This window comes from Pseudomonas sp. LB3P14 (assembly GCF_054898045.1).
The window spans coordinates 945,070-1,002,740 of the sequence record NZ_CM142714.1 but is presented as its reverse complement, the minus strand read 5'-3'; the positions used below and the strand labels follow the sequence as shown (position 1 = coordinate 1,002,740).

The 57,671-nt window shown below is 57.3% G+C and carries 47 protein-coding genes and 7 pseudogenes (2 of these 54 only partly in view); 31 read left to right on the top strand and 23 right to left on the bottom strand.

Translation table 11 applies throughout. The features are described from left to right. The 6 genes from ACYZT5_RS04760 to ACYZT5_RS04735 all read left to right on the top strand — a co-directional run. A protein-coding gene (locus tag ACYZT5_RS04760; RefSeq protein ID WP_462050027.1) for an HAL/PAL/TAL family ammonia-lyase crosses the window boundary here: on the top strand, nucleotides 1-965 show its 3' portion. Its footprint begins 577 nt before the window's first position; the window shows 965 of its 1,542 coding nt (coding positions 578-1,542); the start codon falls outside the window, past its left edge; its stop codon occupies nucleotides 963-965. A gap of 500 nt (nucleotides 966-1,465) precedes the next feature. Beyond that, nucleotides 1,466-3,166: a urocanate hydratase gene (gene hutU / locus ACYZT5_RS04755; RefSeq protein ID WP_462050026.1), complete on the top strand. Its 1,701-nt coding sequence runs from the start codon at nucleotides 1,466-1,468 to the stop codon at nucleotides 3,164-3,166. Between the two features lie 292 nt (nucleotides 3,167-3,458). Further along, on the top strand, nucleotides 3,459-4,223 hold the full coding sequence (locus tag ACYZT5_RS04750) for a transporter substrate-binding domain-containing protein (RefSeq protein ID WP_462052191.1): 765 nt from the start codon (nucleotides 3,459-3,461) through the stop codon (nucleotides 4,221-4,223). 134 nt (nucleotides 4,224-4,357) lie between these two features. After that, nucleotides 4,358-5,005: an ABC transporter permease gene (locus ACYZT5_RS04745; RefSeq protein ID WP_462050025.1), complete on the top strand. Its 648-nt coding sequence runs from the start codon at nucleotides 4,358-4,360 to the stop codon at nucleotides 5,003-5,005. Nucleotides 5,006-5,026: 21 nt separating this feature from the next. Then, nucleotides 5,027-5,764: an ABC transporter permease gene (locus tag ACYZT5_RS04740; protein WP_462050024.1), complete on the top strand. Its 738-nt coding sequence runs from the start codon at nucleotides 5,027-5,029 to the stop codon at nucleotides 5,762-5,764. An 18-nt stretch (nucleotides 5,765-5,782) separates the two neighbouring features. Beyond that, a complete protein-coding gene (locus ACYZT5_RS04735; protein ID WP_462050023.1) occupies nucleotides 5,783-6,574 on the top strand; it encodes an ABC transporter ATP-binding protein in 792 nt (263 codons plus the stop codon). Between the two features lie 231 nt (nucleotides 6,575-6,805). Here ACYZT5_RS04735 and ltrA read toward each other — a convergent pair whose 3' ends face one another. The 3 genes from ltrA to ACYZT5_RS04720 form a co-directional block, all read right to left on the bottom strand. Then, a complete protein-coding gene (gene ltrA / locus ACYZT5_RS04730) occupies nucleotides 6,806-8,227 on the bottom strand; it encodes a group II intron reverse transcriptase/maturase (protein ID WP_462050022.1) in 1,422 nt (473 codons plus the stop codon). Nucleotides 8,228-8,721: 494 nt separating this feature from the next. Next, nucleotides 8,722-10,089: an MFS transporter gene (locus ACYZT5_RS04725; protein WP_462050021.1), complete on the bottom strand. Its 1,368-nt coding sequence runs from the start codon at nucleotides 10,087-10,089 to the stop codon at nucleotides 8,722-8,724. A 68-nt stretch (nucleotides 10,090-10,157) separates the two neighbouring features. After that, nucleotides 10,158-11,354, bottom strand: a complete 1,197-nt coding sequence (locus ACYZT5_RS04720) for a fumarylacetoacetate hydrolase family protein (RefSeq protein ID WP_462050020.1) — start codon at nucleotides 11,352-11,354, stop codon at nucleotides 10,158-10,160. Between the two features lie 120 nt (nucleotides 11,355-11,474). On the opposite strand from ACYZT5_RS04720, the gene ACYZT5_RS04715 reads away from it, so the two are divergent. Further along, nucleotides 11,475-12,434: a LysR family transcriptional regulator gene (locus tag ACYZT5_RS04715; protein ID WP_462050019.1), complete on the top strand. Its 960-nt coding sequence runs from the start codon at nucleotides 11,475-11,477 to the stop codon at nucleotides 12,432-12,434. A gap of 206 nt (nucleotides 12,435-12,640) precedes the next feature. Then, nucleotides 12,641-12,838 (top strand): annotated as a pseudogene (locus ACYZT5_RS04710) (Lrp/AsnC ligand binding domain-containing protein); the annotation flags it as partial. Here the strand turns inward: ACYZT5_RS04710 and ACYZT5_RS04705 are convergent. Next, nucleotides 12,839-13,741, bottom strand: a complete 903-nt coding sequence (locus tag ACYZT5_RS04705) for a LysR family transcriptional regulator (protein ID WP_462050018.1) — start codon at nucleotides 13,739-13,741, stop codon at nucleotides 12,839-12,841. It abuts the pseudogene before it with no gap. A gap of 200 nt (nucleotides 13,742-13,941) precedes the next feature. Here ACYZT5_RS04705 and ACYZT5_RS04700 point away from each other — a divergent pair, with 200 nt between their 5' ends. The 5 genes and pseudogenes from ACYZT5_RS04700 (at nucleotide 13,942) to ACYZT5_RS04680 (ending at nucleotide 19,451) form a co-directional block, all read left to right on the top strand. Next, nucleotides 13,942-15,222 carry an aspartate aminotransferase family protein gene (locus ACYZT5_RS04700; protein WP_462050017.1) on the top strand — a complete coding sequence of 427 codons (1,281 nt, stop codon included), beginning with the start codon at nucleotides 13,942-13,944 and terminating at the stop codon, nucleotides 15,220-15,222. Continuing rightward, nucleotides 15,219-17,258: a transketolase gene (tkt, locus tag ACYZT5_RS04695; RefSeq protein ID WP_462050016.1), complete on the top strand. Its 2,040-nt coding sequence runs from the start codon at nucleotides 15,219-15,221 to the stop codon at nucleotides 17,256-17,258. Before ACYZT5_RS04700 ends, tkt begins: the two co-directional genes overlap by 4 nt. Further along, nucleotides 17,249-18,103 (top strand): annotated as a pseudogene (locus tag ACYZT5_RS04690) (FGGY family carbohydrate kinase); the annotation flags it as partial. The gene tkt and the pseudogene ACYZT5_RS04690, both read left to right, overlap by 10 nt. Continuing rightward, a pseudogene (locus ACYZT5_RS04685) lies at nucleotides 18,072-18,731 on the top strand (glucose-6-phosphate isomerase); the annotation flags it as partial. The pseudogenes ACYZT5_RS04690 and ACYZT5_RS04685, both read left to right, overlap by 32 nt. Before the next feature lie 456 nt (nucleotides 18,732-19,187). Beyond that, nucleotides 19,188-19,451: a hypothetical protein gene (locus tag ACYZT5_RS04680; protein ID WP_462050015.1), complete on the top strand. Its 264-nt coding sequence runs from the start codon at nucleotides 19,188-19,190 to the stop codon at nucleotides 19,449-19,451. Nucleotides 19,452-19,538: 87 nt separating this feature from the next. On the opposite strand, the gene ACYZT5_RS04675 is transcribed toward ACYZT5_RS04680, so the two are convergent. From ACYZT5_RS04675 to ACYZT5_RS04660, 4 genes are all read right to left on the bottom strand, one after another. Next, on the bottom strand, nucleotides 19,539-21,125 hold the full coding sequence (locus ACYZT5_RS04675; RefSeq protein ID WP_462050014.1) for a GMC family oxidoreductase: 1,587 nt from the start codon (nucleotides 21,123-21,125) through the stop codon (nucleotides 19,539-19,541). Nucleotides 21,126-21,193: 68 nt separating this feature from the next. Continuing rightward, nucleotides 21,194-22,078: a sugar phosphate isomerase/epimerase family protein gene (locus ACYZT5_RS04670; protein WP_462050013.1), complete on the bottom strand. Its 885-nt coding sequence runs from the start codon at nucleotides 22,076-22,078 to the stop codon at nucleotides 21,194-21,196. Between the two features lie 166 nt (nucleotides 22,079-22,244). Further along, nucleotides 22,245-23,252 carry a glycoside hydrolase family 3 N-terminal domain-containing protein gene (locus tag ACYZT5_RS04665; RefSeq protein WP_462050012.1) on the bottom strand — a complete coding sequence of 336 codons (1,008 nt, stop codon included), beginning with the start codon at nucleotides 23,250-23,252 and terminating at the stop codon, nucleotides 22,245-22,247. A gap of 2 nt (nucleotides 23,253-23,254) precedes the next feature. Then, nucleotides 23,255-24,289 carry a glycoside hydrolase family 3 N-terminal domain-containing protein gene (locus ACYZT5_RS04660; protein WP_462050011.1) on the bottom strand — a complete coding sequence of 345 codons (1,035 nt, stop codon included), beginning with the start codon at nucleotides 24,287-24,289 and terminating at the stop codon, nucleotides 23,255-23,257. 149 nt (nucleotides 24,290-24,438) lie between these two features. On the opposite strand from ACYZT5_RS04660, the gene ACYZT5_RS04655 reads away from it, so the two are divergent. Next, complete coding sequence (locus tag ACYZT5_RS04655; RefSeq protein ID WP_462050010.1) at nucleotides 24,439-25,209, top strand: DeoR/GlpR family DNA-binding transcription regulator; 771 nt, start codon at nucleotides 24,439-24,441, stop codon at nucleotides 25,207-25,209. 10 nt (nucleotides 25,210-25,219) lie between these two features. On the opposite strand, the gene ACYZT5_RS04650 is transcribed toward ACYZT5_RS04655, so the two are convergent. Further along, nucleotides 25,220-26,389 carry a Gfo/Idh/MocA family protein gene (locus ACYZT5_RS04650; protein ID WP_462050009.1) on the bottom strand — a complete coding sequence of 390 codons (1,170 nt, stop codon included), beginning with the start codon at nucleotides 26,387-26,389 and terminating at the stop codon, nucleotides 25,220-25,222. A gap of 437 nt (nucleotides 26,390-26,826) precedes the next feature. On the opposite strand from ACYZT5_RS04650, the gene ACYZT5_RS04645 reads away from it, so the two are divergent. Further along, nucleotides 26,827-27,693, top strand: a complete 867-nt coding sequence (locus ACYZT5_RS04645; RefSeq protein ID WP_462050008.1) for an XRE family transcriptional regulator — start codon at nucleotides 26,827-26,829, stop codon at nucleotides 27,691-27,693. A 28-nt stretch (nucleotides 27,694-27,721) separates the two neighbouring features. On the opposite strand, the gene ACYZT5_RS04640 is transcribed toward ACYZT5_RS04645, so the two are convergent. Together ACYZT5_RS04640 and ACYZT5_RS04635 are read right to left on the bottom strand one after the other, a co-directional pair. Further along, on the bottom strand, nucleotides 27,722-27,949 hold the full coding sequence (locus tag ACYZT5_RS04640; protein WP_462050007.1) for a twin-arginine translocase TatA/TatE family subunit: 228 nt from the start codon (nucleotides 27,947-27,949) through the stop codon (nucleotides 27,722-27,724). 26 nt (nucleotides 27,950-27,975) lie between these two features. After that, nucleotides 27,976-29,154, bottom strand: coding sequence for a thiamine pyrophosphate-dependent enzyme (locus ACYZT5_RS04635; protein WP_462050006.1), 1,179 nt, complete (start codon nucleotides 29,152-29,154; stop codon nucleotides 27,976-27,978). Nucleotides 29,155-29,749: 595 nt separating this feature from the next. Between ACYZT5_RS04635 and ACYZT5_RS04630 the strand changes: the two genes are divergently transcribed. The 5 genes from ACYZT5_RS04630 (at nucleotide 29,750) to ACYZT5_RS04610 (ending at nucleotide 35,670) form a co-directional block, all read left to right on the top strand. Next, complete coding sequence (locus ACYZT5_RS04630) at nucleotides 29,750-30,913, top strand: ABC transporter substrate-binding protein (RefSeq protein WP_462050005.1); 1,164 nt, start codon at nucleotides 29,750-29,752, stop codon at nucleotides 30,911-30,913. 211 nt (nucleotides 30,914-31,124) lie between these two features. Then, nucleotides 31,125-32,060, top strand: a complete 936-nt coding sequence (locus ACYZT5_RS04625; protein ID WP_462050004.1) for an ABC transporter permease — start codon at nucleotides 31,125-31,127, stop codon at nucleotides 32,058-32,060. A 31-nt stretch (nucleotides 32,061-32,091) separates the two neighbouring features. After that, a complete protein-coding gene (locus ACYZT5_RS04620; protein ID WP_462050003.1) occupies nucleotides 32,092-32,883 on the top strand; it encodes an ABC transporter permease in 792 nt (263 codons plus the stop codon). A 5-nt stretch (nucleotides 32,884-32,888) separates the two neighbouring features. Continuing rightward, on the top strand, nucleotides 32,889-33,968 hold the full coding sequence (locus ACYZT5_RS04615) for an ABC transporter ATP-binding protein (RefSeq protein ID WP_462050002.1): 1,080 nt from the start codon (nucleotides 32,889-32,891) through the stop codon (nucleotides 33,966-33,968). A 115-nt stretch (nucleotides 33,969-34,083) separates the two neighbouring features. Then, nucleotides 34,084-35,670 (top strand): GMC family oxidoreductase, encoded by a 1,587-nt coding sequence (locus ACYZT5_RS04610; RefSeq protein WP_462052190.1) that lies wholly within the window; start codon nucleotides 34,084-34,086, stop codon nucleotides 35,668-35,670. 55 nt (nucleotides 35,671-35,725) lie between these two features. Here the strand turns inward: ACYZT5_RS04610 and ACYZT5_RS04605 are convergent. The 3 genes and pseudogenes from ACYZT5_RS04605 to hisD all read right to left on the bottom strand — a co-directional run. Then, a pseudogene (locus ACYZT5_RS04605) lies at nucleotides 35,726-36,256 on the bottom strand (methyl-accepting chemotaxis protein); the annotation flags it as partial. Nucleotides 36,257-36,631: 375 nt separating this feature from the next. Continuing rightward, nucleotides 36,632-37,579, bottom strand: a pseudogene (locus ACYZT5_RS04600) (cache domain-containing protein); the annotation flags it as partial. Nucleotides 37,580-38,022: 443 nt separating this feature from the next. After that, nucleotides 38,023-39,306: a histidinol dehydrogenase gene (hisD, locus tag ACYZT5_RS04595; RefSeq protein ID WP_462050001.1), complete on the bottom strand. Its 1,284-nt coding sequence runs from the start codon at nucleotides 39,304-39,306 to the stop codon at nucleotides 38,023-38,025. A gap of 396 nt (nucleotides 39,307-39,702) precedes the next feature. On the opposite strand from hisD, the gene ACYZT5_RS04590 reads away from it, so the two are divergent. Genes ACYZT5_RS04590 through ACYZT5_RS04580 form a run of 3 tightly spaced genes read left to right on the top strand, consistent with a single transcriptional unit; the run spans nucleotide 39,703 to nucleotide 43,840 of the window. Next, on the top strand, nucleotides 39,703-40,428 hold the full coding sequence (locus ACYZT5_RS04590) for a ThuA domain-containing protein (protein WP_462050000.1): 726 nt from the start codon (nucleotides 39,703-39,705) through the stop codon (nucleotides 40,426-40,428). After that, the gene (locus ACYZT5_RS04585; RefSeq protein ID WP_462049999.1) at nucleotides 40,425-42,212 is read left to right on the top strand and encodes a thiamine pyrophosphate-binding protein; all 1,788 of its coding nucleotides are present in this window, start codon (nucleotides 40,425-40,427) and stop codon (nucleotides 42,210-42,212) included. Before ACYZT5_RS04590 ends, ACYZT5_RS04585 begins: the two co-directional genes overlap by 4 nt. 17 nt (nucleotides 42,213-42,229) lie before the next feature. Next, the gene (locus ACYZT5_RS04580) at nucleotides 42,230-43,840 is read left to right on the top strand and encodes a GMC oxidoreductase (RefSeq protein ID WP_462049998.1); all 1,611 of its coding nucleotides are present in this window, start codon (nucleotides 42,230-42,232) and stop codon (nucleotides 43,838-43,840) included. A gap of 67 nt (nucleotides 43,841-43,907) precedes the next feature. Here the strand turns inward: ACYZT5_RS04580 and ACYZT5_RS04575 are convergent, their stop codons facing one another. Then, nucleotides 43,908-45,008 carry a LacI family DNA-binding transcriptional regulator gene (locus ACYZT5_RS04575; protein WP_462049997.1) on the bottom strand — a complete coding sequence of 367 codons (1,101 nt, stop codon included), beginning with the start codon at nucleotides 45,006-45,008 and terminating at the stop codon, nucleotides 43,908-43,910. A 56-nt stretch (nucleotides 45,009-45,064) separates the two neighbouring features. Then, nucleotides 45,065-46,234 (bottom strand): MFS transporter, encoded by a 1,170-nt coding sequence (locus tag ACYZT5_RS04570; RefSeq protein ID WP_462049996.1) that lies wholly within the window; start codon nucleotides 46,232-46,234, stop codon nucleotides 45,065-45,067. A gap of 262 nt (nucleotides 46,235-46,496) precedes the next feature. On the opposite strand from ACYZT5_RS04570, the gene ACYZT5_RS04565 reads away from it, so the two are divergent. Continuing rightward, nucleotides 46,497-47,759 carry an MFS transporter gene (locus ACYZT5_RS04565; protein ID WP_462052189.1) on the top strand — a complete coding sequence of 421 codons (1,263 nt, stop codon included), beginning with the start codon at nucleotides 46,497-46,499 and terminating at the stop codon, nucleotides 47,757-47,759. Nucleotides 47,760-47,788: 29 nt separating this feature from the next. Here ACYZT5_RS04565 and treS read toward each other — a convergent pair whose 3' ends face one another. Continuing rightward, on the bottom strand, nucleotides 47,789-49,855 hold the full coding sequence (gene treS, locus ACYZT5_RS04560) for a maltose alpha-D-glucosyltransferase (RefSeq protein ID WP_462049995.1): 2,067 nt from the start codon (nucleotides 49,853-49,855) through the stop codon (nucleotides 47,789-47,791). An 849-nt stretch (nucleotides 49,856-50,704) separates the two neighbouring features. Next, nucleotides 50,705-50,905 (bottom strand): hypothetical protein, encoded by a 201-nt coding sequence (locus tag ACYZT5_RS04555; protein WP_462049994.1) that lies wholly within the window; start codon nucleotides 50,903-50,905, stop codon nucleotides 50,705-50,707. 270 nt (nucleotides 50,906-51,175) lie between these two features. Here ACYZT5_RS04555 and ACYZT5_RS04550 point away from each other — a divergent pair, with 270 nt between their 5' ends. Next, nucleotides 51,176-51,487 (top strand): hypothetical protein, encoded by a 312-nt coding sequence (locus ACYZT5_RS04550; RefSeq protein ID WP_462049993.1) that lies wholly within the window; start codon nucleotides 51,176-51,178, stop codon nucleotides 51,485-51,487. A 47-nt stretch (nucleotides 51,488-51,534) separates the two neighbouring features. On the opposite strand, the pseudogene ACYZT5_RS04545 reads toward ACYZT5_RS04550, so the two are convergent. The 3 genes and pseudogenes from ACYZT5_RS04545 to ACYZT5_RS04535 form a co-directional block, all read right to left on the bottom strand. Further along, nucleotides 51,535-51,696: pseudogene (locus ACYZT5_RS04545) on the bottom strand (LysE family translocator); the annotation flags it as partial. Then, entirely contained in the window at nucleotides 51,697-51,912 is a 216-nt protein-coding gene (locus tag ACYZT5_RS04540; protein WP_134100720.1) for a hypothetical protein, read from the bottom strand. 166 nt (nucleotides 51,913-52,078) lie between these two features. Beyond that, nucleotides 52,079-52,852 carry a ParA family protein gene (locus tag ACYZT5_RS04535; protein ID WP_462049992.1) on the bottom strand — a complete coding sequence of 258 codons (774 nt, stop codon included), beginning with the start codon at nucleotides 52,850-52,852 and terminating at the stop codon, nucleotides 52,079-52,081. A gap of 955 nt (nucleotides 52,853-53,807) precedes the next feature. On the opposite strand from ACYZT5_RS04535, the gene ACYZT5_RS04530 reads away from it, so the two are divergent. Both ACYZT5_RS04530 and ACYZT5_RS04525 read left to right on the top strand, forming a co-directional pair. After that, nucleotides 53,808-54,674, top strand: a complete 867-nt coding sequence (locus tag ACYZT5_RS04530) for a patatin-like phospholipase family protein (protein WP_462049991.1) — start codon at nucleotides 53,808-53,810, stop codon at nucleotides 54,672-54,674. 451 nt (nucleotides 54,675-55,125) lie between these two features. After that, entirely contained in the window at nucleotides 55,126-55,734 is a 609-nt protein-coding gene (locus ACYZT5_RS04525; protein WP_462049990.1) for a trimeric intracellular cation channel family protein, read from the top strand. A gap of 194 nt (nucleotides 55,735-55,928) precedes the next feature. On the opposite strand, the gene ACYZT5_RS04520 is transcribed toward ACYZT5_RS04525, so the two are convergent. Both ACYZT5_RS04520 and ACYZT5_RS04515 read right to left on the bottom strand, forming a co-directional pair. Continuing rightward, nucleotides 55,929-56,078, bottom strand: a complete 150-nt coding sequence (locus ACYZT5_RS04520) for a hypothetical protein (RefSeq protein WP_462049989.1) — start codon at nucleotides 56,076-56,078, stop codon at nucleotides 55,929-55,931. Nucleotides 56,079-56,113: 35 nt separating this feature from the next. Beyond that, a pseudogene (locus ACYZT5_RS04515) lies at nucleotides 56,114-56,328 on the bottom strand (Cro/CI family transcriptional regulator). A gap of 52 nt (nucleotides 56,329-56,380) precedes the next feature. On the opposite strand from ACYZT5_RS04515, the gene ACYZT5_RS04510 reads away from it, so the two are divergent. The 4 genes in view from ACYZT5_RS04510 to ACYZT5_RS04495 are tightly spaced (at most 45 nt apart) and all read left to right on the top strand, a layout consistent with a single transcriptional unit that may run on beyond the window. Beyond that, a complete protein-coding gene (locus tag ACYZT5_RS04510) occupies nucleotides 56,381-57,073 on the top strand; it encodes a LexA family protein (protein WP_462049988.1) in 693 nt (230 codons plus the stop codon). Between the two features lie 2 nt (nucleotides 57,074-57,075). Then, nucleotides 57,076-57,285 carry a hypothetical protein gene (locus ACYZT5_RS04505; RefSeq protein WP_462049987.1) on the top strand — a complete coding sequence of 70 codons (210 nt, stop codon included), beginning with the start codon at nucleotides 57,076-57,078 and terminating at the stop codon, nucleotides 57,283-57,285. Nucleotides 57,286-57,330: 45 nt separating this feature from the next. After that, nucleotides 57,331-57,564 (top strand): hypothetical protein, encoded by a 234-nt coding sequence (locus ACYZT5_RS04500; RefSeq protein WP_462049986.1) that lies wholly within the window; start codon nucleotides 57,331-57,333, stop codon nucleotides 57,562-57,564. 7 nt (nucleotides 57,565-57,571) lie between these two features. Then, nucleotides 57,572-57,671, top strand: partial view of a hypothetical protein gene (locus tag ACYZT5_RS04495; protein WP_462049985.1) — the 5' portion only. 35 nt of this gene lie beyond the right edge of the window; only the first 100 of its 135 coding nucleotides appear in the window; it begins with the start codon at nucleotides 57,572-57,574; its stop codon lies beyond the right edge, outside the window.

Sequence of the window (57,671 nt, the reverse complement as noted above, 5' to 3'; positions counted from 1 at the left end):
GCAAAGAAGGCCTGGCCATGCTCAATGGCACCATGTCGGTGACCGCCATCGCTATTCTGGCCCTCTACAACGCCATGCAGACGGCCTCGCTGGCGGACGTCGCCGCGGCGCTTTCCCTGGAAGCGTTAAAAGGTACGATTCGGGCCTTCGACCCTCGTTATCACTCGATCAAGGCGCACAAAGAGCAGGCGCAAACCGCCAGGGATATAAAGGCGATGCTGCATGACAGCCAACTGATCGCCGAAAACATCGACTACCGGCTTCAGGACGCCTACAGCCTGCGCGCCATTCCCCAGGTGCATGGTGCTTCGAAAAGATTCATCGATCACGCCCGGGAGAATATCGAGAACGAAATTCACTCCTCGGGCGATAACCCGATCATCTACCCGCTTGAGGACGGCGACGGCATTGCCATCTCAGGCGCCAACTTCGACGGCAGCTACATCGGCATGTCAGCGGATTCCTTGTGCGTGGCGCTGGCCAACCTGGCGAAGATTTCCGAGCGCCGTATCGACCGCATGGTCAACTCGCACTTCAGTGAAATGCCGGCCTTTCTGGTGCGTAACCCGGGCCTGAACAGCGGGTACATGATCCTTCAATACACCGCGGCTGGCCTGTATGCGGAAATGAAGGCGCTGTCGTTCCCCTCCTCTGTCGACAGTTTCTCGACCTGCGCCAACCAGGAGGATCTGGTCAGCCTGGCTTATAACGCCGCCATCAAGGCCTACAAGGTTTCCGAAAAGCTGGAATCGGTGCTGGCCATTGAGCTGCTGGTGGGTTGCCAGGCCCTGGATTTCCATGACGTGCACAAGGCTTCCAGCGTCACCAAGGCGGTTTATGACCTGGTGCGTAGCCGCGTACCGGTCGCCGACCATGATCGTGCCTTCTATTCGGACATGGTGAGTGTCACCGAACAGGTACGTAGTGGTGAAGTACTTGCCACAGTACAGAAAAACCGGGAGTAAACAGGATGTACTCCAAGGCCCTCCTTCGACCGTGTCGTTGCATCTCGACGACGAAGGATAGCCTTGGAGCCGAGCCTGGATCTGCATTGGTGCTGTCCAGTGCCGCGCGTCCCTCCCCCTCGCCACAAATGCATTCGTTCCAGTTGTTTCCCATCGCGCACCACTATCTCCCGAACTGTCACCGAGTGCCCCAGCGTGGCGCAATTTCATGTTCAAGTAACAATCGTGACACTGCCGCAAAAACCCTCCGGAAGAAACGCCTCCCGCTAAACCCTTGTTTCAAACGCGTTTCAACCAAATCCCAAGCTTTATTGAACGATGAGCCATCAAGTTGGCCGCTTGATTGCATATGCTTGTATGTACAAGTAAACGTGTGTGTGCATGAGTAGCCAGAAAGATCGGCGCACAGAACCTGTTTCCGCTTGTGACGGGCCTTCCCGCACACGCTCCCTCGCCCACTGCCCGGGCTGGTATGGATTGATCGCAGAGGAGTCTTTTTCGTGACTGACAATACCCAGAAACCTACAACCGCCTCTTTTACAAAAAGACGTGATGTTGAAATTCGTGCGCAGCGCGGTAACAAGCTGACCGCCAAGAGCTGGCTGACCGAAGCGCCGCTGCGCATGCTGATGAACAACCTCGACCCGGAAGTCGCCGAGAACCCTAAAGAACTGGTGGTTTACGGTGGTATCGGTCGTGCGGCACGTAACTGGGAATGCTACGACAAGATCGTCGAAAGCCTGACCCACCTGAATGACGACGAGACCCTGCTGGTGCAATCCGGCAAGCCGGTCGGTGTGTTCAAGACTCACAGCAACGCCCCGCGCGTACTGATCGCCAACTCCAACCTGGTGCCACACTGGGCGAGCTGGGAACACTTCAACGAACTCGACGCCAAAGGCCTGGCCATGTACGGCCAAATGACCGCCGGCAGCTGGATCTACATCGGCAGCCAGGGCATCGTTCAAGGTACCTACGAAACGTTCGTCGAAGCCGGTCGCCAGCACTACAACGATGACCTGACAGGTCGTTGGGTCCTGACCGCAGGCCTCGGTGGCATGGGCGGCGCTCAGCCTCTGGCCGCGACCCTGGCTGGCGCTTGCTCGCTGAATATCGAATGCCAGCAGGTCAGTATCGATTTCCGTTTGAACAGCCGTTACGTCGATGAGCAAGCCACCGACCTCGACGACGCGCTGGCCCGCATCGCCAAATACACTAAAGAAGGCAAAGCGATTTCCATCGCCCTGCTCGGCAACGCAGCTGAAATCCTTCCAGAACTGGTCAAGCGCGGCGTGCGCCCGGACATGGTCACCGACCAGACCAGCGCCCACGACCCGCTCAACGGTTACCTGCCTGCCGGCTGGACCTGGGAAGAGTACCGCGCTCGCGCCAAGACCGAGCCTGCTGCCGTGGTGAAAGCCGCCAAGCAATCGATGGCCGTGCACGTTAAAGCGATGCTCGAATTCCAGAAGATGGGCATTCCAACCTTCGACTACGGCAACAACATCCGTCAGATGGCCCAAGAAGAAGGCGTCGAGAACGCGTTCGACTTCCCAGGCTTCGTACCGGCTTACATTCGTCCGCTGTTCTGCCGCGGCATCGGTCCATTCCGTTGGGCTGCACTGTCGGGCAACGCCGAAGACATCTACAAAACCGACGCCAAGGTAAAAGAGCTGATCCCGGACGACGCCCACCTGCACAACTGGCTGGACATGGCGCGCGAGCGCATCAGCTTCCAGGGTCTGCCGGCACGTATCTGCTGGGTTGGCCTGGGCCTGCGCGCCAAGCTCGGTCTGGCGTTCAACGAAATGGTTCGCAGCGGTGAATTGTCCGCGCCAATCGTGATCGGTCGCGACCACCTGGACTCCGGTTCGGTAGCCAGCCCGAACCGCGAAACCGAATCGATGCAGGACGGATCCGACGCCGTGTCCGACTGGCCACTGCTCAACGCTCTGCTCAACACCGCGAGCGGCGCGACCTGGGTTTCCCTGCACCACGGCGGCGGCGTCGGCATGGGCTTCTCCCAGCACTCGGGCATGGTGATTGTCTGCGACGGTACTGACGAAGCAGCCGAGCGTATCGCTCGCGTACTGCACAACGACCCGGCCACCGGTGTTATGCGTCACGCCGATGCGGGTTACCAGATCGCGATCGATTGTGCCAAGGAGCAGGGCCTGAACCTGCCGATGATTACCGGTTGATCGGTCGGCCAAGGGCACATGGGGATGGGACAGCTGTTCAGGCTGAAACCATTATGGGCGAATTAACCGGCTTAACTGACGGTTGGATTTTATGGTTTTGTCTTGTTCGCACAAGAACCATTGTGCGGACAAGCATTGGAGATTCGGCCTGAGCCGGATCAGTTCGCAACACTCCATTGATTAGGCAGGAAGTATCAAGATGTCGAAGAAATCAAGCTGGTTGGGTTCTGTAGTGCTCAGTGCAATGGTTTTGGCCTGTGCTCCGGCACTGCAGGCCAAAGAATGGACCTCGGTGAATATTGCGACCGAGGGCGCCTATGAACCCTGGAACCTGACGCTCCCGGGTGGAAAAATCAGCGGTTTCGAACCGGAGCTGATGGATGTCATCTGCCCGCGCATGAAGCTTAAGTGCAACGTCGTCGTACAGAACTGGGACGGGATGATCGCCAGCCTCAATGCCGGTAAATTCGACGTGCTGATGGACGCCATCGTCATCAACGAGGAACGCCAGAAGGTCATGGCCTTCTCGACACCTTATGCCCAGACACCTGCCAGTTTCGTCGCACTGAAAGCCGATCTGTTGCCGGGAAAAACCGGTGCTGACGCCGCCATCACCCTAGGCACCGACGCCAAGGAAGTACGTGCTGGCGTTGAAGAACTGCGCAAGGCACTCAAGGGCAAAACCATTGGTATCGCCTCCGGCACCATTTACACCTCATTCATTGATCAGAACTTCAAGGATGTGGCGACCATTCGTGAGTACGGCAGCTCGGCCGAAGCCATTCTCGATCTGCTCGCCGGCCGTATCGACGTCGCGTTCGATGACGTGACTTTCTTCAACTCGGTCATGGACAAGCCTGAGAACAAACCACTGGTGTTTACCGGTCCGGTCATCAAAGGCCCAATCTGGGGTGAAGGCGAAGCGCTGGGCTTCCGCCAGAGAGACACTGAGCTCAAAGCCAAGTTCGACGCAGCCCTCAAGGAAGCCATGGCTGACGGCACGATCAAGAAACTGAGTGAGAAGTGGTTCAAGGAAGACCTTACCCCTAAGCAATGATCCGAACGGCCCGGCACCGTGAAGGCTGCCGGGCTGCTTAACCCTTTTCATAAGTGGGACCCTCTATGAACCTCTTGCAGCTACTCAGTTTTGGTGACTCAGGTTGGGGAATGGCGCTGCTCCAGGCAACGGGCATGACCGTGATATTGACCCTGGCAGCGCTGCTGGTGGGCGCGGTATTTGGCAGCCTGGTCGCTGCAGCCAAGCTCTCCCGCCAGCGCAGTTTGCGCTGGCTGGGAGATCTGTATTCGATACTGTTCAGGGGGATTCCCGAGTTGCTGGTGATCTACCTGTTCTACTTTGGCGGAGCCAGTGTGGTAACAGCGGTTGGCCACTGGTTCGGCGGTGAAGGCTATATCGACGTGCCGCCTTTTCTGGTCGGGGCGTTGGCGGTCGGGCTGATTTCCGGCTCCTATCAGGCTGAAGTCTACCGGGGCGCTTTTCTCGCGGTATCGCGGGGCGAACTGGAAGCCGGGCTGGCCATCGGCATGACCCGTGCGATGCGCTTCAAACGGATTCTGGTGCCCCAGGTGCTGCGATTCGCGTTGCCCGGACTGGGCAATGTCTGGCAAATGAGCCTGAAAGACTCCGCACTGATTTCAGTCATCGGCCTGGTGGAATTGATGCGTGCCAGTCAGGTCGCAGCCGGATCCACTCGTCAATATTTCACGTTCTACATCATTGGGGGCGCTGTGTACCTCATTCTCACTGGCCTGTCCGGTCGGCTTTTCCACATGGCTGAGGCTCGCGTGCGTCGCACGCGGCAACGCAGCCCAGTCTAGTTCGAGTCGGGAGTGCCACTTATGATCGATTTTCCGTTCCTCGCAGACACCATGCTCAAGCTTTTGGCAGCGTTACCCACAACGCTGACGCTATTTTTCAGCTCATTGGTGATCGGCCTGACCCTGTCCGTAGGCATTGTCAGCCTGCGGGTCAGTCGCTGGTGGTTTTTCAGCTATCCGGCGCGGTTCTACATCATGTTGTTTCGCGGTACGCCGCTGCTGATTCAAATGTTCCTGATTTACTACGGACTCGGCCAGTTCCCGGCCATTCGCGATAGCTTCGCCTGGGTACTGCTCCGGTCGCCCTATGGCTGCGCGGTGGTTTCACTGGCCTTGTGTACCGCCGGTTACACCGCCGAAATCATTCGCGGTGGGCTGCTCAGCGTGCCACAGGGGCAGATCGAGGCGGGCAAGGCCGTGGGCATGTCGCCCTGGGAACTGCTGCGCCGGATCATTGCGCCGGTTACCCTGCGTCAGGCCCTGCCGGCCTACTCCACCGAGGCCATTTTGCTGGTCAAGTCCACGGCGCTGGCCAGCCTGGTGACTGTCTGGGACGTCACTGGCGTCGCGCAACAGATCATCCAGCGCACCTATCGTACGATGGAAGTTTTCATTTGCGCGGCCTTGATCTACCTGGTGCTGAATTTCCTGGTCGTCCGTGCTGTCGCCTGGCTTGAGTATCGCCTCTCGCCGCACTTGCGTGAACGGCCAGTCGACGCCATCAAAAAAGCCAGCCCCACGCTGCCTACCCATTCTTGATTTGATACGGAGCATGCCATGAGCACTCAGCCCGCTTCAGCCTTGTCGGTAACTAACATTCAGAAGTCCTTCGGCAGCGCACATGTCCTCAAGGGCATTTCCCTGGAAGCCCACAAGGGCGACGTGATCTCGATCCTCGGTGCCAGTGGATCCGGCAAAAGTACCTTCCTGCGTTGCATCAACCTTCTGGAAACGCCCGATCAAGGCATCATCAGCGTCAACGGTGAAGTGATCGAAATGAAGCAGCATGCCGACGGCCGCCAGACACCGAGCAACAGCCGCCAGGTCGAGCGCATGCGCAGTTGCCTGGGCATGGTGTTCCAGAGCTTCAACCTCTGGTCGCACATGACCGTGCTGCAAAACGTCATTGAAGGCCCAATGCGAGTGCTCAAACGCCCCCGTGCCGAATGTATCGAGGAAGCTGAGGCCCTATTGCACAAGGTCGGCCTGTACGATCGCCGCGACTATTACCCCGCGCACCTGTCCGGTGGCCAGCAGCAGCGCGTGGCGATCGCCCGCGCGCTGGCGATGAATCCACAAGTCATGTTGTTCGACGAACCGACCTCGGCCCTTGATCCTGAACTGGTTGGCGAGGTGTTGCGCGTGATGCGCTCCCTGGCCGAAGAAGGCCGCACCATGCTGGTGGTCACCCACGAAATGGGTTTTGCCCGCCACGTATCCAATCGGGTGGTGTTCATGCACGGCGGCCTGGTCGATGTGCAGGGTACGCCAACGGAACTATTCGAAGGCTTGCCCACTGAACGCTTTCGGCAATTCGTCTCTAGCCATAACGATAGAAGTGCCGAGTAAGTATTGCCCATGGTGCGCGTCTTGGAGCGCACTATTCCAGTCCGCTTCAGACCGGGCGAGGAGCGAAGGCGCGCGGACGATTACCGCTGGAGCAAGTCATTGGTTAGCCCCATCTCCATTTTTTTCTGCAGTGGAAACCGAAGCCGACTTTTTCCACGAGATCGAGTAGGAGGCGGATTTACATCCGCCGTCCTCTCACACCACCGTACATACGGTTCCGTATACGGCGGTTCAGGTTACGCGATTAAGTCGGTTGATCGTATCCAGTATCGAGACCAGCCCCAGTGCATCCCATCGTTTCTTTGGCAGAGCCAGATTCATATGGGATGCACCGGCGTTCCACCACGGGCCTCGACCGTTGAAGGCTGACCTGCAGGCGGTCACCTCGCTGAGCCCGAGACGCATTAGGTGGCGGGCCCTCGTCGAGGGCAGCTTCCAGTGACGCCACACGACACAACGAAGTTTTCGACGCACCCATCCATCAAGGGCTTCAAGAGGACCTTTGCTCTGGCTGAGCTTGAAATAGCCAGTCCAGCCACGCAGTACAGGGTTCAGTTGTTCGATTACATCCGACAACTTTCGGCCCCTCGCTCCACGCAGCAAGCCTCTGAGCCGATCACGCAAGCGCCCCAGACTCATCGTCGCCACTCTCAGCCTCGGCTGTTGATGCCAGCTCATCCCATAGCCCAGATAATCGCAGACCCAAGGCCGTGCCACGCGGCTCTTTTCCCGGTTCAACGTCAGTTTTAGACGTTGATTCAGGAAGCGCTCAACCCCAGCCAACACTCGCTCACCAGCACGGCGACTGCGCACATAAATGTTCGCGTCATCGGCATAACGCACGAAGCGATGGCCTCGCCGTTCCAGTTCACGGTCGAGTTCGTTGAGCAGGATGTTCGACAGCAACGGCGAGAGCGGGCCGCCTTGCGGCGTCCCTTCCTGCCGTCGGCTGGCGATACCGCCTGACATCGTTCCCGCTTCGAGGTAACGACGGATCAGCTTGAGCACCCGCTTGTCTTCAATTTGGCGCGCCACGTAGGCCATCGGAACATCGTGGTTGACCCGATCAAAGAACTTCTCGAGATCAAGTTCCACGCACCAGCGGTGACCCGCCGCCACATGGGTGCGAGCGGTTTCGATGGCTTGATGAGCGCTTCTGCCCGGACGAAAGCCGTAGCTGTAATCCGAGAACAGCGGATCGAAGATAGGCGTGAGCTGTTGCAGCAAAGCCTGTTGGATCAGGCGATCCACGACACAGGGAATGCCCAGCTGTCGTGTTCCGCCTTTGGGTTTGGGGATGTCGACGGCGCGTACACCTTGCGGGTGGTACTCGCCGGCCAGCAACCGATCCTTGAGGATCGGCCAATACTGTTTCACGTAGTCCGCCAAGTCGTCGACCGTCATGCCATCGGCACCCGGTGAGCCCTTGTTGCTGACTACGCGTTGATACGCACGCTTGAGGTTGGCCGGTGCAAGCACCCGCTCCATCAGCGTGTCCGACTCCGCGTTCGTCCACGTCACAGACGCCGCCGATACCTGTGCGCTGTCAGCCGTCATCCTCGGATTCTGTCCGGGACTCGGGGTAACAGTTTTCTCTGGGAGAAATTTCTGCATTTCGATACTCGACGAGACTCTGACGCCTACTGGCGGCATAACCTGTTCGGCCCTTGGCGACGTGGTTATTCGTCACTTACTACGGCCTCGGCTGACTTCTGCACGTTCATCCCGTCGCCTCTCGACGCTCGGTAGCACAGTGGCAAACGTGCAGATCTCCCAGGGTAATTCGCGCGACCTTCCTGCTTATGCCTGTCGGATTTACGTCACAGCGTTCCGTGCAAGTATTGGGCTTTGACGGTTTGGGCCGCCTTACCCCGCTGCGCCGCCTCTATCCGCTTCCGTTTCGTCAGGCCGGCATTTTGCCTCGGGCTTCCTTCAGATTCGCAGTCATCCGCGACACCCTTGCCTCTGGCTAACACTTCCCCTTGCCGGGTGTGTAGAGGACTTTCACCTCCAAGTCACCAGCGTGGCCACCACAGCCAAGCTGGTTGCGCTTGCGCGCAACGCGCCATGCCTGGCGCACCAAAAAAAAGCCGAAGCCCTTAAAAGGCTTCGGCTGTTTTTATCGGTCTATTGTCGACACTGTGACTTCAAGGATTAGAAGGTGCCTGGGCATTACTCGCCACCCCGTCCAGCGGACCTTGATTGACCTGCAGTTGCCCCTTCGGCACGCGCAACGTCCATAGCAGGTAAACCCCTACCAACCCCGCTGCCGACAGCGACAACATCCCTGCCCGTGGATCGGTGAACCAGACCTCCATATTGGCCTTGAGCATTGGCGCGACGAAGCCGCCGATGTTGCCCATGGAACCGATCAGGGCAATACCGCCTGCCGCAGCGACCCCACCGAGGTAGCCGGTCGGCAGCGTCCAGAACAGCGGTTGAACGGTCACGAAACCAGCCGCTGCAAAACAGAAGGCCAGCAGTACCGGGGCAAAGCTGTTGAGCAAGGCCGAGGCAGCAATACCAAGGGCAGCCATGCCGAGCATGCACATCGCCATCTTCAGGTGCGCCCCATGTCGGTCGGCATAACGCGTCACAAAGTACATGGCGACGGCGGCGCACAGCCATGGCAATGAAATGAACATGCCCACCTCTAAGCCGACCTTGGTCCCCAGCAGCTCCGCAATTCGGGTTGGCAGATAGAAGATGACCCCGTACACACTGACCTGAACGCTGAAGTAGATCAGGATGAACTTCAGCACTCGCTTGTTGCCGAGCAGGCCCAGCAGGCTGTTCGGTCCATGAGCGAGTTTGAGTTTGTCTTCGGCTTCGAGCTCCTGGCTCAGGGCGGCCTTCTCCTCGCGGGTCAACCAAGGGGCATCCTGTGGCTTACTCTTGAGGTAAAACAGCGCAATGATCCCCACGACGACAGCCGCCAGGCCTTCCACCAGGAACATCCACTGCCAGTTGGTCAGGTTGAACATGTCATGCATTTCCAACAACCAACCCGACATCGGACTGCCTACCATCAAAGCCAGTGGCAGGCCGAAATAGTAGATCCCGATTGCCTGACCGCGACGCTGTGCCGGAAACCAGTAGGTCAGGTACAGGATGACACCTGGGGAAAAGCCCGCTTCGGCCACGCCGAGTAGAAAACGCAGTACGTAAAACGTTGTTTCATCCCGAGTGAACATCATGGCGGCAGACACCAGCCCCCAGGTGATCATGATCCGGCTCAGCCAGACCCGTGCGCCGACCCGATGCAACATCAGGTTGCTGGGGACTTCGAAGATCGCATAGCCAATGAAGAAAATGCCTGCCCCGAGGGCGAAAGCGGCATTGCTCAAGCCGATATCGGTTTGCAGCGCCGCCTTGGCGAACCCCACGTTGGAGCGATCAATCATTGCCAGGGCGAACATTAAGGCGAGGAACGGCAACAGCTTCCATCGGCACTTGGCGATGGCGCTCTCGATAGCTGCCGCGTGAGCCGATCTTGTTGTGTTTTTGGTCATCATTTGTGTGCCTTGTTATTAGATGTCCAGCGACCACTGTTTTTATCTGCCAGCAACCTCTGGCAGGCAAATCAGTGGAGTGATTTACCTGCCACCAGACCGCGGGCAGCCAGGTTGCCCATCAATGCACGCAGGCCAAACGTCCATGGTGTGGCTTGATTGCTGTAGGTGACGCGATTGTGCAGCGTGCCCAGCATCGGGCTACCGATGCTGACGCTATCGCCCTGCTTGTGAGTGAATCCACTGCCCTGCTCTTCACGATCCTGCGTCGGAGCAAACAGGGTGCCCAGAAACAGCATGAAGCCATCCGGGTACTGGTGATTGCTGCCCACAGTCTGGGCTACCAACTCCAGCGGATCGCGACTGATCTGCTCCATCGAACTGCTGCCGCGCAGGATGAAGCCGTCATCACCTTCGACGACCAGGTCGACCACGCAGCGGCGCACATCATCCAGAGAAAAGCCTTCGTCGAACAGGCGAATAAACGGGCCGATAGCACAAGACGCATTGTTGTCCTTGGCCTTGCTCAACAGCAATGCGCTGCGACCTTCGAAGTCGCGCAGATTGACGTCGTTGCCCAAAGTTGCGCCCAGTATCCGGCCATGGCTGTTCACCGCCAGGACGATTTCCGGCTCAGGGTTGTTCCATTTGGACTCGGGATGAATACCTACCTCGTTGCCGCTGCCGACGGAAGCGAGAACCGGCGCCTTGGTGAATATCTCGGCATCAGGGCCGATCCCCACTTCCAGGTATTGCGACCACAACCCCTGCCCGATCAACGCCGCCTTTAGCCGCGCCGCTTCGCTCGAACCCGGTTTGATCGAGCGCAGGTTATCGCCGATAGCCATCTTGACCACGTTGCGCACACTCTCGGCCTTGACCGCATCACCACCGGCCTGCTCTTCAATCACTCGCTCAATCATACTGGAGGCGAATGTCACACCGGCGGCTTTGATCACTTGCAGGTCAGCCGGTGGCAACAAGAAAGCTTTGGAGGGGGCGGAGCCCATTCCCGTATTGGCCAACAATTCGTCAACACTGCCAATGTATCGACCCCGAGCGCTGCGAACAGCCTCGAGCGGTGACGGGCTCTCAAGCAGATCGCTTAATGTCGCAAACTCCTGCGACACATCAAACACGCCATCGGCGCGCAGTACCACCGGCGACGGGCCTGCGGCCTCCCCCGGCACCCAAGCACGACCGATCAGCGTGCCTTCCAGGCCATCGATCGGGAGGGTGTTTTTACCAGTCAAATTCAGCTTGGGCATATGCAGATCCAGGTCAATTCGGTAACGACCGCGCAAAACTAGTGGACTTGGTTGATAAATCCCAATGACATATTTTCAGCATTTGATATCGTTTCGTTATCAATCAGAGTTGAGCGACTTATGGAAAACGATGAGATTTCATACGCCGGCGTCAGTAAATGGCTCAAGATCAAGCACCTGATGCTGGTCGATACCCTGGCCCGGACCCGCAACATGCATACCACCGCCGAGCTGATGAATCTGACCCAGCCCGCCATCAGCAAGATGTTGCGCGACATCGAGCTGTTGCTCGGGTTTGCCTTGTTCGAACGGCAGACCCGCAGCATGGTCCTGACCGAGCTCGGTGAGTTCGTGGTCCGCTATGCGCGGATGACCCTGGACGACACACAATCTTTCGTCGATCAGCTCAATAAGCTGCGCAAAGGTGGACATGGCCATTTGAAAGTCGGCGCGATTTTCGCCGCTACCTCGGTCGTGCTGCCCGAGGCCATCACCCGGATCAAGCTGGACCGCCCGATGCTGTCCATCGAAGTGATCGAGCAAACCAGCAATCAACTGCTGGAAATGCTCGAGCATAAAAAGCTCGATCTGATCATTGCCCGCTTCACCGATGAACGTTATCAGCAGCCATTCGAATTTCGCGCACTGGGGCCCGAGCCGTTTTGCCTGGTGGTCAACAGTCGCCATCCCTTGGCGCAGTTCGATGAAGTGGCGACTGATCAGCTCGGCGATTGGCCCTGGGTCATGTACCCCTTCAATGCCCCCATACGGCGGCGAATGGAAAATGCCTTCACCGAGTTCAATGTGCGCACGCCCACCAACACGGTCGAAACCATCTCGATGCCGACCTTCCTGCAACTGCTGCAATCGGGACCGATGCTCGCGATGTTGCCCGAGTCCATGGTCCAGCCCCAGGTCCAGAGCGGCTTGCTCAAAGTGCTCAACACGCCGTTCAAGGTCGAGCCCCAGGACTACGGCATCATCACGCGCAAGGACGAACCGCTGAGCGAAGCGGCGCGGGAATTCGCCGATACCTTGCTGGAATTCGCCAGACTGCGACGGGAAGCTGGCGACCGTTGAGAGATTTTCACTCAAAAAACCCTGAACCAATGAGAAAAGGTTATCGATCAATCCAAAGGTCTCATTAGGCAGCCACCTGCGGCGGCTCTTATAGCGCAGCAACAAAGGTAAGGCGCGGCCCGTTCGCCAGCGACCTCCCACGCTTCATAGCCAGAGAGTTTGCGATGGAATTGATCATGAAAACCGGCGCAGCCGCCGTACTGCGCCTTGAAGTGCTGACATGCCACAAGGTCACGGGCGAAGCGGACTACGTATTGACGGTGCTGGCGCGGGATCTGGATGACTACGGCGATTTCGTCGAGCACGTATTGCGCCGTCAGCCGGGTGTAGCCGACATCCAGTCGAGCCTGTCATTGCGGGAGGTCAAGTACGAAACACGGGTGCCATTGGATTCAGGGACGTGATTAAGGTTGTTTACCCTGCCCCATCGCAACCTCAACCGCCAACTCTGCAAAATTACGCGCAGCAACGCTCGGCTCACTGGGCAGCGCCACGCAAACGGTGCACTTGGGCATGTCCGTGATAATTGGGAATGAGAGTCCGGGGCGCGCGTAAAAACGCGCGGTCGAAGACGCCGTGATGCTGATACCGCGTTCCGAGGCCACCGCCTGCAATTCGCTCTCAACAGTGGAGGCTTCGTGCACGATGGGTGCGCTATTGCCGTTGCGGTACAGATCGGCCGTCCAGTAACTGCGCCAAGCGCCGCTGCCGGGGGCGGCGACAATGGGGTCCTCGAGCAAGTCATAGATACTCACTGACTTTGCCCTGGCCAGCCGGTGAGTGCTGGGTAGGCACGCCACGCAATCCTCCTCGACCAAGGTAATCAGCTCAACATCGGAGAGGTCCAGCGGCGGCCTCAATACCGAGACATCCATCCCTTCGGCAATCCCGGCTTGCGGATCCGAGAAGTCGAACTCCTTGACCACCACATTGACCTGGGGAAAGCGCCTGGCGAATGAACTCAGTATTTGCGGCATCAGGTCAACGCCAGCACCGATAAGGAAACCTACCTTCAAGGAGCCACGCAAACCTATCGCGTGATCGCTGGCAGTCTGGGCCATCTGGGTGAGTTTCTTGAGTATGTCTTTTGCCTGAGGGAGCAGCGCCTGCCCAGCTTCGGTAAGGGCCACCTTGCGGGTATTGCGGTCGAATAGGGGGACGTCAAGCAGCCCTTCGAGATGACGAACAGTTTGCGACAGCGCTGGCTGGGAAACATGCAAGCGTGTCGCGGCCCTCACGAAGCTCAACTCTTCGCCCACCATCACAAACGCCCGCAACTGACGAATATCCAACCCCGTAATCGACATCTTGCCCCCTCCAGTCTCGCCTTGCGAATGTTCGCCAGATCATGCCACGACTTATAAGCCCAGCCAAATAATCACACTGGAATCGGTCTTTCTATTGCCCATGCCCTGCGCGCTAGTATCGATTCAACTCGATGCAGGCGAGTTCTCCACAATAACTGCACATCCACAAACACTGCCCCCCAAGAAAAGAGATAAAGCAGATGAATGACGTGATGAAATCCGCAAGCACCCTTTGCGCTCAAACCGGCAAGATCAATTTGGTCAAGGCTCGCGGTTCTCTGGTATGGGACGATCAAGGCAAGGAATACATCGACTGCACCGCGCAGGCGTGGTCCAACAACCTGGGGGCCAACGACCCTCGCGTGGTAGAGGCGGCTATCGCCCAACTGCGGGAGATGACCCATATCCGGCCCAACTTCGGTTCAGCGGCCCATACCCGTCTGGTGGCCAAATTGCGGGAAGTTTCCCCCGCGTCGCTCAATCAGATGGGCTTTGCGCTGCACGGCAGCCTGGGCGGCGAAATGGCCATGAAGCTGGCCTTTAAAAATCGCCCGGGCGCTCAAAATCTTATCGTGTTGCAGGACGGCTACCACGGCCGCTCCCTGGCGACCCTCGGCGCCAGTTGGCCGCACCCGAACAACCCATTCCTGCCCATTCAGCCGCGCTTTACCCGCGTGCCGCATCCCAACCCTTACCGCACTCGGATGGGCATGGACCCGGAAGCGGAATCGCAACTGTGCCTCGGCCTGCTGGAAGAGACCATCTTGAAAGGTGTCGACGGAGGCGTTGCCGCGGTGATGATGGAGCCCATCCAGGGCAACGGCGGGCATATCGAATTCCCGCGCTCTTACTACAAGGGTGTGCGCGAACTTTGCGACCGCCTCGGCGTGCTGCTGATTTTCGATGAAGTGCAAACCGGTTTCGGCCGAATGGGCACCATGTGGGCGGCCGATTACTACGACGTGGTGCCCGACATCATCGTGTTTGGCAAAGGCGTCGGCGGCGGCTTTCCACTGGCGGGTATTCTCGCTGACGATAAGCTGAAGTGGTTCGACGAGGGCGAAGAAGCGCTGACCTTCGGGCACTTCCCCGTGTCGCTGGCAGCCGGTTATGCGACCGTCGAAGCGATCGTGGCCGATAATCTGTGTGAGAAGGCTCGCCTGTCCGGCGAGTACGTGACCGAACGCCTGCTGGATATGCAGAAACGTCACCCGCTGATTGGTGACGTGCGCTGCCCGGGCCTCATGGCTTCGATCGAATTGGTGAAGGATCGGGTCACCAAGGAGCCGGCCTGCCGCGAATCCCAAGAGGTGTACCGTCTGGGCGTGGAACGTGGCGTGTTGTTTGGCGAAAGCCGCTATGCCGGCCTGGGCAACCTGATCAAGGTCAAGCCACCGCTGGATATCGAACGTCCGCTGCTGGAAAAAGCGCTCGATATCCTGGACGAAGTCATCGGTTCAATTGAGCAGGACCGGACATGACGGTGGGGACTCCAGGGCGCCGCACGCTGGCCAACGCCATCCGTGCGCTGAGCATGGACGCGGTACAGCAAGCCGGGTCCGGCCACCCGGGCGCGCCCATGGGTATGGCTGACATTGCCGAAGTACTTTGGAACGGCCATCTGAAACACAACCCGAGCAACCCCGGCTGGCCCGACCGCGACCGTTTCCTACTGTCTAACGGACACGGCTCGATGCTGCTCTACAGCCTGTTGCACCTGACCGGCTACGATCTGCCGATCGAGGAGCTACAGCGCTTCCGCCAGCTGCATTCCCGCACGCCAGGACATCCGGAACACGGCTATACGCCGGGTGTGGAAACCACCACCGGACCGCTCGGTCAGGGGCTGGCCAATGCCGTCGGCATGGCTCTGGCGGAGCGGACGCTGGCGGCTCAGTTCAACCGTCCCGGACATCAAATCGTCAACCATCGAACCTACGCCTTCGTCGGCGACGGCTGCCTGATGGAAGGTATTTCCCATGAGGTCTGCTCGCTGGCCGGTACCCTCGGCCTCGGTAAGTTGATTGTGGTCTACGACGACAATGGCATTTCCATCGATGGTGAGGTCAAGGACTGGTTCAGCGACGATACACCGGCTCGCTTTCGTGCTTATGGCTGGCGGGTGATCGAGGCGGTCGACGGCCACGATGGCGCGGCCATCGAGGCCGCTCTGGAACAGGCCAAGGCCGATTCAAGCCGGCCGTGCCTGATCTGCTGCAAGACCACCATCGGCTTTGGCGCGCCGAACAAAGCGGGTAGCCACGACAGCCATGGCGCGCCGCTGGGCGTCGAGGAAGTCGCCGCTGCCCGCAGGGCTCTGGATTGGCCGCATGCTCCGTTCGAGATACCGCAATCGATCGCCACTGCCTGGGATGGACGCGCGCGCGGGGCAGCGTTAGAGCAGGACTGGCAGCAGCGTTTTGACAACTATGCGCATGCCTACCCGGAGCTGGCCGTAGAGCTGAAACGGCGATTGGCAGGTGAGCTCCCGCAGGATTGGAGCAGGTTGCGCAACGCGCTCATCGCCGATAGCCAAAAGATGGTGCGGACGCAGGCAACGCGCAAAAGCTCGCAACAGATGCTCGAAAGACTAGGCCCATTACTGCCGGAACTGTTGGGTGGCTCAGCGGACCTTGCACCCTCGAACCTGACCCAATGGTCCGGGTCACGCGCGGTATCTGCCGAGAAGCCCGACGGCAACTATATCCACTACGGTGTCCGTGAGTTCGGCATGAGCGCGATACTGAACGGGCTGGTGCTGCACGGTGGGTTTATTCCCTACGGCGGCACTTTCCTGATGTTCATGGAATACGCTCGCAATGCTGTCCGCATGGCGGCGTTGATGAAAGCCCGCTCGATTTTTGTCTACACCCACGACTCCATTGGCTTGGGCGAGGATGGTCCGACCCATCAGCCTGTTGAACAGCTGGCCAGCCTGCGCCAGACGCCGAACCTGGAAACCTGGCGGCCCTGTGACGAAACGGAAACCGCCGTGGCCTGGTGCGCAGCGATCGAGCGCCGGGACGGACCGTCGGCACTGGTGCTGTCGCGGCAGAATCTGCCGGCCGTTGCGCGCAATGATGGGCAGGTGCGGGCCATCGAACGGGGTGGCTATAGCGTACTCGACTGCCAAGGCACCCCCGAGTTGATTCTGTTGGCTTGCGGCTCAGAAGTAGCGCTGGCGCTGCAAGCCGCGCAGGTCCTGAGCAAGGCAGGCAAGACTGTACGCGTAGTGTCGATGCCCTGCATCGAACGTTTCGAGCAGCAGGACATAGCCTATCGTGACGCCGTGCTGCCGCCGCAGGTACGGGCCCGCGTCGCAGTCGAGATGGCGCGTCCGGAAAGCTGGCACCGCTATGTCGGTCTCGATGGGGCGGTGCTGGCGATGGAAACCTTTGGTGAGTCGGCACCAGCAGAGGATCTGTTTCGCCATTTCGGATTCACGGTGGAGCGCCTGGTTGAAACAGCAGAAGCCGTACTGCTCCGAGCAACGGGGAGGAAATCGTCATGTATCTAGGAGTGGATTGCGGTACCCAAGGCACCAAGGTGGTGATTCTCGATCCGGAGCGAGGGCGGATTCGCGGTGAAGGCTACGCGCCACACGAGCTGATCAGCACCGCAGGCGGGCGACGCGAGCAGCCGCCAGAATGGTGGACCGGAGCTTTCCAGGTGGCCTGGCGGCAGGCATTGGCACAGTCGGGCATCAACAGTTTATCGATTCGTGCGATTGGGATTTCCGGCCAGCAGCACGGCTTGGTCGTGCTTGACAAGGCTGGCCAGGTAATCCGACCGGCCAAGCTCTGGTGTGACACCGAAACCGCGCCGCAGAATGCCGAGCTGCTCGCCCGGCTCGGTGGCGAGGACGGCTCCATCGACCAGCTCGGACTGGTAGTGGCTACCGGTTATACGCTATCCAAATTGCTCTGGCTCAAGCAACACGAGCCAGAGTCCTTTTCCCGGATCGCCCATATCCTGTTGCCGCATGATTACCTGAACTACTGGCTGACCGGCGAAATGGCCGCCGAGTACGGCGATGCCTCGGGAACAGGGTATTTCGATATCCGCACCCGCCAATGGGCTCCAGAGGTACTGGCGTTGATCGCGCCCGACGGCTGCTTGGCGCGAGCGCTACCGCCCTTGCTCAAGGCTGAACAACCGGTCGGGCTTGTCAGGCCGCAAGTCGCCCGACAGCTCGGTCTAAGCGACTCGGTGCTGGTTTCCAGCGGCGGCGGAGACAACATGATGGGCGCCATCGGCACAGGCAATATCCGCGACGGCAGGGTGACCATGGGTCTTGGGACATCCGGGACTCTGTATGCGTATTCGGCACAGCCACGCGATCCTGCCGTACGACCATTACCTGCGCAACATCACCAAGCACTTGCAACAGCTGGACATGGAATCCAACGGCAAGAGCGTGCGCCAGGACGGCACTCCGGTGTCCACCGACACGGGCCCTGTGATCTGGGGTGGCGTCGGCTGCAACGGTCAGCACGCTTATCACCAGCTGCTGCACCAGGGCACTCAACTGATCCCGGCCGACTTCATCGTGCCGATCGTCAGCTTCAACCCGGTGGCCGACCACCACCAGTGGCTGTACGCCAACTGCCTGTCCCAAAGCCAGGCGCTGATGCTGGGCAAGACCCTTGCCGAGGCCGAAGCCGAGTTGCGCGACAAAGGCATGAGCGAAGAAGACGTGCAGAAACTCGCGTCACACAAGGTGATCCCGGGCAACCGTCCGAGCAATACGTTGGTGGTCGAACGCATCAGCCCGCGTCGTCTCGGCGCCTTGGTGGCGATGTACGAACACAAAGTCTTCGTGCAAAGCGTGGTCTGGGGCATCAACGCCTTCGACCAGTGGGGCGTGGATCTGGGCAAGGAACTCGGCAAGGGCGTCTACAACCGTCTGACCGGCAGCGACGAAGAGCCGGCCGACGATGCCTCGACCCAAGGTCTGATCAACTACTTCCGCGGTCGTCACCGCGGGTGATGGTTTGCGGGATACGCCCCTTCCCTAAGCAACCGATCAAGTACTCGTCCGAACTGATGGATTCAATCATGGACTTAAAAGTACTGGATGGTGCTGGATTTCAGTGCGTTCCGCAGAAACGAAAAAAGCGACCCGAAGGTCGCTTTTTTCGAGAGCTCATGAGCTTCAGTTGAAATTCATAAGTCAAATTTTGGAGCGGGAAACGAGACTCGCATCTAGCGTTCGACCCATTGAAATCTAGAGGGTTTCTTTTCTTCCCGAACGGGTTCAAGAGAAAAAAAGAGCAATTCCAAGGCAATCTATTGGGTTCTGCTCCTAGCCATTTGAATATGCCAGAGGTGCAACAAGTGACTTTTTTTCGAGACATGTAAATCATATGAACACATTGACGCAGAGCCGTCGGGTGACTGAGCGGAACATAGACGAGGGCGTGACGAACTCCGGGGAAGTCGTGGCATGGAGATTGCTCCTGACCAGGAAAGAGGCGCCAATCAGCCTCTACTTGAGCAGAAACGACCCAAAGGCGTACATGCCATGCACAGCGTGTTTTATGCGACAGCTCATCTGACCAGAGTCCGTGTACTGCCTGTTGACTCAATGGATAAACCCATTGAAACGAAGCCTTCCACAATCGAACTTCAAGCGAAAATTTGCAGCGGGATTTTGCTGTTGGCGTTGAGTACTTCCTGCACGCTGTGGTTGATCGGCAGTTACGCCTGAACCAAAAAAGCGCGGCAGCAACAGGTTACGCACCTGTTACTGCCACGCCTTGATAAAACGATGTGGAATGTTTACCTGAGTGTCGACCTATTGGCCGCTTCTGATCATGTCGGCAGCCCTTTCGCCAATCATGATGCACACCGAATTAGGGTTCCCTGAAATCAGGGTGGGCATGATCGATGCGTCGGCAACGCGCAGCCCTTCGATGCCATGCACCTTTAGATCCGGAGCAACAACCGATTGCTCATCCACACCCATGCGGCAGGTGCCGGAAGGATGCAGGGCCGCGTGGGCCTCTTCGTGACAGAACTTCTTCATGGCCTCTCGAGACGTGACCGCTGCGTCCGGCACATGGCGCCCGGCGAGGTAGGGTTTGAAAGCGGCCTGGGACATGATCTCCTCACCCACCAGGCAACCATCCACCAGGCTTTCAATGTCATAAGGATCGGAGAAGTAGTTGGGCACGATGCGCGGAGGCGACATCGGGTCTGCTGAATAGAGCTCAACATATCCTCTGGATCGAGGCCGGATCTGGCCCAGGTTCAAGGTGCAGCCATTGCCCCCCGGAACAGAGTCGACGCCCTCTTCAATGCCCGCGCCAACGACCATGAAATACTGGATATCGGGATTGGTTGCAGCCTTGTCTCCCCACCAGAAAGCGCCGCCTTCAATCAGGTTTGACGCCGCCGGGCCTTGTCTGAACAGGGCGTACTGCAAACCCGCCATCATTTTCCAATGCAACTTCTTGTACTTGTCGTAGCTGTGTGGCCCCGTCAGTTCATAAACCAGCGACACCTCAATATGGTCCTGAAGGTTTTGACCCACGCCGGGTAAATCCTTGATCACTTTGATGCCATGCTTTTCAAGCTGCGCGGCAGGACCAATACCCGACAACATCAACAATCGGGGTGAGTTAATGGCGCCGGCCGATAAAACGATCTCTTTTTCGGCATGCATGATGTGGCGCGCACCGTTCTCGATGTATTCGACGCCAATGGCTTTGGTGCCTTGGGTCAAAATACGGATCACGCGACAACCGGTCTTCACCATCAGGTTCTTGCGCGACTTGGCGGGCGCAAGGTAGGCGACTGCCGCACTGCTGCGAAAACCATTTTTAGCGGTGATTTGATACAGCCCGCAGCCTTCAGGTTTGCCGGAGTTGAAATCCTCGTTGTACGGCAAGCCGTACTGCTGGCAAGCGCGCAGCCACACTTTGGTCAGTGGGTGGATGTTGATGGGGTCAGAAACACCCAACGGTCCGCCGACGCCATGAACGTCGTTACAGAAGCGCTCGTTATCCTCGGCTTTTTTGAAGTAAGGCAATACGTCCTTATAAGACCAGCCCGTTGCCCCTTGCTCGACCCAACCGTCGTAGTCGGCGGGTACGCCGCGTATGTAAATCATCGCATTGACCGAACTCCCGCCACCCAGCACGCTGGCCTGAACCATGGTAGGCGTTTCGGTGCGGCGTTGACCTTCGGTGGGCTCCCACGCATACCGCTTGAGCAGCGGACCTTGCGCCGTTTTGTAGTAGGCGCCGGGAATATGAATGTAGGGGTTGCGGTCACGAGGCCCCTCTTCGAAAAGAACCACGGACGTCGAAGCATCTTCGCTGAGTCTCGATGCCACCGTGCAGCCTGTCGAGCCGCCTCCGATTACGATGAAATCCACCATGACGACTTAAGACCTTTTATGAGGTGCACATTGTAAGAACGGGGTTTTAAATCCGGGTGAGCGGCGCTTTATCGTCCAACAAGTCTGGTTAAAAGCGCCTTCAGATCTTTCGCGACCTCATAACTGTTTTGTTGCTGCTGTTTTTTACAAAACAACTCACAGCTCCACCATCCGTCGTAACCGGTAGCCTTTACCGCGGCCGTCCACTCGGCAAGGTTCAATATGCCGCTGCCCGTCGGTATATCCCGGAGTATTTCTTCATTGGGAATACCGCCTTCAAAAGGCAGCGAGTCACACACATGCACGCCATAGATAACGTCTTTGTTCATGCGCGCGATGTCTTCGGGCTTAACGCCGGACGTAAAGCAATGCCAGTAATCGATCACCATTTTGACGTTGTCGCGTTCGGTGCGATCAATCAGCTGAAGTTGGTGCTCCAGCGTATTCAATGGCGTCCATGACAATGCTTCAAGGTAAAGCAGAACGTCGTATTGCTTTGCCAAGTCTGCAAGCGTCGCCAGATTCCTGGCAGTCAACGCATATTGTTCAGACTCGCCCAGCCCCAACAAACCGCTGTAATGAGCGCTCGTGCCGTGCATCTGGAAGTCGATCACAGCCTGAACGTTGATGGGCCCGGTGAGCACTTGAACACCCTTGGCGCCGGCAAGGTTGGCTAGTTGAAAAAGCCGTTCCGCTTCTTTCAGCAAATCATCGCGTTCGGCGCCCTGGCGTTCGATATCCCTCAGGTAACCGATCCCTGTGACGGGGATATCCTTCAGCAACGCTTTCAGTTCCGGTTCGGAATAACCGGCCTGCAACCAGGCTTCGAGTTTGCCGCTGTAGATCTCCAACGCATCGAAACCGACAGTCTTTGCAATGTCGATGTCCATCGCCAGCGTCGAATATTTTGCGACTGTGGAATGCAGGGCCAGGATGTTGTTTTGAGTGTTCATATAAAGCTCCTACCGTTGATTCCCAGTGTAGAGGGATAGGGGGGCCGGTAGTTATTTCGCACTCGCAGGAAATGCGGCGCAACCTGACGCAGTTGCTGCGTCAGGTTTCGACAATTTGCTACATCGCGGATAAGTCCACACCGACCTTGTAGGAGCCGGCTTGCTCCTACAGGCGATTGGCCAACGCAGAGACGGCCATCGCAGCAGCGTCCAGCCGCTCCAGCGGTAAGATTCCCTGAGCGACAGCCACCGTGATTGCGCGAACAATCTGCGGTATCGAGGGCATTGCCTTTGCGGAAATCAGCAATAGATCCGCCCCTGCATTCAGTGCCGCAACCGTCACCTCACCGAGCGATGAGTTTCCGATCGTTGAGCGGTGGTCCAGGTCAATGGTCATGACCAATCCCTTGAACCCCAGCTCCTGTCGCAGCAAACCGATCAGTTCAGGCGAAACGGAGGCCGCAACGGTCGGCTCGCAGGCAGCAAAAATTGCCGGCCCCATCATCACCGCGTCTGCCCCGGCGTCCACCCCGGCCTGAAACGCAGGCCAGTAGGCGCGCAGCTGATCCATTGATTCGGTGACCACCGCCTCCTCAATCGACGGTTGGCGCAGCAACACCGGATGTCCGGGGAAATGCTTCAGCGTGCTCGCCATCCCGGCACGTCGCACACCACGAACATAGGCGCCGACCATGGCGGCGGCTCGGTCTACATCATCGGAGAGTGTGCGACCCTGCAGCCAGACATTGGTGCCACCTACCACATCGGCTGTCGGCGACAGGAGCAGATTCACACCGGCGTTTCGCACCGCTGTTGCGACCTGAAAGCACGCCTCTTCAAGCTCGACAACACCCATGGCTCGGGCCAGTTCGGGTTCAGGAAGCGCAGGCGCTATTCCTTGCAAACGGTGAACAGCGGAGATGTCAGCATCGGCCGCAAGCAGCAGCGGCCCGCCCAGTTCTTTTGCCGTGCCGGTGAACCGTTGCCACTTTTCCAGCGTTTCCGATTGCAGGCGGCTCGCGCTCATTTTACCGCTGACATACTCCTGCGCAGTCTCGCCGAATAGCAGGCTGCGCCCTCCACTGCCGAGAAATCTGCGCACGTCATCATTCATGTCCAGATCGAGCAAAACCGGAAACAGGACGCTGAATGCCTTGCTTTCAATTGAGTTCATGATCAATCCCGGCTTGAGTTGTGCTCGTCATTATTGGCCGCTGCCAGTTCGCGAACCCTGGAAGCAGCGCCCAATAGAATCTGTCGGTCCAGAACGCCTTCGTGAACAGCCGCGACAATGGATTCGGCGATGGCATCAAGGCCCGACTCACTGGACACGAGCAACAGATGCGCGCCGGCCGCCAGCGAAGCGACTGCGGTGTCCGTGATGGAGTTGCCCCTGAGAATGGAAACCGCATCAAGGTCATCCGAAATGATCAAGCCTTCGAATCCGAGGGTGTCACGCAGAACCCCGATGACTTTGGACGAAGTTGAAGCCGAGTGATCAGGGTCGATGGCAGGAAAAACGGCAGGCCCTGGCATCACCGCTTTCACGCCGGTAGCGATGACTTCCTTGAACACTTCGAGGTTGACATGCAGCAACTCCAGCGGCCCGGGAACCGTGGCTTCAGCGATTGCCGGATCCTGCTCGGTGACGTAGTGACCGGGAAAGTGTTTAGCGGTTGCAATGACGCCAGCGCGTTGAACCCCGCGGATAAAGGCACAGGACACCCGACTGACTTCAACGGGGTCGGCGCCCAAATGCCGGTTGTGCAGCCATGGGTTCGCGCCGGTGACCACATCAACGATCGGTGCCAGAAACAGATTAACGCCCAGGCCTCGCGCCACGTTGGCCATCTCAAAGCAGCGTTGCTCAATATCTTGTGAACTGAGGTCCTTGAGCTGTTCTCTCGATGCGACTGCCGGGACCAATTGGTGAAGGCGTTCGATACCGCCAAGTTCCTGATCCACCGCGATCAGCACCGGCGCACCAGTCAATGACGCGGCTTCCCGAGCGATATTGACAAAATCGGCCTGCGATTCGGCGCCCTTGCGCGCCCGGCTCATGTCCCTGCCTACATACTCAGCCCGGGTTTCACCCAGCAAAATAGACACGCCGCCACGGCTCAAATAACGACGGACATTGTCGTCCAGGTGCAAATCCCCGAACGCGGGAAGCAGGACCGAATACGCAGCTCTGTGCAGTTCGCTTGACATCGCTTTTCCTCAACACCGTGATTTTGAGCAGAACGCTCAACTTTATTGACGCATGACGGGGTGCCACGCATGATACGATCAATTTCGAGCACAATATAAACGCCACATGCTCGCTTGTGCTCAATCTACACAAGGAATGAATTAAGTCAATGCTCACTCATGAAGCTTTCCCCGGCGAACGGCAGAACCTGATCGCGCAACGGCTGGCGACACATGGCAGGGTTCTGGCGGGGGATCTCGCTCAGGAATTCAACGTTTCCGAGCACTCGATCCGGCGCGATCTAGCGGCGCTGGCGGAAGCGGGAATCTGCAAGCGCGTGTACGGCGGCGCTATTTCAGTGGCCCCTGCGCGAGTTGATCATGACGCGCAAAATCAACAGGCAGACCGCAAGAACTCACTAGGGCTGGCGGCTGCGGCACTGATAAAATCCGGCCAACACATTTTTATCGATGGAGGCACCACCAACGCCTCTATTTCGAGCGTAATCGATCACGATCTTGCAATATCAATCACCACCAACTCGCCGGCGATTGCACTGGAACTGGAAAAGTTGCCATTGGCCGATGTGATCTTGCTGGGAGGCCGTCTGCACAAGGCGACCGGCAGCACCGTCGGCCTGACGGCCATTCAGCAGTTGTCGAATTTCAATTTCGACCTGTGCTTTTTGGGCGCCTGTGCGATTGACGCCATCAAAGGCGTGACGGCTTTCGACATGGATGATGCGGAATTCAAGCGCACCGTTGTTTCTCGTAGCGGGCAGATTGTGGTCGCCGCGACCAACGAAAAGCTGTCGAGCATCGCGCATTACCAGGTCGCGTCCTGCGAGGAGTTGGGTGTGCTGGTGGTGGAACGAGACGCCCCCGCTGAACGGCTCGGCCCGATTCAGGCAAAGGTCTCAAATATTGTGGTCGCGTCTTGAACCACTGGATTTACTGATCTGGAAAAGGCACCCAGGCACGCCGTCGGCTGGACTCGACACACGCCTGGGACAACAGCACTCCGCGCACGCCCTCGTGAATATCCGGTAACGGGACGGTGGTCGCCGTGCGCCAGCCCGTTCCGGCATCGAGTGCTTCGGCGAAATCGGCATAGAGAACAGCAAGCGCCTCCAGATACCCTTCTGTATTACCTGCCGGCAAACTGGTGAAACTCAACGTCTGAGCCGCGTTGTCACTCTGGCCGCGGCGGTAGATGCGGTCGGCGCCATCGATGGGCGTAAACAGCAGCGTTTCCGGTGATTCCTGACACCATTCGATTGAAGCCTTGCTGCCGACGATCTTGAAACGCAATCCGTTGCGATGACCGGGCGCTGCGAAACTGGCCCATAACAATCCATCTACCCCGCCCTGGAATTCAAGTTGCACCACACAGGTGTCGTCCAATCCCCAGCCGGGTACGACCGTGCTCAACTTGGCATTCAGATTCGTGCAGCGCCGCCCGGACAGGAACTCAAGCATGTTGAAGGCGTGTGTCCCGACATCGCCCAACGCGCCGGTCGGGCCGGCCTTTTCAGGGTCGCCACGCCACGCGAGGCTCTTGCTCAATCCGTCCACGCCTGCCGCCAACCATTCCAGCAGGTACTCGACATACATGAAGCGGACTTCACCCAGTTCCCCGGCCTGAATGCGGCTACGAGCATCCCTGACCATGGGATAGCCTTGATAGGTGTACGTCACTGCGAAAAAAGTATTGTGCCGGTCGGCAATACTCGCCAACTCGTGGGCTTCTTGCAGAGTATTGACCAACGGCTTGTCGCAAATAACCGGGATCCCCGCCCGCAGAAATAGCTGGCACGGTTCAAAATGCAAGTGATTGGGCGTGACGATGACGACTGCATCAATCGGGTCTGGCCGACGCGACTCGGCAACTGCCATGTCCTCGAATGACAGGTAAATCCGGTCTTGCTCGAGGTTGAATGCCGCCCCGGCCTCACGGCATTTTTCCGCGTCCGAAGAGAAGGCGCCGGCGACAATATCGAAGCGATTGCACAGGCGCATGGCGGCACGGTGATAACTGGCGAAATAAGCGCCCTGCCCTCCACCCACCATGCCGACCTTGAAACGTCTTTGCCCTGGAATGTCGCCTGTTAACCTTGCCATAGCTGAAATGCTCCCCTGAATGGCGCGTACACAAATGCGCCAAGTGGAGTATTACGGGTGAACCTTCTTTTCTCCATTTCGCACCACACCGATACATGACGCGTACTGAAGCACCGAAACGAATAAACGATGCTCTGGCAATGGGTAAAGGGAACCTCGAATATGATGTTACCCGGCAAAGCCAATATGTTACCTGCTGGGGCGGCGAGTAACCTTTGGTGGCTGGAGCTAGACTGATAGACGCCGGTTGCTGCCAGTAATCGAACATTCGCACACGGCATGGAACATGCTTGGAATTAAATACAATATGATCAAGTGTTTACGTCGGCATAAGGTACTTGAAGGTTATTCAAGAATAACTGGCATATAACCTCGCCGTTCAAACTCGCTTAGCGAAATCGAGATAAAAAATGCCCCGCCCAGGAGATCCCGTCACCATGCCATTAACTGCTGCCACCTCGCACCCCGAGCGACAACAGGTTCGCAGTGACTTGCAGGCTAATGTGCAAAAAAACCTGAGTACGCTGGTTGAGTCCTGCCGATCGGTTGCAGACATGTGCCGCAAAGTCGACGTCAATCGCCAGCAGTTCAACAAGTACCTGGTGGGCCAGCACGTTCCTTCACAGAAGATTCTTCAGAAGATCGGTCGTTACTTCATGATGGAGGCCGAAGATCTTTTTCGGCCGCCCGCCGAGTTCAAGAAATTTTATGAAGGGTATGAAAACGAATTACCGACAGACTTGCGCGCCTCGGCGCAATTCAATCACTTCCTGCCGTTGGCAAAGCAGTCGGCTGATTTGCTCGAAGACTATCTGGGCGTCTATTACCGCTACCACAATTCATCGATCTACAAGAGCAGAATCCTGCGCTCGGTCACGTGCCTGTATCGAGCCGATTCGATGGTCCAGTACGTCACGGTAGAGCGCTTCCCTTTGCTGGATGGCAGCGGCAAGATTGGCTACTCGTTCACCTATCACGGTTTTTGCCTGCTCCTTGGGGACCGCTTGTTCCTGGTGGACTTTGAAGGCAAGCAACGTAACGAGATGACGTTTTCGATACTGACCCCGCAGCATCGCCGCCCCATCCGCTTCCTCTATGGATTGGTCACTGGTGTGGCGTCGTCCTCATTCCGCCAGCCCTTCTCTACCCGCATGGCACTGGGGCTCGTGGACAAAGGCAAGATCCGCAAACACCATCTGCGCAATGCAACCGCCGTGCTGCCCAGCGATCAATCCTTGCCGCTGGAAGTGCGCGAATACATGACCGGCGACAACGCCACTATCGTGTGGGGCGGTCAGGACTGAGGCGGTTGAAAGACCGCCTCGTCAATGTTCAGACCTTGTGAGAGTGCCTGTCGATGATCGGCGGCGCCTCAACTGCCGTGCTCGTCTGCCGAGCGGGTGAGTGTTCGGCGTCTTTGTCATCGTCATTCATGGCTTTGCGAAAACCTTTGATGGATTCGCCGACATCGGTGCCCAGGTTCTTCAGTTTCTTGGTGCCAAAGACCAGCACAACCACCACCAGAATAACGTTCCAGTGTTTCCAGTCCAAAATACCCATAGCGTGATTCCTCTCAGACGATTTGATTAATTCCCTCGCGAACCGCGTGCAGTAATGACCTCTACCAACGACGGCCCTTTGCTGTTCAGCGCCTTGATAAACGTTGGATTGAGTTGCGAAGCATGTTCGACCCGCCACGCATCAAGACCAAAATTTCGGGCAATGCCGGCAAAGTCGGGTGAGTAGGGTTTGCCGTCCGGCAGGTTGAATTCACCGGCGCGGTGCTGCTCGACCAACGGGGTTTGCACATCGCTCAATGACACATACCCGCTGTTGTTAAACACCAGGAACACCACGGGAATGCTGTGCATCACGCACACCGCCATCTCCTGCATCGATTGCAAGAAATCCCCATCCCCCACGGCACACACTACCTGGCGCGCCGGCATGGCGAGCTTCGCACCAATAGCCGCTGGCACCGCCCAACCGAGCGTGCCGACACTGGCGGCGCAGGGACTTCTGGATTGATAGACGGGGAACATCGCTTTGACCAAGGCCTGGAGACTCCCCGCACCGACCACCAGAATCGCATCCCTTTCCAGGACCGAGCGTAATTCGGCCAAGGGTCTCTGAACCGTCAAAGGCGGGACGTCACTGGCGCTGTTTTCGATCAAGTGCGGCATTCGATCGTCACGCAAGGCGACTATTTTCAACCGGGGATCTGGCCGTTGCACTTCGCTGGTCGCCCGCAAAGTGGCGGGCGCCAGGCTGACTTCAATAGAGGCATTCTGAACCGCGGCCGGAATATCCAGACAGACCGGACCGACGCGACCACTAAACATCGTATCGAAGGACTGACGCAGGGCGTCCGGCAACTGTTCAATCGACGAAACCCGCACATGCTCTTTCGTGATCCCGGTGGCCGCAGATTCAGGCCAAAAACCGTCGGATTCGGTGTCGCCGCCACTGAGCACCAGCATGGCCGATGAGTCCGCCAACGCGGCCGCGATTCCGCCCAAGGCCTTTGAAATACCCAATGAAACCGGAAGCAGAACAGCCATGGGCCGACCGCAGGCACGAAAATAGCCGTCGGCAAGATGGACTGCGCTTTGCTCCTGTATGACTTGAATGAACGGGATATCGGTGCCGGCCGTCAGTAATGCTTCCGCCAGGGCCCACGTGCCGTCACCCGGCATGCCGGCCACATAACCGACACCGTTCGCTTTCAGCGCTTTCGCAACAATCTGGCCACCAGTGATTTTCACAGGACACTCCAATCAAACAGGCACAGGCGTCAGGGCGAATGCACCTCGCCCCGTCTCAGGACCGCCACTGGAGTATTCGCCCGGAGCAGGCGCGGCTCAATTTCGCACCCCTCGCAAAAGAGACGCACGTTGACGCAGGTGATCCCCGCCCATCACCCGCTCAATGGGAACTATCGTTATGGAGAGCGTGTTGCGCCGATTAGGTCACTTTGATGCGTCAGAGTGCGTCGCTTTTATAGGCGCTGCGAAATTGAGTGCTCTGCCCGCCAGGCCAATACTCGATCCATGAAAACAACAAGCCGAGCCTATCAAGCGCCGGGCGCGCCGCTTCAAGTCTTTACCTTGCAACCCGAGGAAAGCGGCGCAGCCCAGCCAAGGAGGAGTCAATCGGAACAGTGGAGGCCAAGTGCGCAATGTTCTCTCGACAGGCATTTCAGCACCGCCAACCTCCCCAGCTCATGGAAACAATGCTGGCCATAACACTGCCGATCTACATGACTGCATACAAAAGGATGTGCCCGGCAAAACCAGCCGAGCCAGAGCCATTGCAAGTCGCTAATCGTTTTCACACAACCACCCTAGGCAGGAACTCGAAATGAAAAAAGAAATAGAGACGGGTTATGGATTGACCGGCATTGACCTGGATTCGATTAGCTTGAAACGGCGTACGTTTTTGCTAGGGGCTGCCGCATCTGCCGCAGGGTTGTACATGGGATCTTTCATGCCCAGCGCATTTGCTGCCGCCGCAGGCGGTCACCTGGAGATTCTTGGCTGGGAAGGTGAAACCGGTGACGCGGAGTTGGCCGAATGGCGCAAGCAGCGCGGCATCACTGTCCGGTCCAGCTATGCCAGCAACCAGGACGACATCACCGCCCGGTTGGCCGGCTCAGATCCCGTGCAGCTTGACTTGACCATGTATGCGTTGGGCTACGAGACCATCTATCAGGAAATGGGCCTGCTCAAGGCGATCGATACCTCGAAGGTCCCCAACTACTCGGCCGAAAATACCGTTCCACTGTTCTACAAAGGCAGCCGTTGGTACTGGGATGGTAAGCAGTGGGGCGTCCCGCTGCTGTGGGGCATGAACACCATTGTCTACAACCCGAAGAACGTCAAAAAACCTGCTGAATACAAAGACCTTCTAGACCCGAAACTGAAGGGCAAACTGACCTTCGTCGATGACGGCACGTCGAACTGGTCACTCATCGCTATTATTGCCGGCTATGGCGACAAGTTCCCCAACCTGACCCGTGCCGAGTTCGACGACGCCTTCGAAAAACTAAAACCCTATCGTGATCAATGCCGAGTCTTTGCAGCCTCTTCGGGAGACGCTGTTTCCTTGCTGGTGTCGGGCGAAGTGGACGCGGTGTTTTCAGCCTCAGCCAACACGCCTAGCGAGACCAAGAAGCGCGGCGTAGAAACGGCTCTGTCGGTTCCCAAAGAAGGCGCGGCCCTCTGGTGCGATGCCTTGTTTATCCCGAAAACGGCAAAAGATGTACCGCTGGCGCTGGAGTTCATCAACAAGACGCTCGAGGCTGAAACGCAGGCCAAGATGGCAACCACCATGTTCTCTGGTGTGGTCAACACCAAAGCGGTGCCGCTGCTCCCTGCCGACCTGAGAAGCACCTTCGACTACGCGAACCTGGATAGTTTTTTCGAGAAATCAAAACTCTACGGCCAGCCGCCCCTGAGTTCCGACAAGTATGTGACCTATGCTGAATGGATCGATCAGTGGGCGAACTTCAAAGGCTCATTCTAGAGCCATCGGTATTCCGGCGTATTGAAAGGCCTGTTTGAGGGGACTGTACTGGAGGGTGCGTGTTTGCGAGCACGCGCACCTCTGCTCGATGGTGGCGATGGAACGGCCTGTCGATGCCGTTCGTACCGCTCAGAGAGAGCACACGTCACAACGTGCATGCACTCACCAAGGCGCCCTCGTTATCGAAACAAAAAGCAAAGGCACAATAATCATGAACGTAGTCAACAACAGCGAGCCCATCCTCCTTGATGACAGGGATTCGAAGGCCGGTAAACACGTGAAAATCGACAAGAAAACCCTGAGTGGGTATTTGCTCGCGTCGCCCCCGTTGTTCTTTCTGGTGGTGTTCTTTCTGATTCCATCGGCGCTGCTGCTGGTCGCCAGTTTCTGGATCGCCAAGACCTTCAGCATGGAGCCCGCCGCAACGCTTGCCAACTATGCGAAGGCCCTGAGTGCCAGCGGGTTCTATGACTCGTTGTGGATCGCCCTGCAAAACGGTTTCTGGACCGCCGTGCTGTCAACAGTCATCAGCGCCCCGGTCGCCTATTACATTGTTTATCGGACGCGCTCCAACGCCGTGCTGTACCTGGCCTTGATCTCGTGGTTCTCCAGCTATCTGGTGCGGGTCTACGCGTGGCGTTCGATCCTGGGCACCAACGGCGTGATCAACTCCACACTGCTGCACCTCGGGCTGATCGATCAACCCCTGGACTGGCTGGTCTTCAGCAAGTTTTCGGTGGTGTTGACCCTGGTCCACATCATGCTGCCCTTCACCCTTCTGCTGCTGGTGTCGGGCTTGCGCGATATCAAGAAGGATTACCTGGAAGCCGCCGCGGATCTGGGCGCCAGCGGTACCACAATCTTGTGGCGAGTGATCATGCCGATGGCGCACAAGAGCATCGTCAGCTCGTTCATGTTCACGTTCGTCCTCGCGGCCAGCGACTACGTCACCCCCCAGATGCTGGGCGGTAGAGACGCCATGACCACTGGCCTGGTGATCGCCAACCAGTTCCGCTCTGTCGGTAACTGGCCGCTGGGGGCGGCGATGGCCTACCTGCTGCTGATTGTCTTCATGCTGGTGTATGTGCTGTTGCTGGGTGTGTTGCGGGCTGCCAACCTGGCGCCCGGTAAACGTTATCACGACTGAACACCGCCAATAAAAATGCAAGGTGACCGCCATGATCAGACTATTCACTTACGTTTACATGCTCTTTCTTTACGCGCCCATCGCGATCATCGCGTTGTTCAGCTTTCATTCGTCAGCCTCGCTGTCGTTCCCGTTCGAAGGCTTCTCCACCCAATGGTATGAGGCGCTGTTCAGCAGTTCGGACTTCATGACAGCATTGACCAACAGTGCGATCGTCGCCGCGGGTTCGGCCATTCTCACCACCGTGCTGGGCACGTTCTCGGCACTGGCGCTGATGCGCATGAAAGGTCGGGTCAAATCTGTCTTTGCCTTCATGAACTTCGCGCCTATCGCCTTGCCCGGATTATTTCTGGGAATCGCGCTGGTGATTTTCTTCTCGGTGATCGGCCTGCCCCGCTCGCTGCTGACCGTGGTCATCGGCCATACGCTGTTCACCTTTCCGTTTTTCGTCGAGTCCGTGCGTTCACGCCTGGAGTACTTCGATCTGTCGTTCGAAGAGGCGGCGCGTGACCTTGGCGCGTCACCGCTGAAAGCGTTCTGGCTGGTGACGCTGCCGATCATCGGCCCGACGATTGCCGGTGCCGCGATCCTGGCGGTAGCGCTTTCCATGGACGAATTCCTGATCACCGTGTTCGTCACCGGCAGCGATACCACGTTGCCTCTCATGATTCTTTCGATGATGCGCCGCGCCGTCAGCCCAACCATCAATGCCGCCTCGGTATTCATGCTGGTCGTGACCATCGCCATCATTGTCATCGCCGGCCTGGTCATGACCCTGCGCCGTCGCCGCCTCGAACTTGAACGTGCTGAAACTGCAGAGTAATCGCCATGACCAACAGTATTGAACTGACCGGAATATCCAAGAGCTACGGCAACCTGACCGCCCTTGGCAAAGTCGACCTGACCGTCAAGCGCAACGAAATCCTGACCTTGCTGGGCCCAAGTGGCTGCGGCAAAACCACATTGATGCGCATCATCGCGGGCTTCGAGGAACCCACCACCGGCAAAGTCGTGATCGATGGCAAGGACTCCACGTCCCTGGCGCCCGAACACCGCCCGGTCAACATGGTTTTCCAGAAATACGCGCTGTTCCCTCACCTTGATGTCTTCGACAACGTGGCTTTCGGGCTGCGCCTGAAGAAGAAACCTAAAGACGAGATCAAGCGTGAAGTGACCAAGGCACTGGAGCTGGTCCAGTTGGAAGGCTTCAAGAATCGCTGGATCTCCGAACTCAGTGGCGGGCAAGCGCAACGCGTCGCGCTGGCCCGGGCGCTGGTGAATCGCCCCGCTGTGCTGTTGCTCGACGAACCGCTGGCGGCGCTGGACCTGAAGATCCGCCACCACATGCTCAACGAAATCAAACGCATCCACGAAGAGACATCGACCACCTTCGTTTATGTCACCCATGACCAGGACGAAGCGATGATTCTGTCCGACCGTGTGGTGCTGCTGAACAAGGGTGGCATCGAGCAAATCGGTGGACCGCAAGAGATGTATTGGTCGCCGCGTACGTTGTTCGCCGCGAAGTTTTTTGGCGACACCAATATCGTCAACGGCACGTACGGATTGGGCGACACCAGCAGCGGTTATGTTGATCTGCCGTTCGGCCGCTACGCGCACACCGCCAAAAACAGCCTGGGTGCAGGACCGGTGAATGTGTCGATCCGCCCCGAAACCATCGGCCTTGAGCCCGCCCAAGGCGCGACGCTGGCCAATGGTGCATTTGCCGGGAAAGTGAGAGACACGTCGTTCATCGGCAATCGGGTGATTTACCGGGTGGCGGTTGCCGGCGGCACCATCGACCTCAAATGCCAGCAACTGCCCACCCCTGGCAGCCTTACGCTGCCGCCCGGATCGGATGTGGCGCTCACCTGCAAACCCGACAGCTTTGTGGTGATACCGGCTTAAACAACAGCCCTTGCCGGGTTCGGCACGGGGTTTATCAGCAACTTCAGCGCTGGATCATCAGCTCTTCCACAAGAGCATGATCCGGCGTTTTTTTTGACCAGGGCGGTACATGACAGTGGTCGACTATATCGTGGTCGGGGGTGGGTCAGCCGGTTGCGTCATTGCGGCACGTCTCAGCGAAAATACACAGGCTTCGGTGGTTCTCCTCGAAGAGGGGCCAAGAGACACTCACCCGTTTATTCATCTCCCGGTCGGTTTCTACAAGACCAGTCAGGGCAATCTGGTCGAACGTTACCCTTGGGAGCCGCCGGCGGACTATATCGGCGCCGCCAACCCAACCATGGTGCAGGCGCGGGTACTCGGCGGCGGGAGTTCGGTCAACGCAATGGTTTACCTGCGCGGGCAACCGGCCGATTACGACAGCTGGGCGGCTGCTGGTGCTCAGGGTTGGGCCTACAAGGATGTACTGCCCTTCTTCAAGAAGTGCGAAACCAACGATCGATTCAGCAACGACGCTCACGGTACCGATGGCCCGCTTGGCGTCAGCGATCAACGTTATACCCACCCTTTGACCAAGCTCTGGTTACAAGCCTGTCAACAAGCGGGGCTGGCCTATAACGCCGACTTCAATTCCGGAATGCAGGACGGCTGCGGGCTTTATCAAATCAACACCAGAAACGGCCTGAGATCGAGCACCTCGGTTGCCTACCTGAAGCCTGCGCGCAAGCGACCCAATCTGACGGTTAAAACCAACTGCCGGGTTTTGCGAATCCTGATCGAAAATGGACGCGCAACGGGCGTGGAATACCTGGAAAAAAAACAGCGTCGAGTGCTCAGGGTCGAACGCGAAATCATCGTCAGCGCCGGTGCGATCAACACGCCTAAACTGCTGATGCTGTCGGGCATTGGTCCAGCCAGTCACCTGCGCGAGAAAGGCGTCAATGTCATGCATGACCTGCCTGGCGTCGGGCAGAATCTGCAGGATCACATCGAAGTTTCCTTGATCAATGAACTGCGTCGTCCATTAAGCTATGACAAGTACAAAAAACCGCACTGGAAACTCGCTGCCGGGTTGCAGTACGCCTTGTTTCGAGAAGGACCGGTGACCTCAAACGTGGTCGAAGGTGGCGCGTTCTGGCGTACGTCGGTGGCTGAGAACCGTGCGGACGCTCAGTACTGCTTCATGGCCGGTGCAGGTGTAGAAGCTGGCGTAGGTTCCGTCCCCGGTGGCAACGGCTGCACCTTGAACGTGTGCCAGACCCGCCCGCGCTCGACCGGTGCAGTGCAACTTCGCAGCGCAGACCCGATGGACTTTCCGTCCATTGAACCCAACTACCTGACCGATCCGTTCGATGTGGAGTGCATGGTGCAAGCGACCGAGTTCGGTCGACACATCATGTCCCAGAGTGCGATGGCCGGGCATATTCTGCGCGAGCACGTACCCGCCGAGCCGTTGCGCACCCGCAGCGATTATCTGAAGTTCGTGCGTCAACAGGCGCACGCTGCGCTGCACCCGGTAGGCACCTGCAAAATGGGCGCGGACGAGATGGCTGTGGTGGACAACGAGCTGCGGGTACACGGGATCGAAGGCCTGCGAGTCGCCGACAATTCCATCGCCCCGAGTTTGTGTTCCAGCAATACCAACGCGCTGGCGATCATGATCGGCGAGAAAGCGGCTGATCACATTCAGCGCGCTCGTTAGTCTGAGGCCTGTAAAGCCCACTGTAGGAGCAAGCTTGCTCGCTCATACAGTGAGTTCAGACCCTGAAGTTGTTCATCAACACCTGTTGCTGGTTCGCAAGGTCGTTCAAGGATTGGCTGATGCGGGCCGATTGATCCGCCTGTTCCACCAATGCGCCCGTCACGTCCCTGATGGCCGAGACATTACGGTTCACCTCTTCGGTTACTGCACTCTGCTCTTCGGCGGCACTGGCGATTTGCAGGTTCATGTCCGTCATAATCTCGATGTTCTGACTGACATTGGTCAGTGCATCGACGGCCTCAAGTGCCTGCGCTGCGCTGGCATTCGCCTGGCGGTGCTGACTCTGCATGGCATTCACTACGTCGCGGGTACCGCTCTGAAGGCTTTCGATGACACCCTGAATTTCGCACACGGAATCCTGTGTGCGCTGGGCCAGATGTCGAACCTCGTCAGCCACCACCGCAAAACCTCTGCCCGTCTCCCCTGCTCTAGCCGCCTCGATTGCAGCGTTCAGCGCCAACAAATTGGTCTGCTGAGCAATGGTGCGAATCACATCGAGCACGCTACCGATTTTCTCACTGCTGTCGGCGAGTTGACGAACGCCGGTCATGGCGCCGCTCATGTGATGGGACAGCGACTGAATGGAATGCGCAGCGATCTCGATGGTGCCCTTGCAGGATCGGGCAGCGACATCGCCATTGCGCGCGGCGGTCGCTGCCATGGACGCATTGCGCGCCACCTCTTGAGCGGTCGCGCTCATCTCATGAGCGGCGGTCGCGACTTGCTCGACTTCGCGCAGTTGCTGCTGCATACCGCTGCTGGTCTGGGTGGCAATCGAAGAGGCCTGGTCCGCGGTGGACCGAGTTTCCAATACGCTCTGACTGACCTGAGCAATGATGGGCTGCAGCTTATCGAGAAAGCGATTGAACCAACCCACCAGCGCGCCCATTTCATCACGGCGCTCGGCACTCAATCGCTGGGTCAGATCGCCCTCGCCATTGGCGATGTTTTCAAGCATTTCGGACACGCGGCGGATAGGCCGGGTGACACTCACCGCCAACAACCCCATCAGCAATGTACCGGCCACGGTGACGCCAATCCCGGTGGCCACTTGCACGATCAGCGACGTACGATTGGATTGCTCCATAACCTGTTGCAACGCCGCGACCGAGGCCATCAATGTGGCACGCGGCACTTCAATTACCGTCATCCATTGGCTGGCGTTCGGGATCGGGGAAAACGGCACGACAAGCATGACGTTAGCATTGTCAGCCTCATCGATCGCCAGGGTTTTACCCGACTTCGCGCCTTCGAACATATCAGCGGCCTGTCGAGGGAAGACGTCCTTGATGGATTTCCCCAACGACGCAGGATCGCCGCTTCTGCCCATGACGGCACCGGCAGCGCTGACAAAGGTTAGCTGCCCCTGCCCTTCGAACAGCGACATACTGGCTTTCTGCGCGATGTTTTGCAAACTGCTCAACGGCAGATCAATGCTGACCACGCCGATGAATTTGCCGCCGTCCATCAACGGTAACGCGATGCTGGAGGTCAGGGTCGGTACACCGTTGAGCAGGAAGGTATAAGGCTCGATCAAACAAGGCTTGCGGGTTTTCTTCGGGCAGTTCCACCACGCTTTGCCAGGGTCACCGTCATCCTGCATTTCCTTTTCTTCGAGGATGAAGTTTTGCATCGAAGAAACGTACACCGCAAAACGGCCATTGGCATTGCCGGTGAAGTCGGCACCGTTGATGGCACTCGCGTCGGCACCGTCCAGTGCATTGGGTTCAAATGAGATGCCCGCGCCGAGGATCTCAGGTGTGGTCGCCACTTGGGCGCGAATCAGCCGGTACAGATCGCCACGCAGTTGTTTGGGTGCCAAGCCATTTTGCCGGGCCTGGCGGCGCATCATGATGACTTGGGTGGACAGGGAACGGGTGAACATCATGCTGCTGAGGAAGCGCTGCTCGATGCCATTGGCCTGCAAGTGACCTGTCGACTCCAGGTATTGCATCGACGCCCGGGACAGCGAGTTCGTACTGGACTCGCTGACCACGGCCGACGTTTCGCGCATTTGATGAATCGAAAACCCCACCAGACAGAGCACCATCACAAACAGGCAACTGCCGGCAGCCAGCGTAATTCTTGTTTTAATCGACAAGGTTCCCATCGCATCGCCTCACTAAAATTCAGCCTGTAACAACGGGTTTTTTCCAAGCGATTCAAAAAAAAAACTCCCCGAACGGGGAGCCTGAAAACACTTGGAAAGACGGTGAGAGTGACCAGCAGCACCGAGAAACGACCCTTTCTCTCGCTACCCGCTTGCCAAGTGCAGCAACTGATCAACAACCCTCAAGCGGGCTTCTTGTAACGACGAATACGGATATCGGCCTGCTCCTTGTGCCCGGCGAAACCTTCCATGTCGCACAAACGCGAGCAGTACTCGCCGACCAGCACAGACGCCTCATCCGTCAGGACACGCTGATAGGTACAGGTCTTGATGAACTTGCCAACCCACAGGCCGCCGGTGTAACGCGCGGTCCCGGTGGTGGGCAATGTGTGGTTGGTGCCGATCACCTTGTCGCCGTAAGAGACGTTGGTTCGCTGACCGAGGAACAGCGCACCGTAGTTGGTCATGTGTTCAAGGAAATACAGTGGATCGCGGGTCATGACCTGCACGTGCTCGGAGGCAATGCGGTCGGCTTCCAGCACCAGCTCGTCCACGGTGTCGCAGAGGATGATTTCGCCATAATCACGCCAGGCGATTGAAGCGACTGGCGCGGTCGACAGAATGCCCAACTGGCGCTCGATTTCTGCCGGCAGGGTTTCTGCCAATTCCGGGCTATTGGTCAAGAATACGGCTGGGGAGTTGACGCCATGCTCCGCTTGGCCGAGCAAGTCGGCGGCAATGATTTCGACGTCGGAGCTGTCATCGGCGATCACCAGGGTTTCGGTCGGGCCGGCGATCAAGTCGATACCGATTTTGCCGAACAGTTGACGCTTGGCTTCTGCGACATAGGCATTGCCTGGCCCGACGATCATGTCGACCGGCTTGAATGCGTCGGTACCCAACGCAAAAGCGGCAATCGCTTGTACCCCGCCGACGCAATAAATTTCGTCGGCACCGGCCAGGTACATGGCGGTCACGATGGCCGGGTGAGGCTTGCCATCAAAGGGCGGCGCGGCTGCGACAACGCGTTTCACACCCGCGACTTTGGCGGTCAGCACGCTCATGTGGGCCGATGCCAGCAACGGATATTTGCCGCCAGGAATGTAGCAACCCACCGAGTTCACTGGAATGTTGCGGTGCCCCAGTATCACGCCCGGCAGCGTCTCGACTTCAACATCGTGCATGGACGCTTTTTGCACTTCGGCAAAGCGGCGTACTTGCGCCTGAGCAAATTTGATATCGCCGATTTCCTGCTCCGAAAGACTGGCGACACACGCCGCGATTTCTTCGTCGGTCAAGCGGAAGGATGCGGGCTCCCACTTATCAAACTTCTTCGAGTATTCACGAACGGCGGCGTCACCGTTTTTGGCGACGTTGGCGATGATTTGCTCAACCGTATCGCGGACTTGGGCGGCAATCTCGGCTTGAGCTTCGACAGGTTTACTTTTTTTCAGATAACGAATCATCAACATGCTCCAGGTGGTTCTTGAGGGCACGCGACATGCCCTCAGCATTGGCGACCATCTTTTCTCACCCCCCCGCCCCCGGCAATTTCGCAGCCTCCTTATTGATGACGCAACCTGACGCAACACAGACGCAATGTTGAAGCACTCGCGCCAGCAACTAACGTTATTCGTATAACCTTTTCTTATTAAAACCCATCTTTCTGGATTTTATCCGAATTAAAGTATTTCCCAGGCACGCGACTCACGCGGCATGAAGCCCTCTATATCAGGGTCTGCAGGCACCACCCCATGAAATTAATTACATAGGCATTGACTTAGCGATTTGGAGTGATAGTTTAAATAAGCGGTTATACGTATAACCTAATAATCACACCCAACTTAAAGAGGTGACCAACCGTGAGTCGAGTCTTGTATCTATTCGGTGGCTGGCCCGGCCATTACCCCTATGAAATTGCTGCATGGGCTCGGACCGTTTTCCAGGAGCTGGATTTTGAAGTCGAAGAGTCGACCGACATCTTCACCCTGGACAGGGACTTGACCGGTTACGACCTGATCGTGATCGGCTGGAACAACGCCGTCACCACGGAAACGCTGACAGCCTCTCAGGAAAACCGCCTGCTCGAAGCGATCGAAAGCGGTACCGGGCTGGTGGGTTGGCACGGTGCGGGCGCCGCTTTCCGTGCAAGCCTCAAGTATCACTGGGTGCTGGGCGGATCGTTTCTTGAGCATCCGATGGGTGAAGGCTTTCCCCACCCGTACCAGGTCAACGTCATCGACCATACGCATGAAGTCACTCAAGGCGTCGAGGATTTCGAGGTTCGGTCCGAGCAGTACTACATGCAGGTTGACCCGAACATTCATGTGCTGGCCGAAACCACCTTCGACGGCAACCCGTTCCCCTGGATCAAGGGCCATCGCAGCCCGGTCGCCTGGGTTCGCCAATGGGGTCTGGGCCGGGTGTTCTATCACTCGATCGGGCACGACACCAGCAACCTCGCTGACCCCAATATCCGCCGCCTGACCAAGCAGGGCCTGAACTGGGCGACACGCGGGCGCTCGGCAGGCACCGGAAAATCCGACGTATCCACTCCACTTTCATCAACCCAAGGAGTCCTGTCATGACTAAATTGACCGGCAGCCAGATCGTGGCTCAAACCCTGAAAAACTATGGCGTCGAATATGTCGCCGGTATTCCTGGCCACGGTATCTGGACACTCACCGACGCCTTCCTCGAAGAAGACTCGAAACTCAAGTTCATCCAGGTCTTCCACGAGCAGAGCGCGGTTCACCTGGCGGATGGGTATTACCGGGTTTCCGGCAAGCCGATGGCCGCTGTCACCTCTATCGGTGCGGGCGCCGCCAACACCGTGATTGGCATGGCAACGGCCTTCACCGACTCCACCAGCCTGATGCTGATCACCGGCGGGCCTCCCACGCACATGCGCGGCCACGGTTTGTTGCAGGAGCTGGAACGCTACACCGACAACGACTTCCCGAAAATCGCCGAAGCGGTCACCAAGCGTCATTGGGTAGCCACTCGTGTTGAAGAATTGCCATTCATGATGCACCGGGCCTGGAGCGCGATGGTCACCGGCCGTCCTGGTCCCGTTCATCTTGAAATCCCGATGGATGTTCAGGCCGAGGCTGCTGAGGTAACCCTTCACGCTTTGGAAGAACGCACCCCTATCGGCAAGTGCTTCCCGGATCCTGCGGCCACGGCTCGAGCGGTTGAAGAGTTGAAGGCCTGCAAGCGCCCGGTACTGGTTATCGGCGGCGGGGTCATCACTGGCGAAGCAAGCGCCGAAGTGCTCGCCCTGGCCGAGGCCTGGAAGATTCCTGTGGTCACCACCTGGAACGGCAAAAGTGGCTTCCCGGAAGATCACCCGCTGTTCGCCGGCAGCGTCGGTCAAACCGGCACGATGTGCGGTAATAAAGTGGCCTCCACCGCCGATGTGATTATCGCCGTGGGTTGTCGCTTCACCGATTGGTCATCGTCCAGTTATGCCAAGGGCGTGACCTTTGCGATTCCGCCTTCGAAGCTGATCCACATCGACATCGATCCGCACGAAATCGGCAAAAACTACCCGGTCACGGTAGGCATTTGTGCCGATGCGAAATACGCGCTGGCGCATATCGTGGAAGGCTTGAAAGGCCAGACTGTGGATCGCGAAGAGTACCTGAGCGACCTGCGTGGCTATCAGGACGAATGGGAAACCAAACTGGCCGGTCGTCGTGACTCCGATCGCTTCCCGTTCACCTCTCAGCGTCCGCTGGGTGCGCTGCGCAAGGTATTCCCGCGCGACACCATCGTGGTGGTCGGGTCCGGCAACACCCAGGGCGCGGTCAAGCAGACCTTCCCGGTTTATACCCCGCGCACGCACCTGACGTCTGGTGGATTCTCATCCATGGGCTGGGCTGTTCCTGCCGCTATCGGCGCCAAGTTGGCCGCACCGAATCAACCGGTGGTGTGCATCCTCGGCGATGGTGACTTCCTGATGACCTCTCAGGAAATTGCGATCTGCGTGACCAACAACATTCCTGTTGTGTTCATGATCCAGAACAACGCCGGGTACATGTCGATTCGCGGTGGCCAGCGCAAGCAAACCAGTCGCCATATCGGCACTGAGTTCAACCACCCGGATGGCACGCCTTACAGCCCGGACTTCAAAGCGGTCGGCGAAGCCTTCGGCCTGAAATCCTATCGCGTGGAACGCCCTGAAGACCTCGAGCCAATTCTGCAGGAAGCCCTGGACCTGAACGTTCCAGTGCTGATCGAAATCCCGACCGATCGCGACGCCGCAGGCCCTTGGGTACCGGGCTGGTGGGACTTCCCGATTCCTGAGTACATCACTGACGAACGTCAGGATGAATACTGGGAAATCCGGAACTCCGAACAGCACCTGTAAGAACTGGAGCGGCTCAAATGAGTGATGCATTGATTTCGCATCATGCAGAGCTGAATCCACAACCGGGGGCGCCGCGCGAACCGCGCGCCCTCGACGTGGTGACACCTGATGCAGATGGCAATATCAACTGTGATGTAGTGATTATCGGCTCGGGCATGGGCGGTTCAACCTTTGCCCATGCGTTACGCGACAGCGGGCTGGACATTGTGATTGTCGAAAGGGGTGATTTCCTGCCCCGTGAAATACAGAACTGGAGCGCCGAATCGGTGTTTGCCGAAGGCCGTTACCGCAATGCCGAGCAGTGGCTGGACGAGTCCAATCAACCGTTTTCCCCCGGCGTGTTTTATTACGTCGGCGGCAACACCAAGTTCTACGGCGCCATGCTCCCACGGTTTCGCGAAGAGGATTTTGGCGAAATTCAGCACGCCGAAGGCGTGTCTCCCGCCTGGCCGATCAGCTACGCAGAACTGGAACCCTGGTACGCCGAAGCGGAAAAGCTCTACAGGGTTCATGGCCTGGCGGGCACCGATCCCAGCGAGCCCTGGCGCTCGGGCCCTTTTCCGCAACCTGCGCTCAAACATGACCCTGCGCTGATTCCGCTGGAGCAAAGCATGCGACGGTCCGGGCTCAAACCCTTCGTGATGCCTGCTGCGGTGGATTATGGCGACGGCGGTGACTGCGTGTTGTGCTCAACCTGCGATGGTTATCCTTGTCTCGTCGATGCCAAGGCCGATGCTGAAGTGTCGGCATTGAGACCGGCGCTGCGCAGCGGATCGATCAGGCTAATGACCCGCACCACGATCAAACAATTGATAACCGGCGCTGACGACCGGACAGTGACCGAGGCTCATGGCCTCTTCAATGGCCAGGACGTGACGCTTCGAGCCAAACGATTTGTCCTGGCCTGCGGCGCGGTGAACAGCGCAGCTCTGCTGTTCAAGTCAGCGAACGATCAGCACCCTGAAGGCCTTGGCAACAGTTCAGGACAATTGGGTCGCAACTACATGGTTCACAACAGTACGTTCATGCTGGCCGTAGACCCACGGCGCAAGAACAAAGTGATCTTCCAGAAGACCCTGGCCCTCAACGACTGGTACAGCGCCAGCCCGCGCAATTCGTTTCCTCTGGGTAACGTGCAGATGCTTGGAAAAATCCGCGAGCCCATGATCACCTCGATGCGCCCGTGGCTGCCAAAGTTTGCGTCGCGATACATCACCGACCACAGCGTCGACTTGTATCTGACCTCTGAGGATTTGCCGACGCAGGAAAACCGGGTCACGTACGACAAGTCGCGTGGCGCGATCAAAGTCCACTGGACACCGAACAATCTCAAGGCCCATGAAGGTTTGGTGAGCAAGACCAGCAAAGTCATGCGCGAGGCTGGCTATCCAGTGATCCTGAAAGCACGCATGGGTATCGCCACCAACTCGCATCAGTGCGGGACTGCCGTCATGGGCAAGGACCCCGCTTCAAGCGTGCTGGATGTGAATTGCAAGCTGCATGACCTGGATAACGTCTGGGTGGTCGACAGCTCTTTCTTCCCGTCTTCTGCCGCAGTCAATCCGGCGCTCACCATCGCCGCCAATGCCTTGCGGGTCGCGGAGAATTTCAAGCGCCTGGCGAGTTGAGTGGCAAAAAACCAACCTAAAAAAAGGCCGCGGTGTAGTTTTTACACCGCAGCCTTGTGACAACTTCTCAGACGCCGGTTGGCTGCACGTTGAGTGTCGACGTTCGCACAATCAGTTTCGTGGCGAAAATTTTCTGCTCGGGTTCGAGTCGGGTGCCAGCCGGCGCATTCAGTTGCTCAGTCAGAAGCCGTGCGGCGTATACGCCCTTCTCCACCATAGGCTGGCCAATGGTGGTCAAGCCGAGTTGAACTGCTTCGGGAATATCGTCAAAGCCAATCACCGAAAGAGTTTGCGGGACGTTGCGATTGAGTGCGTGAGCGGTTTTCATGCAAGCGATCGCCATGACATCTGAACAAGCAACCACCGCCGTGACATCGTTGGACGTCAACAGCGTGAATGCCGCTGCTTGCCCCGACGTCGAATCCAGCCCGCCGGCTTCGATAATGCTCAGGTCCTCGAATGCCAGGCCGGCCGCACTCGCTGCTTCCACATAGCCGGTGAGCCGCTCCCTGACAATGCGCTCACTGGCGCTTTTGAAACGCTGCTGATCAATCGGACCGCGATAACCGTCAGGATTGAGCCGGTCAATGATGATGCCTATCTTGCGGTGCCCCAGATCCAGCATATGTTGCATCTGGGTGCGGGCGGCGCCTCGATCATCAATCCCGACAAAGAAAGAGTTCTCCACCAAGGGCGAATCGATCACCACAAACGGAATGTTCTGTTTCACCACCGCCAATACGGCCGGGTGATCATCGGGCAGGGTCGAGATAATCAGACCATCCACAAGCCCGCGCAGAGCAAGGCTGCCGTGACTCTCTGCCTGGGCACGGCCGACAAGCCGGTTGTTATTGAGCGGGAACAACGTCAGCGCGACGTTTTCCAGCTCGCCCACTTCACTGATCCCGCGCAACAGGGCAATGGTGCAGGGGTCGGCGAATGCCAGGGACAACTTGTCCATCATCATCAGCCCGATCGCCCCGATCTTGCCCGAGCGAAGGCTTCGCCCCAAAACGTTGGGGCCTGGATAGCCCAATGAGGCGGCCACCTCAAGGATATGCTCGCGCTGGGCTTGCGACAGTTTGGAGGGGCGATTGTAAGCGTAAGACACCGCAGGCTGAGACACCCCCGCCGCCAGAGCTACATCTTTCATTGAAACGGATGCCATCGCTTGCTTCCCAATCTTTTGAAAACCCCATACGAGGTCCGTGAAAAAACATGCGCTCAGTGTAACCGTTGACAGGAAACCTTCGGAACCAGTCGAGTGGTACTGACCATGATCGCAATCATTAATGAGGCAACTGCGAGCAGCGCCGCAGACAGACTCGTCGCGTGGGCGAAGAGCCCGATGACCGCCGGGCCCATCAAGATGCCGAGGTAACCGAGACTGGTTGCCGCGGCAATCGCCAACTCACCCGGCATCGTCTGCTGAGCACCTGCCAGCGATAAGTAAACCGGCGCAATGTTCGCCAAACCAATGCCTATGACGGCGAACCCCACCAGGTTCAGGAGCCAGTTCGTCGCCAGCACGACCATCATGAATCCCAGTATGACAATAAGGCCGCCACCGATGAGCACCACGCGCGAACCGAGCTTCAGCAGAATCCGGTCGCCACTCAATCGTCCCAAGGCCATCATCACGGCGAACGCTGCGTAGCCAAGGCCCGCAATCGAATGTTGAACGCCGCGTACCTCAGCGAGAAACACTGCGCTCCAGTCGAGAATGGCGCCTTCAGCGAGAAAGGCGAACAGGCAGAGCAAGCCCAGCAACAAGACTTTTCGAGTAGGCCTGACAAATATCGGGCTCCCTTCATCGCCGCTTCGCCCCAACATCTGACGCCCGTAGGTCAGTACAAAAGCGACCAGTGCCGCCATCACGGCGCTGCTTGCCAGCAAGGGCGTAGCGCCGAGCCATAGCAATGCAGTCATACCCGCGGCACTGACAATCGTTCCCAGGCTGAACAATCCATGAAAGCCGGACATGAGTGATCGGCCGGTGGTGCGTTCCACCATCACCCCTTGTACATTCATCGTCACGTCGACTGATCCGCACCCGGCGCCGAATACTGTCAGGGCGAACATCAAGCCTGCGAATGAATGCGTCGTCGCCAGCATCGGCAATGTCAGTAATACCAGTGCGATACCGATGTGCATGGTAAAGCGGCAACCTTTCCTGGCGTTCAGAATGCCGGCGACCGGCATCATCACCAGAGAGCCCAGGCCAAGGCATAGCAACAGCAGGCCTAACGCACCGTCGTCGACCCCAGCTCGACTACGTGCATAAGGAACCAGCGGTGCCCATGCGCCCATGCACAGGCCTGACATCAGAAACGTCAGCCGGTAGGCGGCCATATCAGGTGTGGCGCACGGCAGTACCAATTCTTGAGACGACACGGAAAACCTCTGTGCTCAGATCACCAAAGTTATACGTATAACCTAAAATAATCCCTTAGGCCACTGGATCTGGACAAAGCTGGATGGCCATGTCGAGCACAGCGTTAGATCCAAGCAGCACCTGCGCGTTAATAATTTTGAAAAAAGTTGACAGTAGATCTACTGCAAATGCTACTTTTGTTGGGTTATACGTATAACTTGAACAACTTCACCTTCCAATTGCATGAACACCCAACAAAAACAAAAGGGACAATGCAGCGTGATGAACAACCTTCAAAGAACACAGATCCCCACCCGCATTCGCCAGGCGCGCATCGCGACTTTCCTGGGCTTCATGATGATTGGCGCCATGATGTACATCTGGTCGACAGGTGTGAGCGTCTTCAGAGCGCAACTGGGTTTTACCGGCGAACTGGGAGATGCGAACTTCGGTTTGATCGCACTCGGGGTCGGCGTGGGTTCCGCAACAGGTGCGCTATGGGTGGGTCGCTTGCTCGACACTTTTGGTGCGAAGCCGGTTATCACGGTGTGCGCACTCGCGTATCCCCTGTCCATTATCCCGCTGGGTTTCGTCAGCGGTTTCTGGTTCGCCTTGTGCTTCGGCGTCGTGCTCGGGTTACTGCGAGGCGCGCTGGACACCGCTTTGAATGCGCATGGAGTGCAAGTCGAACGCTTCTACCAGCGCTCAATCATGTCCGGCTTCCACGCGTTTTATTCATTGGGCGGCTTTCTGTTGGGGATGGTGTGCAGTTGGCTGAGCGGCTTCTACACCGACAGCGTGCAAGTGCCCTACACCGTGCTTGGCGTGGCGCTGTTTATCGTGGGTTGTTTTTTCAGCCGATGGCTGCTGGGCAAACATGATGTTCCCGAGCCGTCATCCAGCGATTGGCAAACAGGCGCCCAGTCGCATGATGAAGTGGGCAAGGGTCCATCGGCAAGAACGCTGCTGGTCATGATTGCGCTCGGCGTCCTGCTGCTGGGCAGCATGATGGGGGAAAATGCGATTGCAGACTGGGGCCAGGAATATATTCGTCGCGAGTTCTCGACGACGACCTCGACGGCCGGCATGGCGGTTTCCATCTTCGTTGGCGCGGCCTTCGTCGGACGTCTATTCGGTGACCGGCTGGCAGCGGCGTTTGGTAATTCGCAAGTGGTGTTCGGATGCGGAACGGTGTGTGTCCTTGGCATGATCATCACCATCGTCGGCGGCACTGCGGTCACCGGCATCATCGGCTTCGCGCTGTTTGGCCTCGGGCTGTCGTGTATCGCTCCCCTGATGATCTCCGCCGCCGGGCGCAGAGACCCGAAACATGCAGGTCGTAACATCGGCATCGTTAACTGCATCGGGTTTTCCGGGATGCTCGTGGGCCCTGCCGTCATCACCGTGATCGTCAGCAATTTCGGATTGAGTACGCTGATGTTTTTCCCGTTGATCATGCTCGGCTTGCTCGCGACATTTGGCCCGCTGCTGATGCGTACGCCTAAACCTGCCTCAACCGTAAAACAGTCCGCGAAGAGAGCCTGACAGGGCCGTCAAACTCTCCGGCGCAGTGCCTAGATCATCGGCGAGCTACTGACCACACGCAGTGCCAATCCTTCATAAGCATCCAGCGTGATGGTGAACTCGCCCTCAGGCGTGAGATCGCCTTCGACCCGCTCATTGATGATGTCGACCACCGGCCCCGGTGCAATATTTGGCAGGTGCAGGGTTTCGGTTATCGGTGTCGAGCCGAAGTTCAACGCGGTGATTTGTGTGCCTTTGCCGGCCGGCAACTCGTGGACCATGATCAGCAGCCCCGGATGCTCCACGTCCGGAATCAGAATCTGGCGGCTGGCCGCAATATCGTAGGAACGCCGAGCAGCAAGGATTTTCTTCAACTGCGAGGCAAACGAATCCGGGTTTTTTAATTGACTGGTCAGGCTGCCGTACAACGTTTTCGGGCGTGGCATCTGACCCGCCGAAAAAGGCGCGTCTGGATTGAGATCAACCAGATCGTAGGCACCGCGATGAATCCAGCGCGTATCGCCGTCGAGCATCAAATGCGCGACCTGTTCTGCCGGCAACGGCAATGCGCCTACAAGGTCCCAGCCAGACAACGCGAACACGCCCGGTTGCATCGCGTTGTACATCACCAACAGCAAATGAATCTGGCGAATCTGTTGAATATCCGCGGGGGTAATCGCATCGAGGTCACGAATGCCGAGCGCTGCCGTGATGATGCTGGCGGTGGTACAGGACACACCGTTGGTGACAAATTTCAGGTTATAGGGAGCGTGCTCTCCGGCCAAGCGTTCGTACATCTGCTCGCGAATGTGCTCGCGCAGGATGTTGCCGGGAAAAGTCTGGCCCTGGTAGAGAAAGGTGTCATGGGCGTGCAGGGTCCAGAAATGCACCAGCTCAAGGGTCAGTTCGTCATGGTTCTGCAAGGCATGAATCAGCGAGCCCGGATCGATGCCGAGGGTATGCATCTGACGCAGCATCAACCGCAGAAATTCAGTATCGCCCATCAGCAACGCATGCTGGTAGGCGGGTCGGGTGATGAAGTCGTACGAGAGATCGGCGCCGCCGTGGGACATGGCGGCGATATCGTCGACGGTCAGGTTCAGCTCCTGAAAACTGAAACCGCCGGCCTTGCGAATCGCACCGGCCAGCAACTGGTTGCCGGTGATCGATAACGGATGGCTTTCAGACCAGGCGGTGCCGTCGAGTTTGCGTTCTACACCGAGAAATCCGTTGGCGTCCAGACGTAGGATTTTCGCACCCATGACGTCGATGGCGTGCAGTGCGTCTCCGATGATCATCTGCTGTGCGGCGAAGGTCGGGTCCAGCCAGTTCAGCGACGGCTGCCCTTCCTTGAAGTAATGCAGGTAAACCCAACGTCGCGGCTTGCCATCAACGCCCACCACGATCGGTGTCGCACTCCAATCGGTTTCCTTGACCCCTGGCTCGAAGAAGATCACCCGCTGCAACTGGCCGACGATGTAATGCTTGTCCCGTAGAACGTCTACCTGCTGTGGGCTGAGATTCTGTGCATCGCGCCCCTCAGTGATGTCGGGTAGCAGCGGCCAATCCTCTTCGCGGATTTCCACCATGTGGTAGAGCCCCGGATAATCTTCATACGCCATCTCGGCCAAGCGAAAATCCGCGCCTTTGCCAGTATGAGATGGGATGACATCATCGATGATGACCGCATTGTGCGCGGCGGCCATACGGGTCAGCGCCTGAAGCTGCGCCTCGGTGCCCAGGTGCGGGTCGATTTCGAAACTGATGCGGTCAAAATTTCCGTCAATCGTGGGCGTGTGCTGGGTGCCCGAAAGACCGCCAGACCTTTTCAGCGGGCCATTGTGAATAGCCTGGATACCGATTTTCGACAGCGCGTGCCATAAGGTTTCATCACCCAAGGCCTCCAGCACAGTGCCATTTTCGCTAGTAACAATGGACGCCGGATACGCGGTGAACCACACCGAAGCCAGGGCAGAAGCATCACGGGGCCGAGTATGAGCATAAGGCTGTTGCCACAATCGACCTTGCCCAGAGTAGAGTTTGGCCCGCTGCCTTGCGGCATGAAGCATCGATTGCTCAACCAGCCATTCCACATGGTTTTTCTCAGCCGCCGTCATAAAAACAATCACCTGTTGTCATGAAAAAATGCTCCCGGCCATCGCATCTGGCACCTGCACCAATGGCACTGCTCGTTTCTATATGAGGCCCTGACGTGGCATTCGTTGCATCAATCAGGAGGAAGCGTGCGATTCTGCTAGATGCGCAATAGGCTACGTAAAAACTGTAAAAGTGGCGTCTTGTAACAGTCGATGGCCGAAGGGCCGGTGTGAGGCAACAAGTTGCCCTACCTATGTAGCGTCGAAGACAGCTTGATTTTCTTAGCTTCACTCGACAGGGTGAAACTCCGATGTTTGACGGGATTGATCTTACGCGACACTTTCCCGCTGCGTTCAGACTCTGCGAAAGCTGCAATCGAAACGATGCTAGGCCAGGGCAGAATGTCTTTGGCGAAGATACGACCGATCTGCAACAGCCTTGAAGGCCCGCCAGGAAAGAAAGACGGCAGCAAAGGAATTTTCTACCGTGGCGCTGGGCTCCACTTTTCTCTGGACGAAAAAAATGGACCTCTTTTCAGAGGTCCATTTTTTAATGCTTGGAGCGGGAAACGAGACTCGCATCTGACGTCCGACCCATTGAAATCTAAGGGGTGTCTTTTCCTGCCGAAGCAGGAAAAGACTCAATTCTGGACTTGTTATTGGGGTAGTTCAAGAGCAAAAAAAGGAGAAATACCAAGGCAAACTATTGGGTTCTGCTCATAGCCAATCGGGAGTATGTCATTAACCCGAACGCTTCAGTTGCTCAGGTTCAGATCGAGATCCATCCCCACTGACAAGCCCCCCCCTAGGCGCAACGACCGAAGATTGCCTTCGGCCGCCGCACCAGCAGCGGGCAAAGCCCGCTGTGGATCAGTAGGTTTCCAGCTTAAACGGCGCGTCCGCAGAGGCGGCGCTGTCGGCGCTGAGCAGACCTGCCGCATTTGGCCGTTTCAGGACTGTGTCACGGGTCTGTACTTCCACCTCGATACTGTCGTCGTCAATCGCCGAGTTATCGGCGTTGAGTGGCAGCTTGAAGGTGGCCTTGGTTTCCAGGTGCGTCTGGCAGTTCATGCGACCTTCGACGTGCCAACGGCTGAGGATCGGCCGGGTACTCTCTCACTGCCTGCGTTTCTGTCGATTACGGAATCATCCCAGGCATGCTCCCAATTTGACACGATCGCCGTGTTGGAAGAAATTGATGATTCGCCTCTTCTCTTCGACCTGAAGTCCTGTGGCTGTATCTGCAGCCCAAATTTTTCAACACGATCGATTGGATGTTCCTCAACCGGCCACTGGCCCAGTCGATTACTGGGTGCCTGGTTTCCTAATAGGATTGACAAATTGCTGACTCGCCCCGACAAAGATGCGCTACGTGCGATGCTGGAATCGCAAGTTCAAGAAAAGCTACAGAACGACCCTGATGCGGTAACGACTTATGCAGCACAGCCTGAACCCGAACGAAAGCCATACACCAGTAAGCCCACGGTTCAGGACAAGGCGTTTCACAGGGAGCTCGAGCAGATGCGTGCGGATGCTGAAGCCGGAGTGATACATAAATCAGTGCGCGAGCCAATGGACGATGGTGAGTCTAGCCTTGCGCTCAATGATTACCCTGGCTTGAAAGAGGCAGGCTCTGCATCAAATCAGTGGTGATGTTTTGGCGTCTGTGCTGCGCTAATCGGTACCTGGCCGCCCTCCTCTTATGCAGTCTGTCGACGCATGGTCAGGATGGCGGCTCCGACGCAGATGAACGTCGACCCAACTACCCGGCTGCCCCACCGGGATAGCTCGGGACGGGCCAATACGCCCTTGGCCCAAGAGACCAGTGCGGCATACAGACCAAGAGACGTCACCGAGACCGATCACGCGAGCTTTATGGCTCCGCCCTGGATATCGTCACGCGCCATTCGCAAGTCAATAGCGTCCTGGTTGAGTCGGTGAATCATGTTGAGCAACCGTTGGCGTAGCACTTCGTCTTGGAGCTGCTCTACTGCGCGCATCATATCGAGCGCCGCTACCTCATTGTTAGTGGCGACGGAGTCGAGCAGTTTGCGCATGCTTCTTGATGGTCGATTCATCTCCAACTCCTTGGATTTCAGTGACGCGAATCATATGGCCAGAATGTTTCGACAGTATTTCAGCTGCACGAACTGGCTTGAATCACCGGCTCCGGCTCATTTGACGCTAGCTGGAGGGACAACCTGAGGGGGCGATTACGCTTGTAGCAACCCGTCATTGATGAAGCTAAGCGGCTCGCTCCAGAGCATCCAGCAAACCAAAAAACGCCCGAGAAAGCTTATGCCGAGGGGCCAAATGGATGATGGGTACTGAAACTTCGTGAGATTCGCGCATCTTGACGGAGCTGCTGAGGTACACCGGCAACACAGGTAATCCTTCGGCCAACAACTCATCAACGATATTTTGATGAATGCTGGTGTGCCCGGTGAACTGATTGACCACCACCCCCTCTACTTTCAGTGATTCATTGTGATCAAGACGTAGCTCCTCTACCTGCGCGATCACGCGATACATCGCCTGGCGAGAAAAACTGTCGCAATCGTATGGGATCAGCAAACTGTCCGCAGCCACCAGGGCACTGAATGTGTAGAAGTTGAGTGACGGAGGTGTATCGATATAGATGCGCTCATAATCCTCGGACAGTTCAACCAGTAGCTTGCGCAGCTTATTGATCTTGAATTTTCTCTCGAGTTTTGACTGGAGGTCTGACAGCTCAGGGCTGGCAGTCACCAAGTGAAGGTTGTCGTAAGAGGTCTCGGTTATGACCACGCGATTCCTTCTACCTTCGAAGCCGCCGGATAGTGTTTGTTTGAAAAAATCGACGATGCCCGAAGGGATGCTCTCGTTGATCAGGCCCGTGAGATAGTGTGTCGAATTTGCCTGAGGATCGAGATCAGCCAGCAGCGTTCGGTAGCCTTCGGCAGCACTCGCTGCGGCAAGATTGCAGGCAATGCTGGATTTTCCAACGCCCCCTTTCTGATTGAATACAACACGACGCATGGGGCTTGCTCATCCATGAAAAAGGGCCGAAGGCCGACTGAAAGAAGGTGTAAGAAGTCGTGTCAATTCTATGACTGTAATGTTTCAGTTTTACGACTGCGATTGACGAAAGGGCTGGTCTAGAGGGGTTGCCTGCCAATACAGCCTAGTAGCAATGCACATGGTGCAACCCGAATACGGATTTGTAAGCGACTTTGAAAAGGTGTGAATACCTATTCAGCTCAACGCCCCATTGCAGTTAACGCCAGCAGTTGGGGAAAAGGAGAAGCACGTTGCGCTGTCATAAATTGTCTCAGCTCAATCCTGCATACTTGTTGAAATCATGGAGTCTTACCGGTACTTGTAGGGCACCATTCTTCAGTAGGGAACGCACCATGCACCCAAGATTCAAAGTCATCGAGACCACAGGAATGGACGATGGCAGTAAGCGATACAGGGTCGTTGATCTTGTCGAAGGAGGCTCAGCTAGCAAGCATGGTGTGTTTAAGGTCAGGGTGGAGGCAGACGCTGTTTGTTCGCGCCTCAATACCGAGCATCCGCGTCAGAATGGTGTAGGTCGTACGTCCCTGGGACTTTGATCCACTCGCTTCGTAACGCCTGGCGCCGATGGTTTTGTTGGACTACTGAATGTTTATGCCCAGTTATGGAGTCCCGATCCGATAGGACGCTTTGAATCCACTCCAGATTGAGTTGCTGACATTCACCTTCAGCCTCTTCTCGGCCCTTATAGGTCGTCCACAGACGCAGCTTCTCTTCGTTGTCATAGATGTTGAAAGCTATGGGTGTCGTCTGGGAGTAGAAGCGCGCTCCGTCCCGCATTCATCCCGTTTCCGTTGGGATTCGGCATCGTCCGGAACTACAAGCTTGCGACGGCTCGAGCATGGCGAGCACCCGGAAGTAACGCGGATCCGTCAGCTACACTAAATCGGTACATTTCTGCACCGAGACTTCGACCATGGCGACCAAAACCGCAATCGTTTTCGCTGGCGGCGGCAGTTTGGGTGCGGTGCAGGTGGGTATGTTGCGGGCCCTCGTTGAGGCCAATGTTCGATGCGATATGGTGGTTGGCGCTTCGGTAGGCGCTATCAACGGGGCCTACTTTGCCGCAAGGCCCGATTCCGATGGCGTCGAGGCGCTCGCCGGATTCTGGCGGGGGCTGTGTAAAACTGACATCTTTCCCCTCTCCTGGTTCGATACCTGTAGAGGACTGATCAAACGGCGGGGCTTTCTGTTGCAGCCGGCGGCCTTGAAGCGACTGCTGGATCAGGCATTGCCCATCCACCGCATTGAGGAGGCGGCGTTGCCCCTGCACATCGTCACCACCGATCTGCTCAGTGGTGCCGAGACGGTTCTGTCCAGTGGCGAACTTGAGCAGGCGTTACTGGCCAGCGCTGCCATCCCACTGGTGTTCCCATGCGTACAAATCGCCAATCAGTTCCTGGTTGACGGCGGCGTGGCAAGCAATACACCTATTTCGACTGCCGTAGCCTTGGGAGCCACCAACGTCGTGGTAATCCCTACCGGGGTGAGTTGCGCCCTAACACAACCGCCCCGAGGCCTGGTCGCCTTAGCCCTGCACACCGTCAATCTAATGAGCATGCGACAACTGGTGAGCGACATCGAACACTTCCGCACTCTCACCAGCCTGCATATCGTCCCGCCCTTGTGCCCTGTGGATGTCTCGGTGTTCAACTTTGACCAGACCGAGTCTTTGCTGCTGCGCGCCTATGAGCAGACCCTCCGGTGGCTGGAACGTGGCGGGCTCGAACGCACCAAGGTGCCTGGTGCCCTGACCATCCATTCACATGCCCATGAGCATTGAGTGATGTGAGTTACCTATAAAAGAGGCCATCAAGACTCAGTGCAATGTTGCGAGAGTACCTGGAGAGGTTGAGCATGCCTCACTTCGATGTTGACCTATGCCGAGTGTCTCGTGAGCCCTACATCACCAGGAAAGCCGCAATCAATTTTCCAGCCACTGGAGGCACTACGGGTGGATGGCATTTCCTGTCTTACTTTGATCGAGATGAATCGCCCCTCCTACCGCCCACGAGATCTCCCAAGTGCTGCAGAGTGTTGCGCACGGCACACACATCCGTCCCCTAATCCAACACCATGGTGATAGACGATGCTAGTAGTTGCGTCCATTGTGAGAAAGAGGTGCTTACCTAACTGCAGAAGCCGGGCCCATTTGCCCGAAAAAGCGATTTCTCCATCTTGGACTACTGTCTCAACATAGTTGGGTGTTGGGTAACCTGAGAAAGGAACACAGGATGCTTTATTTTCAGGAGATGCTAGGCATTGCCGTGTTCTCAATAACCGGTGTGCTAGCTATCCAAAAAGCCGATGTCGATTTGTTCGGCGCTGTGGTGCTTGGCATCATCACCGCTATTGGTGGTGGCACCCTACGAGATCTGCTGCTGGATCTACCGATCTTCTGGATTGCTGACTTCAATTACATTTGGGCCGCCTTGATTGCCGCACTGCTAGCCTTTTTTCTGACCCAACGATTACAACGACGTTATCGGCTGCTGCTCTATCTCGACGGCTTGGCGGCTGCGCTATTCGGGTTGGCTGCTACTGAAAAAGTGCTGGCATTGCACCTCGCCGCGCCTTTGGCAGTGATGATGGGTGTGCTGACCAGTATTGGAGGCGGTATAGCCCGCGATGTCCTGGCTGGAAGAGTTTCACTGTTGATGTCACGGGAGATATACGCCACACCGATCTTGTTAGGGTGCACCCTTTACGTCGTGTTGCGCAACATATTCCCCTCGGTCAGGGTCGCCGGTTGGATCGCTTTAATTTTCACCTTTGGCCTGAGGTTTTTGGCCATTTACCTGCATCTTCAAATGCCAGCGATTTTCTCTACCAAGCAGGGATGATTCGTCCGGAAAAACGGCACTGTCGGGGATCTTGAAATCTGGCAGCGCTACGCGGATGGTAGCGGCAGTAACATGAGCAGCCCCTCATCACCTCGAACCTCCACCGCCTAGGTCGGCGAAATACGAATCCAGTGGGATTTCATCTTGTCATGTCGACGGTATCGCTTCGGTGTGCCTGGGCAAAGCAATAGAAATCAGCGCGGCCAGCATGACAAAGGCCGTAGAAACCCACAGGCATGCAGCTTCATGTCCCGGGCAACGTCCTTGAGCTCCTGAAAGACTTCGTCATCGAGGCGCACCTTCATCTGGTGCTCGTGCCGGTGCGCTTTATCGTCGTAGGCCATAGGTTCACTTCCGCTTTCGGTGTGACAGGGCTGGGTTAGGTGGCGGATTTACGAGTTGGCTGATGGCGAGAACAAAGCGCACAAGTGGTGATTTGTCCGCGGTAAGCTCCTCCGCCTTGAATGCCTTCTCTGCGCTCATCAAGTGAATGCCGGACACCCAGTACGAAACCGCAGCCTGAGATACGCCGAGAGCCAGAGCTGTTTTGGTCTGCCCGCCGAAGTAGTCGACGAGCCTTTCGATGGGGGTCATATGAGCACCCTCACGATAAGTTTGCTTATACCCAAAGTAGAAGGACACTTATTTGCAGGCCAATAAGGAAACTTATAAATTCCAGCGGATGAGCACACTCGCTGAAAGAATCAAATCCGCACGAATTCACGCCAAGCTGACGCAAAAGGCTCTCGCTCTAAAAGCAGGGGTCGAGCAGCCAGTGATTTCGCAGTTGGAGACTGGAAAGAACCTTCAAAGCGCGCATCTACCGAAAATCGCGCATGCGTGCGGCGTGAGCGCAATCTGGCTGTCTGAGAATATTGGTCCAATGACCGGCACAGCGAAATACGATTCGATCGTCGGCGATGTGCGCCAGCAAGCTGAGTCCTACCGCTACCCGGTGATCAGTTGGGTCGCCGCTGGCACATGGGCCGAAGCAGTGGAGCCCTACCCGGCCGGCTTCTCAGATCGCTATGAGTTTTCCGAGTACGACTCAAAGGGTGCGGCGTTTTGGCTGGAGGTCAAAGGCGACTCGATGACATCCCCAGCCGGACAAAGCATCACTGAAGGCACGCTGATCCTGGTGGACACAGAAGCAGAGGCAGCGCCTGGAAAACTTGTGATCGCCAAACTGCCAGAGAGCAATGAGGCAACGTTCAAAAAGCTCGTCAACGATGGCGGGAGGCTGTTCTTAAAGCCGCTGAACCCTGGCTACCCAATTGAACCGTTTGACGAGCATTGCCGGATCGTGGGCGTCGTCGTGCGGGCGCTGCAGAAGTTCTGACAATGCCAAAGAAGCGCGCGGCAGACACCACAACAGCAACCGCTGCAGACATTGAAAGATCTATCCAAGCCCTGAACAAAATGGCTGAGCGCCTTTGGGGAGATGGTCGAGAGACCGAGGCGAAAGCCCTCCTCGATGCCTTGGATGCGTTAAACCGGGCCCTGGATCGGATCAGGATTGGCGAAAGTCGCAGGGTTGTGACTTTCCATTAAGTAAGCACGAATCAACTAATGCGACGTAAACTTGCAGGGGGCTAGATGGCACTTACCAAACCCAATCAGGAACTCAGGCGTGACCTTCAAGGTATCGCCTCCGATCTTAAATGGTCGGCGGTGGAGCTAAAGCGTATCGCTGAGCGGCTGACTCTCGCCGGCAATGAGATCGATGCCCAGGCTATCCATCACCTGATCACTATTTTTAAAGCTGACGAAGCAAGACTTAACGCCCGGTCGGCCGAGATCTCTGTCCAAAATCCCGAGTCAATAGCCTGAGGTCAACATGGCCCTCACCAAACCGAATCAAGAACTGTGCCGCGACCTGAAATCCGCTTCGCGCGCCCTAGAAGAAGCCGCTCATGAGTTACTAGGGGCAGCAAAGC

Excerpts from the sequence above, each read along its gene's own strand:
- ACYZT5_RS04745 (WP_462050025.1), top strand. The coding sequence starts at position 4,358 with ATGACCGTGATATTGACCCTGGCAGCGCTGCTGGTGGGCGCGGTATTT.
- ACYZT5_RS04740 (WP_462050024.1), top strand. The coding sequence starts at position 5,027 with ATGATCGATTTTCCGTTCCTCGCAGACACCATGCTCAAGCTTTTGGCA.
- ACYZT5_RS04735 (WP_462050023.1), top strand. The coding sequence starts at position 5,783 with ATGAGCACTCAGCCCGCTTCAGCCTTGTCGGTAACTAACATTCAGAAG.
- ltrA (WP_462050022.1), bottom strand. The coding sequence starts at position 8,227 with ATGCCGCCAGTAGGCGTCAGAGTCTCGTCGAGTATCGAAATGCAGAAA.
- ACYZT5_RS04725 (WP_462050021.1), bottom strand. The coding sequence starts at position 10,089 with ATGATGACCAAAAACACAACAAGATCGGCTCACGCGGCAGCTATCGAG.
- ACYZT5_RS04720 (WP_462050020.1), bottom strand. The coding sequence starts at position 11,354 with ATGCCCAAGCTGAATTTGACTGGTAAAAACACCCTCCCGATCGATGGC.
- ACYZT5_RS04715 (WP_462050019.1), top strand. The coding sequence starts at position 11,475 with ATGGAAAACGATGAGATTTCATACGCCGGCGTCAGTAAATGGCTCAAG.
- ACYZT5_RS04705 (WP_462050018.1), bottom strand. The coding sequence starts at position 13,741 with ATGTCGATTACGGGGTTGGATATTCGTCAGTTGCGGGCGTTTGTGATG.
- ACYZT5_RS04700 (WP_462050017.1), top strand. The coding sequence starts at position 13,942 with ATGAATGACGTGATGAAATCCGCAAGCACCCTTTGCGCTCAAACCGGC.
- tkt (WP_462050016.1), top strand. The coding sequence starts at position 15,219 with ATGACGGTGGGGACTCCAGGGCGCCGCACGCTGGCCAACGCCATCCGT.
- ACYZT5_RS04680 (WP_462050015.1), top strand. The coding sequence starts at position 19,188 with ATGGAGATTGCTCCTGACCAGGAAAGAGGCGCCAATCAGCCTCTACTT.
- ACYZT5_RS04675 (WP_462050014.1), bottom strand. The coding sequence starts at position 21,125 with ATGGTGGATTTCATCGTAATCGGAGGCGGCTCGACAGGCTGCACGGTG.
- ACYZT5_RS04670 (WP_462050013.1), bottom strand. The coding sequence starts at position 22,078 with ATGAACACTCAAAACAACATCCTGGCCCTGCATTCCACAGTCGCAAAA.
- ACYZT5_RS04665 (WP_462050012.1), bottom strand. The coding sequence starts at position 23,252 with ATGAACTCAATTGAAAGCAAGGCATTCAGCGTCCTGTTTCCGGTTTTG.
- ACYZT5_RS04660 (WP_462050011.1), bottom strand. The coding sequence starts at position 24,289 with ATGTCAAGCGAACTGCACAGAGCTGCGTATTCGGTCCTGCTTCCCGCG.
- ACYZT5_RS04655 (WP_462050010.1), top strand. The coding sequence starts at position 24,439 with ATGCTCACTCATGAAGCTTTCCCCGGCGAACGGCAGAACCTGATCGCG.
- ACYZT5_RS04650 (WP_462050009.1), bottom strand. The coding sequence starts at position 26,389 with ATGGCAAGGTTAACAGGCGACATTCCAGGGCAAAGACGTTTCAAGGTC.
- ACYZT5_RS04645 (WP_462050008.1), top strand. The coding sequence starts at position 26,827 with ATGCCATTAACTGCTGCCACCTCGCACCCCGAGCGACAACAGGTTCGC.
- ACYZT5_RS04640 (WP_462050007.1), bottom strand. The coding sequence starts at position 27,949 with ATGGGTATTTTGGACTGGAAACACTGGAACGTTATTCTGGTGGTGGTT.
- ACYZT5_RS04630 (WP_462050005.1), top strand. The coding sequence starts at position 29,750 with ATGAAAAAAGAAATAGAGACGGGTTATGGATTGACCGGCATTGACCTG.
- ACYZT5_RS04625 (WP_462050004.1), top strand. The coding sequence starts at position 31,125 with ATGAACGTAGTCAACAACAGCGAGCCCATCCTCCTTGATGACAGGGAT.
- ACYZT5_RS04620 (WP_462050003.1), top strand. The coding sequence starts at position 32,092 with ATGATCAGACTATTCACTTACGTTTACATGCTCTTTCTTTACGCGCCC.
- ACYZT5_RS04615 (WP_462050002.1), top strand. The coding sequence starts at position 32,889 with ATGACCAACAGTATTGAACTGACCGGAATATCCAAGAGCTACGGCAAC.
- hisD (WP_462050001.1), bottom strand. The coding sequence starts at position 39,306 with ATGATTCGTTATCTGAAAAAAAGTAAACCTGTCGAAGCTCAAGCCGAG.
- ACYZT5_RS04585 (WP_462049999.1), top strand. The coding sequence starts at position 40,425 with ATGACTAAATTGACCGGCAGCCAGATCGTGGCTCAAACCCTGAAAAAC.
- ACYZT5_RS04580 (WP_462049998.1), top strand. The coding sequence starts at position 42,230 with ATGAGTGATGCATTGATTTCGCATCATGCAGAGCTGAATCCACAACCG.
- ACYZT5_RS04575 (WP_462049997.1), bottom strand. The coding sequence starts at position 45,008 with ATGGCATCCGTTTCAATGAAAGATGTAGCTCTGGCGGCGGGGGTGTCT.
- ACYZT5_RS04565 (WP_462052189.1), top strand. The coding sequence starts at position 46,497 with ATGAACAACCTTCAAAGAACACAGATCCCCACCCGCATTCGCCAGGCG.
- treS (WP_462049995.1), bottom strand. The coding sequence starts at position 49,855 with ATGACGGCGGCTGAGAAAAACCATGTGGAATGGCTGGTTGAGCAATCG.
- ACYZT5_RS04555 (WP_462049994.1), bottom strand. The coding sequence starts at position 50,905 with ATGAACTGCCAGACGCACCTGGAAACCAAGGCCACCTTCAAGCTGCCA.
- ACYZT5_RS04540 (WP_134100720.1), bottom strand. The coding sequence starts at position 51,912 with ATGAATCGACCATCAAGAAGCATGCGCAAACTGCTCGACTCCGTCGCC.
- ACYZT5_RS04535 (WP_462049992.1), bottom strand. The coding sequence starts at position 52,852 with ATGCGTCGTGTTGTATTCAATCAGAAAGGGGGCGTTGGAAAATCCAGC.
- ACYZT5_RS04530 (WP_462049991.1), top strand. The coding sequence starts at position 53,808 with ATGGCGACCAAAACCGCAATCGTTTTCGCTGGCGGCGGCAGTTTGGGT.
- ACYZT5_RS04525 (WP_462049990.1), top strand. The coding sequence starts at position 55,126 with ATGCTTTATTTTCAGGAGATGCTAGGCATTGCCGTGTTCTCAATAACC.
- ACYZT5_RS04520 (WP_462049989.1), bottom strand. The coding sequence starts at position 56,078 with ATGGCCTACGACGATAAAGCGCACCGGCACGAGCACCAGATGAAGGTG.
- ACYZT5_RS04505 (WP_462049987.1), top strand. The coding sequence starts at position 57,076 with ATGCCAAAGAAGCGCGCGGCAGACACCACAACAGCAACCGCTGCAGAC.
- ACYZT5_RS04500 (WP_462049986.1), top strand. The coding sequence starts at position 57,331 with ATGGCACTTACCAAACCCAATCAGGAACTCAGGCGTGACCTTCAAGGT.